The organism is Prescottella soli (genome assembly GCF_040024445.1).
GTDB lineage: Bacteria > Actinomycetota > Actinomycetes > Mycobacteriales > Mycobacteriaceae > Prescottella > Prescottella soli.
Genome location: NZ_CP157276.1, coordinates 5,379,853 through 5,437,523, shown reverse-complemented (window position 1 = coordinate 5,437,523; position 57,671 = coordinate 5,379,853). Strand labels below are relative to the sequence as shown.

The window sequence follows — 57,671 nt, the reverse complement described above, 5'->3', positions numbered from 1 at the left end:
GCCACTGACCCATCTGCGCCGGGGTGAGTGGCATCGGCTCCGAGTACCCCGCGTCGGGCCCGCTCAGTTCGGGCAGGCTCTCGCCAGCGTCCGTCGCGCCGGGCGCCCCTTCGACTCGAAATGGCAGCTCCATGAGCGTGGATTCCGGCTGTGCACGGACCGTGCGGTCCGATGCTCGGGCGTCAGCCCGACGCCGATCGCCTCATTCGGGGCTGGGCAAGCCGATTTCCCGCGGTCCGAACACCCAGGGCGTTCGACGAGGCGGGAATTGCGTCGATGTTCGTCATTGCCCCAACGATACGACGGACCTCGACGCCCGAGCGAGTGACGATTTCGTGTAGCTCACGAGGCATGCACGATCAATCGTGACCGGTCGGTGTGTCATTCACCAATGCGGACCGGCGACGGCCAGGAAGATCACACCGGCCACGACGCCGAACGCGCCGCTCAGAATTCCGAACAGCGCCTCGAGCGAATTCGGCTCGCGGTCCCCGACGACCCCCGAGCGGGACGCGGCGACACCGACACCGACCGCCCCGACACCGAGCACGATCCCCAGACCGAACGTCCAGAAGGTGATGACGGACAACGCACCGAGAGCGATCGATGTGTCACTGCCCGACCGGCGAAGCCAACGGACAAACTTCGCGAACGGCGGGGACTTCCCTTCGGCGGGGTCGGGATTCGAGGTCGGGCGGTCGGCTACGAGGGACATCGTGGAGCTTTCTGAAGCAAGGCTGGTGACGCGGGAAGTGCAGGGTCACCGAGATGGAGCGGCACGGACAAGACTGCACGCGCCGAACCGACGTCGGCGCTTTCGTAAGCAGCAGAAGGGTTTTCGCTATCAACGCCCCGATCTGGCGAGGTCGCGCGGCAGCGCGTCGATGTCGGCGAGGGATCCGAAGCGCAGCACAGCAATACATCTCCTGAACATCGCCGGCGCCCGCAGCCCCCCGACGGACAGCGGATCGACCGTGCATCTCAAATTAGCACCGGCGTCGAGGCAGCGCCAACCGATGCGTTCGATGTTCGATGTGGCCGTTCACACACCAATCCGACTGGCGCGCAGACTCACCGGGGGCACCGTCCGGTCAGGTCAGTGACCACCGCGCCGGAAGAGTTTGTTGCCCAACCACACAACCGGATCGTATCGCCGGTCCGCCACTCGCTCCTTCATCGGGATCAGCGCGTTGTCGGTGATGTGGATGTCCTCAGGGCACACGTCGGTGCAACACTTGGTGATATTGCACAGGCCGAGACCGAACTCGTCCTGCGCGGAGTCACGGCGGTCAGCAGTGTCCAATGGATGCATCTCCAGCTCCGCAATCCGCATCAGGTAGCGCGGCCCGGCGAACGCCTCCTTGTTCTCATCGTGGTCACGAACCACATGGCACGTGTTCTGGCACAGGAAGCATTCGATGCACTTGCGGAACTCCTGCGAGCGCTCCACATCCACCTGCTTCATCCGGTACTCCCCCGGGGCCAGCCCGGGCGGCGGCGTGAAGGAGGGGATCTCGCGCGCCTTCACGTAGTTGAACGACACATCGGTGACGAGGTCACGGATGACCGGGAAGGTGCGCATGGGCGTCACCGTGACCGTCTCGTCCTCGGTGAACGTCGACATGCGCGTCATGCACATCAATCGGGGGCGACCGTTGATCTCGGCCGAGCAGGAACCGCACTTGCCGGCCTTGCAGTTCCACCGCACCGCCAGGTCCGCCGACTGCGTGGCCTGGATGCGGTGAATGATGTCGAGCACGACCTCGCCCTCGTTGACCTCGACCGTGTAGTCCCGCAGGTCGCCACCGGACGCGTCGCCGCGCCACACCTTGAACTTCGCGTCGTAGCCCATCTCAGGTCGTCCTTCCCGGGTGCCCCGCGATCTCGGCATCCGTGTAGTACTTCCCCAGCTCGTCGATGTCGAACAGCGCCAACAGATCCGGACGCATCGGCAGCTGCGGCTCGCGGGTGACGATGACGTCGGGCACCGCGGCGGGGTCACCCAGCGCCGGATCCCCGGGCACCGTGCTGCACACCAACAGCGTCGAGCGCCACTGCGCGTCCATGTTCGGGTAGTCGTCCCGGGTGTGGCCGCCGCGGCTCTCGGTGCGCATGAGCGCGGCCCGCGCGACGCATTCGCTGACCAGCACCATGTTCCGCAGGTCGAGCGCTAGGTGCCATCCTGGGTTGAACTGCCGATGCCCCTCGACCGCCACGCCGGGCAGCCTCGACTTCACCTCGTCGAGCTTCGCGATCGCCCGTTCGACCTCCTCCTCCTTCCGGATGATGCCGACGAGGTCGTTCATCGTCTGCTGCAACTCGGTGTGCAGCGTGTACGGGTTCTCGCCGGCGCCCGACGCCGGGGGGTCGAACGGCGCGACGGACACCCGGGCGGCCACCGCGACGTCGGCGTCGGCGACCGCCGGCCGCGTCTCGAGCGACTGCACGTAGTCGGCCGCACCCAACCCGGCCCGGCGACCGAACACGAGCAGGTCGGACAGCGAGTTGCCGCCCAGCCGGTTCGACCCGTGCATACCGCCGGAGCATTCTCCCGCAGCGAAAAGACCTGGCACCGTGGATGATCCGGTGTCCGGATCGACCTCGATCCCGCCCATCACGTAGTGACAGGTGGGGCCGACCTCCATCTGCTCCTTCGTGATGTCGACGTCGGCGAGTTCCTTGAACTGGTGATGCATCGACGGCAGCCGCCGCACGATCTCGTCGGCCGGCATGCGGGACGCGATGTCCAGGTAGACCCCGCCGTGCGGGGTGGAGCGCCCAGCCTTGACCTCGGAGTTGATGGCCCGGGCCACCTCGTCGCGCGGCAACAGGTCCGGGGTGCGCCGGTTGTTGTCCGGGTCGTCGTACCAGCGGTCGGCCTCCTCCTCCGTCTCCGCGTACTGACCTTTGAAGACCGCAGGAATGTACGAGAACATGAACCGGTCGCCGTCGGAGTTCTTGAGGACACCGCCGTCCCCGCGGACGCCCTCGGTGACGAGGATGCCCTTCACGCTCGGTGGCCACACCATGCCGGTCGGATGGAACTGGACGAACTCCATGTTGATCAGGTTCGCGCCGGCGCGCAGCGCGAGCGCGTGCCCGTCGCCGGTGTACTCCCAGGAGTTGGAGGTCACCTTGAACGACTTGCCGATGCCACCGGTCGCCATCACGATGGCGGGCGCCTCGAACAGCACGAACCGGCCCGACTCGCGCCAGTACCCGAACGCGCCCGCGATCCGGTCGCCGTCCTTGAGGAGATCGGTGATGGTGCACTCGGCGAACACCTTCACGCGCGCCTCGTAGTCGCCGGTCTCGGCGAAGTCCTCCTGCTGCAACGACACGATCTTCTGCTGCATCGTGCGGATCAGCTCGAGCCCGGTCCGGTCGCCGACGTGCGCGAGCCGCGGGTAGGTGTGCCCGCCGAAGTTGCGCTGGCTGATCCGGCCGTCCTCGGTGCGGTCGAACAGCGCGCCGTACGTCTCGAGTTCCCAGACCCGGTCGGGCGCCTCGCGCGCGTGCAGTTCGGCCATGCGCCAGTTGTTGAGGAACTTGCCGCCACGCATCGTGTCCCGGAAGTGGACCTGCCAGTTGTCCTTCGAGTTCGCGTTGCCCATCGCGGCCGCACAGCCCCCCTCGGCCATGACGGTGTGCGCCTTGCCGAACAGCGACTTGCAGACCACGGCCACCGACAGACCCCGCTCGCGCGCCTCGATGACCGCCCGCAGCCCGGCGCCGCCGGCGCCGATGACCACCACGTCGTAGCTGTGCCGTTCGACCTCGGCCATGCACACTCCCCTGTCTGTGCGTCGGTGAAGCAGGAAGGGAACTCAGTTGATCAATCGCAGGTCCGAGATCGTGCCGCTCGCGACCAGCATGATGTAGAAGTCAGTGACGATGAGCGTCCCCAGCGTGGTCCACGCCAGCTGCATGTGCCGGGTGTTGAGCCGGCTCACCCACGTCCACATCCGGTACCGGATCGGATGCCCGGAGAAGTGTTTGAGGCGACCACCGGTGACGTGCCGGCACGAGTGGCACGACAGCGTGTACGCCCAGAGCAGGATCACGTTGCCGGTGATGATCAGGCTGCCGAGGCCCAGGCCGAAGCTTCCGTTCGGTCCCTCGTACGCCCGAACCGCGTCGTACGTGTTGACCAGCGACACCACCAGTGCGACGTAGAAGAAGTAGCGGTGCGAGTTCTGGATGATCAGCGGCAGCCGCGTCTCCCCGGTGTACCGGGCGTGCGGCTCGGCGACGGCGCACGCCGGCGGCGCCAACCAGATCGACCGGTAGTAGGCCCGGCGATAGTAGTAGCAGGTGAGCCGGAAGCCGAGCAGGAACGGCAGCACGAGGAAACCGAGCGGGATCCACATCGGTAGCTCGCCGACCCACGTCCCGAAGTGGCTGGCACCCGGCACGCACGACGCGCTGATGCACGGCGAATAGAAGGGAGTGAGGTAGTGGTAGTCGTCCACCCAGTACGCGGTGCGCACGAATGATCGGACCGTCGCGTACACGACGAACACCGTCAGCCCGACCGTAGTGAGCAGCGGCGCGAGCCACCACCGGTCGGTCCGCAGCGTGCGCGCAGCGATCGCCGCCCGAGCCGGCGGCGGGGCGCCGATCTCGGTCACGCGCGGCGTCCTCACAGGGTCTCGTGTGGGTTGCCGCCGAGCCCCTCGTCGTCCGCGTCCTGCCACAGCGAACGGTCGTACGGGGTGTCGGGCACCTGCACTCGCTCGGTGGTGGCACTCACCGTCGGACGCGGCGGCGAATCGCTCAGGTCGTGCGCGTCGATGTCGAGTCGGTCGACATCATTGGCTAGGCGGCGCACTGCCGACGCGTCGCCGTACACGTCCCGCAACGATCCGACGCACTCGCGCAAATGCCCGATCGTGCGCTGCAACTCCATCACTTCGGTGGTGGTCATCGATACCTCCGAGAAGCACTGGTCGATTCCTCGGCCCGATCGGAGCGGTCAAGGGCTGTCGGTCCGCCGCCCGATCTGCCTACACGATGTGATGGCACTCACAGTACGTCACGTGCCGCCTCGTCGCCGCTGATTACCGCGACGGCATCGGAACCCGGCGAGCGGGCGGATCGGCTACGCGGAACCGGTCCCCCACTCCGGCCAGTGGGTCCGTGGCTACGATGCCGATTGTGCGACGATGCCGGTCGTGTCTGTCATCACCGACTACTTCACGGCCCCCTCGGACGAGGTCGCCACCACCGCCCTCGACGGCCTGCTCGACCTCGACCCGGACGTTGACGCGGAAGTCTCCGGCCCACGGATCCAGGCCACCACGAGCGGCACCCCGGTCCTGCAGGCGAAGGGGATCGACCCGACCGTCGCCCTCGGCAGGCTCGAAGCGGTGCTCACCGGTCGAACCTATGACGACATCGCCGCCGGCCCACGGCGGGGGTCTCTGGTCGCGGCCGGCGAGGACGGCGACTCCCTGATCCTGACCGTCGCCGACGAATTGCGCGATGCGCTCGCGGGATCGGATGTGGCAACGGTTGCCGCCGCGGCCCGCACCTGGGTGTTCGACGAGGCGTCCGAACCATCGGAGGCCTCCGCGCCGTTCCTCACCGCGCTGGCCGAACTGGCCACCGGGGCGGTTGCCCGCGGCGACCGCCTCTACTGCCGCATCATCATCTGAGTTCGCGGCCGGTCGTCCGCACCGAGAGCCCTGAATCGCGGTGGATTCAGCCGGTCACTGTGGCGAGCCATTCGGGCTCGAACCAGCCCGTGGCGGCCTCCGCAAAATCCGCCACCTCCGGACCGGCCACCCCAGCGGGCACCCGCCCGACGAGGGCGGCACCCGTGACCGCGGGCAGGTCGTCGAGGTTGCACCGGGCCGCGAGGTCCGGATGCTCCGGCCACGAGCCGACGACGAACCCGCCGCACTTCACGCCGGCAGAGGCGAGCGACTCCGCGGTGAGCGCGCAGTGATTGAGGGTGCCCAGCCCGGCGGCCGCCACCACGACGACGGGGGCGTCGAGATCGGCAGCGACATCGCGCACCGTGAACCCGTCGGCGCCGAGGCGGACCAGCAGCCCGCCGGCGCCCTCGACGAGCGTCACGTCGTGGTGCGCGTCGAGGTCACGCGCGGCCGCCACCACCTGGGCGCGGGTCAACATCGGCATCCCCGCGCGCCGCGCGGCGGTGTCGGGGGCGAGCGGCTCGGGATAACGGGCCAGTTCGACGGTCGCCGTCACGCCGCTCAGGCGCGCGATCTCCGCCAGGTCCCCCGGCTCGTCGGGCGCGACACCGGTCTGCGCGGGCTTGCACACCGCGACCGACCGGCCCGCGGCTCGCAGCGCCGCCGCGAGCGCCGCGGTGACGACGGTCTTGCCGACGTCGGTGGACGTGCCGGACACGACGAGAATGCTCATGCCGAAACCTCCACCCGTCGATCCGAAAGCACCTCGGCCAGAACGGATTCAATGCGCGCCATCTCGTCGGCGTCGATCGTGGCGCGGGCCGTCAGCCGCAGCCGCGACGTGCCCTCCGGTACCGACGGCGGTCGGAAGCAACCCGCGTGCAAGCCGCGTTCACGGCACGCGGTGGCCGCCGCGAACGCGACGTCGGGGTCGCCGAGGATCACCGACACGACCGCGGACTCGGGCTCGCCTCCGCCGGTGATACGCGCCAGCTCGCGCGCCCGATCGAGCACGGCGGCCGCCCGCTGCGGCTCCCGGATCAGCACGGACAGCGCCGCCCGCGCCGCGCCCACCGCGGCCGGGGCGAGGCCGGTGTCGAAGATGAAGGTGCGGGCGGCGTCCACGAGGTGGGCGCGCACCCTCGCCGACGCGAGCACCGCGCCGCCCTGGCTGGCCAGCGACTTCGACAGGGTCGCGGTCACCACGACGTCGGGCTCACCGGCCAGGCCGACCTCCTGGACGAGCCCGCGACCACCGCGGCCGCGGACCCCGATGCCGTGCGCCTCGTCGACGAGGAGCACGGCGCCGTGCTCGCGGCACGCACGGTGCATCTCGACGAGCGGGGCCAGGTCGCCGTCGGCACTGAACACCGAGTCGGTGAGCACCAGCGCTCGTTCTTCGGTGCGCTCGGCGAGAGTGCGCCGCAGGAACTCGACGTCCGAATGCGGGGCGACGACGACCCGCGCCCGCGACAGCCGGCAGGCGTCCACCAGCGACGCGTGCGCACCGGCGTCGGAGACGATCAGCGAGCCCTTGCCCGAAAGCGCGGTCACGGCACCGAGGTTGGCGGCGTACCCGCTCGCGAACACCAGGCCGGATTCGGCGCCGACGAAGTCGGCGAGTTCGCGTTCGAGCAGTTCGTGGTCCGACGTCGTCCCGGTGACCAGGCGCGAGCCGGTGGATCCGCCGCCCCAGCGACGGACGGCGTCGACGGCGCCCGCGACGACCTCGGGGTGTCGCACCAGGCCCAGGTAGTCGTTGGAGGCGAGGTCGATCATCGGATCCGAGGCGTCCCGGGGCCGCAGCTCACGCCGCAGGCCGGCCGCCCGCCGTTCGGTCTCGACGTCGTCCAGCCAGCCCAGCGCATCGCATTCGGTACCCACCCGCAGCACGATACAAGCCCACTTGAACGGTGTTCAAGTGGGCTTGTATCCGGTCACCGGCTCTGGCTGCGGGCGGCCGCGACCATGCCGGACGCGATCCGCTCGACCTCCTCGGCGGTGCATACGTACGGCGGCATCGCGTAGATCAGGTTCCGGAACGGGCGCAGCCACACGCCCGCGCCGACGGCCGCGTCGGTCACGGTCTGCATGTCGACGGGTCGGTCGATTTCGATCACGCCGATGCCGCCGAGGACGCGGACGTCCGCCACACCGGGCACGTCCCGCGCCGGAGCCAGGCCACGACGGAGCCCCTCGTTCAGCGCCGCGACCTCGGCCCGCCAGTCCCGCGAGAGCAGCAACTCCACCGCCGCGACCGCCACCGCGCACGCCATCGGGTTTCCCATGAACGTCGGGCCGTGCATGATGCCGCCGCCCTCGCCCGCACTGATCGTCTCCGCGACCGGCGTCGTGCACAGGGTCGCGGCGAGCGTGAGATACCCGCCGGTGAGCGCCTTGCCGACACACATCACGTCCGGGGCGAGGCCCGCGTGGTCCGCGGCGAACAGTTCCCCGGTGCGCCCGAACCCGGTCGCGATCTCGTCGAACACCAGCAGCAGCTCGTGCTCGTCGCACATCCGCCGCAGTTCCCGCAGGTAGTCGGGGTGGTGGAAGCGCATCCCGCCGGCGCCCTGGACGACGGGTTCGACGATGATCGCCGCCAGCTCGTCGCGATGCTCGACGACGAGCCGCTCGAACTCGGCGACGTAGCCCGGGTCGAAGTCCCGCGGCGGCGCGGGCGCGAACACCTGCCGGGCCAGGACGTCGGTCCACAGCGAGTGCATGCCGCCGTCGGGGTCGCACACGCTCATCGGTGCGAACGTGTCGCCGTGGTAGCCGCCGCGCCACGTCAGCAGCCGGTGCTTCTCCGGCCGGCCCTTGCTCCGCCAGAACTGCAGGCACATCTTGACCGCGACCTCGACAGACACCGAGCCGGAGTCCGCGAGGAACACCTTGTCGAGCCCGTCCGGCGTGATCTCGACGAGCAGTTCCGCGAGCCGGGCCGCGGGTGCGTGGGTGAGGCCGCCGAACATCACGTGACTCATCCGGCCCAACTGGTCGGTGACAGCGGCGTCGAGCACCGGGTTGCGGTAGCCGTGCACCGCCGACCACCACGAGCTCATTCCGTCGACCAGCTCCGTACCGTCGGCGAGCGTCAATCGGGCACCCTGCGCGGACTCGACGACGAGCGGGGTGGTCGAGGCCGGGAACGCGCCGTACGGGTGCCACAGGTGTGCGTTGTCGATCTGGACGATCCGGTCGGAGGGCATGCTCAGGGGGTTCACGCCGCCCGACTGTAGGTGTCGCGTCGAGCGGCCGCACCGCCAGGTAACGTCGAGGCGACAGACAGGTAACGTTGAGGAGTTGCCGCCGACCCCATCCGGGGCGATCACCGCCCCGGCCGAAAGACGAAACCGGAGAGGATTGCGTGTCAGCCCGCGCCACCGACCGTTCCACTGGTCACCAGCAGGGCTCCGCAGCCCCCGTCCGCGCACCGCACCGTCACGATCTCGACGGGCTCCGCGGGCTCGCGATCGGACTGGTGGTCGTCTACCACGTGTGGTTCGGCCGGGTCTCCGGCGGCGTCGATATCTTCCTCGTGCTGTCGGGCTACTTCTTCATCGGATCACTGCTGCGCAGCGCGGAGTCGCCGGCGCCGCTGGACCCGGTCCCGGTCGTGCGCCGCGTCACCCGCCGCCTCGTTCCCGCGCTCGTCGTCGTCCTGGCCGCGGTCGCGGTGTTCACGGTCGCGTACCACCCCGCCACGTCGTGGTTCGAGACCGCAAAACAGACCACCGCGTCGCTGCTGTTCCTCCAGAACTGGCACCTCGCCGACACCGCCAGCGACTACCTGGCCGCCGACCCGTCCGTCAGTCCGCTGCAACATCTTTGGTCGATCTCGGTGCAGGGCCAGTTCTATCTGGCCGCGCTCGTCGTGGTGTTCGGCTCGGCATGGCTGCTGCGTGCCCGCGGCCGCTCGGTCCGCGGCCCGCTCACGGCCCTGCTCGCGGTCCTCGCCGTGGCGTCGCTCACCTACGCGGCCACGAGCGACCTGCCGCAGACGTGGCTGTACTACGACACCAACGCGCGCATGTGGGAGTTGCTCGCGGGTGGCGTGCTCGCCTGTGTCGCACCGTGGCTGCGGGTTCCCTGCCCGGCGCGGATCGCGCTGTCGGTCGCGGGACTGGCGATCGTGTTCGGCTGCGGGATGCTCCTCGACGGCCGCTCGGAGTTCCCCGGTCCGTGGGCCCTCGTTCCGGTCGGCGCCGCACTGGCGCTGATCGTCGCCGGCAGCGTCGAGACCGGCAGCGCGGACGGCAACCCGTTCACCCGCGCGCTCGCGTCCCGGCCGCTGCTGCGCCTCGGGACGATCGCGTATGCCCTGTACCTGTGGCATTGGCCGATCCTGATCGTCTACCTCGTGCTCAGCGACCGCACGGAAGCCGGGCTGACCGGTGGCCTCGTCGTGATCGCACTGTCGCTGGTCCTAGCCGAGTTGACCACCCGGCTGATCGAGACGCCGATCCGGCGGCCTTCCGGCACCGGACACACGCGGACGGCACTCGTCGCGGTCGCGTCGACGCTTGCGGTCCTGCTGGCCGCGGGATCGGTGACGTGGGCCGGGTTCATCGACCGCCGCACCGAACAGTGGGCGCAACAAGCCGATCTCGATCCGCTGACCCACCCCGGGGCGGCGGCGCTGTTCGCGGGCGCCGACGTCCCGCACGCCCGCGAGGAGCCGTCCCGCTACGTGGCGCACGCCGACCTGCCTGCTGCCACGCTCGACGACTGCATGTCACAGCCGGGCCAGATCGACCCACTGACCTGTACCTACGGGGATCCCGACGCCGAACGCGCCATCGCGCTGATCGGCGGATCGCACGCCGAGCACTGGCTGCCGGCGCTCGACCTGCTCGGCCAGGAACACCGTTTCCGGGTGGAAACCTTCTTGAAGGTGGGCTGCCCGGCGGTTCTCCCCCCGAGCCCCGACGCCGAGGTCGGCGAGTGCGAGGAGTGGACATTCGGCGTCGTCGACGCGCTGACCGAGTCGCGGCCCGACTTCGTGTTCAGCACCTCCACCCGGCCCGTCCCCGACGGCCCCGGGGACTACACCCCCGACACCTACACCGCGCTGTGGCACGAACTCGCCGACCGCGACCTGCCGGTCATCGGACTGCGTGACACGCCGTGGCTCGAGAGCAACGGCGTCCAGTACCGCGCCGCCGACTGCCTGGCCCGCCGCGGCGGCACCGCCGAGTCCTGCGGGATCGACCGGGCGGACGTGCTGTCCGTGGTGGACCCGGCGCAGGCCGCGACCGCCGACCTCCCCACCGTCCAGCTCCTCGACCTGTCCGACGCCGTGTGCCGGACCGACCGGTGCCGCGTCATCGAGGGCAACGTGCTGATCTACCGCGACTCGAACCACCTGACCGCAACCTACGTGCGCACCTTGACGCCGGAACTCGATCGCCTCCTCGGGCCGGCGACCGGTTGGTGGTGAGACCGGTCGGCCGCTCCGAGGTTGGCGGTCAGGGTTCTTCGGCTTCCGCCCGCGGCCGTGGAAGCCGAAGAGACTGCCGCTGAATCAGTCGACGGTATCCACCGACACCCTTTTCACGTGTCGTATTCGCCGCTGTCCCAGGGCGAGTAGAAGGCCATGTAGTCGCCCGGTTCCACGGTGACTGTCCAGTGCCAGTCGTCATCGTCTGGATGTTCGGGGTCCGGCCCGTGAAGAATCAGACCGAATTCCTGCCCGTGCGCGGTAATCGAGAACGGGGATATCTCGATGTTCCCGAAGGCAACGGGCTGGATTTCGCTCAGGAGCTGCTCAAGCGCCTCTGCCTGGGCGGTGAACCGCCACCCGTTTCCTGGGAGCGCCACCGTCTCGGGCCGGGCTCCGAGGGGGACTATCGTCGCGTCGACGAGTGCACCCTCTGCGTCGAACAGGTATCGCGCCACGAACTCGGTGCTGGTCTGACCGTATGTCGCAGAACCGAACGGGGTTGTGATGAAGAACTGCCGACCATCGGCGGCCCTTCCCACCAGCTCCGCGTGGTAGTCGTCGTGGGCGATCACGAAGCGCGCGGGCGCGGTTTCACCTTCGGAATCCCGCAGACCTGCATCGAGACTGGCTATCACGGCGATTGAGCATACGTGCCACTTGTTGAACCCTCGCAGAGATTCGTCACCCGCGGTGAGTGACGAGCCGTCGGCGGAGCTGGTCGCCTGGTGGTGGCCGCGTCAAGTCCGGCGACTGCGGGCGGCGCGAAACTGATCAATGTTGCGCAACCACGGTTTTCGCACCTATACGCCCCAGCGCTCGATTGTCGGGCCGTCTCAGCCTCCTGGACGCCAGCCGATTCGGCGCACTCTGACTCTGTCGGGATGTCGGAGATCAGCGGCATAATCCGTGCCGTGGACCTGAGAGCCGAACTACTGCCGCCGTCGGTGAGCCAGCAGCGACTGGACGAGCTTTGTCGTGAGATCTCGAGGATCGCCGACCTGGTGCTCTGCGGATCCGAGAGCGCGGGCCAGGAGATCGAGGCTTTCAACGCGCGGACAGGCCACGACTACGCGGCTCTCGACTTCGTCGAGTACGACGAAAGTAGGGACCTGGCCGAGTTCGCGTTGGAGGTTGCCCGGCCGGTTCGACCCCGGATCGCAGACATGACCACGGACGAACTCGTCGAGATCGTCGGCAGAATACTGGCCGGCGACCCGGACAGCGACTACTACCTCCGGCTTCTCGATGCCAACATGGCGCATCCCCGGGTCAGCGACTTGATCTTCCACCCTCCGGCCGAGCTGCGGGATGCCTCAGCCGAGCAGATCGTCGATGAGGCCCTCCGATATCGTCCGATTGCCCTGTGACCGACCGAGCCGGTCATCCAACGGCCGCCACCTGCGCCCCGGCGGCGCCGATGCGCGACCTGATCATCCGGTTCACCGATCACCGCGCCGATCCCGCGTCGCGGCAGCGGTGAGCGCGGGAGGGATACGCCTACAACGCCTTGGTGTTTCGGGTGAGCAGGGCCCAGCAGACGAGGAACCCGATGGAGGTGCAGAGCAGGACCGGTGCGAGTGCGGTGGTGATGGCGAGCAGGATGACGCCGAGGGGCGGCACAATCGCGAAGATCAGTAGCGCGACAGGTACCAGGGCGGCGTTGATGAGTGCCCCGGCGAAGCAGACGGCAGCGATCTTGAGCTGGTCTGTGTGTCGTTGCCTGGACACTTGCCGGAAGAGCAAATCCGGCGAAGGCCGATCCAGGCCCCACGCCAGACTCGACTCCGCCGTGCGACGCATGACGCCGACACGATAGGTGTCGTCGCCGCACCGCAGTTCGCCGAGCGCCAACCCCGCACGGGCCAGGGCATCATCCACTGCGCGCAGGATCGCCGGCACGTGTTCACCGCGCTCGAGGTCAGCCCCGGCCGCTTCCCTGGCTGCGGACTCGGCGGCAGCGACAACCGCGCGGTCCTTCCCGAAGGCTTCCACCCGACCCGCCACGAACTGCGATATCTGTCCGGGCCATTCCTCACCGGACCAGTCGACCGACAAGAGAACCCCGTCCTGGATCAACGAATCCACCACATCGTCCGCATCGTCCGCATCGAGTACGAACCCCGGCTCAGCCGGCGCAAGAAAGTACGCCATATCGCTCACGCCGCCAGCATACGAATGGGCATCCGAGCCGCCGACGCCCGCGCAACGGAACTTCACTCACCTACACGACACCCGTCCCCCACACCCGACCTGGTGCGCGCCAGGCCAGCAAACCTCGCGATCGGCTACCGCGCTACCGAGGCGACGCACTTTCGAATATTCCAAGACTTCCGTGTCGCGCAGAATCGCGAACCCGACCACGTCAGCGCCGAACCAGGGCCGATCCTTCAGCGGATCGAGCCCGGGTCCGGTTGCGACGCAGACGTTCTCAGTGCGCCACGGGGCACTTGCCCGTGTAGTCCACCTGAAGTTCCTTGATGCCGTTGATCCACCCCGACCGCAGCCGGCGCGGGTCCCCCAGCTTGGTGATGTCGGGCATGTGGTCGGCGATGGCATTGAACATCAGCTCGATCTCCATGCGGGCGAGGTTCGCGCCGATGCAGTAGTGCGCCCCGGTCCCGCCGAAGCTGAGGTGATCGTTGTCGGCGCGGGTGATGTCGAACGCCGTCGGATTGTCGAAGACGTCCTCGTCGAAGTTCGCGGACGAGTAGAACATCACGACCCGGTCCCCCTTGCGGATCCTCTGTCCGCCGAGTTCGGTGTCCGCCAACGCCGTTCGCTGGAATCCGACGACCGGTGTCGCCCAGCGGATGATCTCGTCGACCGCGGTGGCCGGACGCTCGCGCTTGTACAGCTCCCACTGGTCCGGGTTGTCCATGAACGCCATGATCCCGTGGGTGATCGCGTTGCGCGTGGTCTCGTTGCCCGCCACCGCGAGCAGCAGCACGAAGAACCCGAACTCCTCGGACGCGAGCGCGTCGCCGTCGATGTCGGCCTCGACGAGTGTGGTGACGATGTCCTTCGCGGGACACTTGCGCCGATCCTCCGCCATCGCGTACGAGTACGCGAGGATCTCGGCGGACGCCGTCGCGGACTCCTGCGCGAACTCGGGATCGTCGTAACCCATCATCTGGTTCGACCAGTCGAAGATCCGGTGACGGTCCTCCTGCGGCACACCGATCAACTCCGCAATCGCCTGCAACGGCAACTCGCACGCAACCTGCTCGACGAAGTCACCGGCGCCGGCGGCGACCGCCTCCTTGACGATCGTCTCCGCGCGTTCCTTCAGCGCCGGCCGCAGGCTCTGCACCGCGCGCGGAGTAAAGCCGCGGGCGATGATCTTGCGAAGCTTGGTGTGCTCGGGCGCGTCCTTGTTGATGAGCAGGTGCCGCATCACTTCCACGGTCTCGCGCGGGATGTCGTCGGCGAAGCGCGCGATCGCGGTGTTCTCCCACGTCGAGAACACCTCGCTGTTGCGGGAGACCTCCTTGACGTCCTCGTACCGGGTCACCGCCCAGTAGCCCTCGTCCGCGAAACCGCCCTTGGTGGGAGGCTGCTCCACCCAGTGGACCGGGGCCGACTTGCGCAGAGCCGCGAACTCGCCGATCGGCAACCGCTGCTCGTAGACGTCGGGGTCGGTGAAGTCGAAACCGTCGGGGACACCGGGAATTGCCATGCCGCACACCTTCTCTCGGGGACCGATGCAGACCGCTCAGCGATCCGCATGACCATGATCACACGCACCCGAGGGATCCCGCTTGGGCATTCCGCACAGCTCGGCGGGCGGGAGTTGTGCGATGCGCACAAACCTGACGCTCGCCGCTCACCTCGTGTTCCGCCGGATCGAACCCGACGGATTTCCCCGACCGCTCCCCCGAGTGCGAGGCTGTGACGCATGGCGTCAGATCCTCGTTCAGACATCCCCCCGGCCGGACACCCCGACTCCGAGGGTTCGGTGCTCGCGGACGACTGGGCGGCGATCGACGACTGCGGACTCGATCACCCGGTCCACTTCTCACTGGCCGGAGCGCACGCCCACCTGTCCCGCGCAGTCGGTCGGGCGGCCACCTATGCGGAGGAGGTGTCGACGTTCTGCTCGGTTCCCGCCGACCCGGGGCCCGCGGACTGGGACGACCTCGCCCGACTGCTCGGGACCGGCGGCTTCGCCGATCTCTTCAGCTGCCCGGAACTCCCACCCGCGCACTGGGATCCGGTCTTCAGCCTCGACGGATTGCAGATGATCGCGCCGCCGGCCACGGACACACGCCCAGGCGCGACGGAGGACGACCTTCCTGCCGGATCCGCACTCGTCGCACTCGGCCCGTCGGACCTGCCCGAGATGCTCGAACTGGTGGCCGAGACTCGCCCGGGCCCCTTCTGGCCCCGCACCCCGGAATTCGGCACCTACCTCGGGATCCGGCAGAACGGCGCGCTGGTCGCGATGGCGGGTGAACGGCTGCGCCCGCCGGGATGGACCGAGATCAGCGCCGTCTGCACCGCGCCGGAGGCACGCGGCCACGGCCACGCCGCCCGCCTGGTCCAGGCACTCACCGACCGGATCACCGCCCGAGGAGACAGAGCCTTCCTCCACGTCGCAGGCACCAATACGCAGGCGATCAGCGTCTACACGCGACTCGGCTTCCGGCCGCGTCGCGAGGTGACGTTTCGCGGGTTCCGAATTCCCTGAGAACCGGCCGCATCCCGGTTGTCGCGAGGCAGGCCATACTGCTCGGATGAGCATCACCCGGTGTGCCGACCTGTCAGCTGCGCGCTGGCTGGAGCGGTCGGAAGAGGACTGGCAACGGCTGGCCGCTCGCGGTCCACTTGGCTTCGAGAAATACGCGCGGCTGAGATTCATCCCCGACCCCAGCTATCCGGGACAACGCGAAGGCGAGGTCCACGTCGGCCCGGACGCGCTGTCCGACAACGAGCAACTCGCTGTCGTGCTGGCCGAACTGGCCCGCCACACCACCGCGCCCGATGATTGCTACTTCTGCATCTGGGACGGGTGGCCCAGCTTCGACACGGCCGATCCGATGCCGAAGGTCTCGATCCCGAACCGCGACTACTTCCTCTTCCACGGATCGCTCGCCGACGTCGCCGACTGGGACTCCCGGATCAAGTCACTACTGCACGACATCGGGGCCCCGACCCCGGCCTTCGTGTGGCCGGCCGATCACGTGTGGTGCGTGACGAGCGACGTCGATCCGCACTTCGCATCGATCGGGGCGGGCGCCGACGCGATAGATCAGCTCGTGACCAATACTCAGGTCGACGTCGTGGTCGACGATCCCGATACGGAGCCGCCGTACTACTGCTGAGAGAGTGTCATTCCGCCATGCTCTCGTCGAGGCAATGAGTCGACACGAGCTCGATCCGCCTTCGAAGCAGCTCCTCCCCTAGCTGTCGGTCGCAGCGAGGCTGTCGTCGCGCGGGTCGCGCCCGCCACGTACGGTCGGCGCGCATCTCAGTGCGGTACTCGCAGCGCTGGTGCGTACCGATACACGAAAGGGCCTGCGAGGCAAACGCTCGCAGGCCCGTTCCGCTGTCGGATCAGCCGAGTCGATCGAGGAGTTCGGCGCGCTGGTTCGACCCGAGGCCACCCATGCGGCGGGTCTCGGAGATGCCGAGGTCGGTGATGATCTCGAGGGCGGTGGCCTTCCCGATCTTCGGCAGCGACTCGAGGATGTAGAGGACCTTGGCGCGGCCAACGGTCTCGTCGGTGCCAGCGCGGCCGAGGACCTCGGCGAACGTCGCCCTTCCGGTCTTGAGTTCCTCTCGGAGCGCGGCCCGTGCGCGGCGCGACGCGGCGGCCTTCTCGAGCGCCTGGGCGCGCTGTTCGGGGGTGAGGGTGGGCAGTGCCATGTATCGGTCCCTTCGTGGTGTCTCGGCTGGTCAACGTCGGGTGCGACCGTAGTACGCACCTCCGACAGGACAGGGGGTGTCGCCACGATTCCCGGGCACTGGCGGGTGAGGCGTCCCCGCGCTTCGGCCCGCGCGGTCCCGGTCAGGGCTGGTCGAGGACCACACCGAAGTCGGCGAACAGCGAGTCCTCGACGAGATCGCGCGCCCACCCGGGCCGGCCCATCTCGCCGGTGTCGACAACCGTCAACCCGACGTACAAGTGCCTGCCGGGCGATGGCCGGTTCGTCTTCTGCTGGAATCGTTCGAGCAGTGCGGCGCGCTGGTTCGCGCCCAACCACGGAGGCGGCGGCTTTCCGCGATGTCGAGTTCCTCCATCACGTTCTTCGCGCGGATCTTCGCGAACCCTGGCAGCGAGGCGAGGATGTCGATCACCTTGATCCTCGCGCCCACGTCGTCGGTCTCGGCGCGCGCGATGATCGCTGGAAGGTCGGTGCGGCCCTTCTTCAGATCCCCCTTGACCAGCGCGCGGGCGCGGCGCGCCGCGGCGGCCTTGGCCAGTGCATCGGCACGAACCTCGGGCGGAGGGTGGGAAGCGACATCGGTATTCCTCGGAAGTGGTGTTGGTAGGGCGGGGCGGGTTCGCCAGCGCCTTCCCGTCGATGATGCAACCGGGGTTCTTCCCGCCTGGCAGATCGGTACGCGCACAACAAACTATGGAGGGAACATCTGCAAGCTCGTCGACCGTACAGACAACGCGGTCCGGGAACACGCGCATGAGGTCACCGGAATCGCGATGCCCGACTTCACACAAGGTCCCTAACGAATAGCTCAGCTGAACAGCGGGTCCCCTGACGCGATCGTGGTTACGCGGGCGACGACGTCGATGGTGATGACGGGCCGGCGAGCGGCGGGTTCGCGGAGGGCTGCGACGGTGCCGCCGGTGGTGATCCGGGGGTCACGAACAGAGATGACAACGTCGGAATCGGCGAGCATCAGCGCGTTCCGGTCATGAAGAAACCGCTTCTCGGGGGCGGCCGCCGACCATCACCCGACGCTGAGCGCGCGCGAGCAGCCGCGCATGCTCGGCGACCTGCTCGGGCTTCCAGCCGGCGGTCTGTTCGGGGAACGGTTGGTACGCCCACACCGCCAGCACGGCCTCGTGGGCGGCGTCGGCCCACCACAGGTCAGCCCCGGTCGGTATCTGCCCTCTTCAAGGTGTAGTAAACAAGTGAGATGGCTGCGGCCTCCGAAGTGATCCACATCGGCACTCGACGATGCCTACACCGTTCCCGTTTGCCCACCGTTTCCTGGGATTTAGTGCATGGACGTTCTCGCGGCAGCTAAGCCGCTGCGAGCTGACGCGATCTGATCCCAGGCATCGCCCGCTCGTTCGAGAGGGAACACAAGAGCGCGCACGCCGATCAGTGGGTCGTGCCGTGCCGCACAGCCTGTTCGATCAGATGGGCCGCACTCTCTTGCATGAGCGTTTCGTTGCGATCGCGGCGGCAGCTATCGAGCCAGTCAGGAACATATGCGTTTGTCTGCCGGATCGTGAGGATCTGATCTTGGACTGCACGACAATCGTTTTCAGAGATCTGATGGCCGGGTCGGAGACCACGTTCCCAGAGGCTATAGACCTTGCTCTCCGCCTTCGTCTTGGTGTCGGCACTGTCGAGGTTGCCACGAATCATCTCGATCAGTTCGCGGGCGGGCCCGAGAGCAGGCACGAGAGGTGCGCGGCGAGTACTCGTCGGGGTGGGCATCGATCGAGTCGGTCGCCGCCAAGTTGGGCATCGGTTCGGCACAGACCCTGCTGAACTGGGTTCGTCGCGATCAGGTCGAGGTAGGCCAGCGTCCCGGGGTGACCAGCGACATGGCCGAGGAACTCCGAAAGCTCCGGTACGAGAACCGAGAACTCAAGCGCGCCAACGATATTCTGAAGTCTGCATCGACTTTCTTTGCGGCGGAGCTCGCCCCCCCCCGCAAGCGGGAGGTACCCCCACGCCACACTCGGTGATCGTCGACTACATCGACACACACAAGCAGGAGTACGGCATCGAGCCGATCTGCCGCGTGCTGACCGCACACAGGTGCAAGATCGCGCCGTCCACCTACTACGACGTCTGCGTCCGCCGGCGTCAGCCCTCTAAGGGGCAGGTCCGCGACGAGGAACTCAAGGTTGAGATCGCCCGCGTTCACCGGGAGAACTACTCGGTCTACGGTGCCCGCAAGGTGTGGCTGCAATGCCACCGGGAGGGCATCGGGCTGCACGGTCGAACGACTGATGGGCGGCCTCGGCCTCGCGGGAGCCCGCCGCGGCAAGACCAAACGCACCACGATCGCTGATCCACAAGCGCGGCGACCCGACGATCTGGTGCAACGTCAGTTCTGCCCGGAAGCGCCGAATGTGTTGTGGGTAGCGGACTTCACGTACGTGTCGACGTGGTCCGGGTGGGTACATGTGGTGTTCGTGATTGATGCCTACGCCCGCCGGATCGTGGGCTGGCGGACCGCGACCACGATGACCGCGCAGCTGGTCCTCGACGCAATCGAGCACGCGATCTGGACCCGGCAGCGCGCGAGGGCATCGACGACCTGTCCGGGCTGATTCATCATTACGATCGCGGGTCGCAATACACGTCCATCGCCTTCACCGAACGACTCGTCGACGCCGGTATCGATGCCTCGATCGGCGCCACCGGCAACAGCTACGACAACGCCCTCGCCGAATCGATCAACGGCCTCTACAAGACCGAACTGATCAAGGCCCAGAGCCCCTCGCGGACCGTTGACCAGGTCAAAGTCGCCACCCTCGAATGGGTCGACTGGTTCAACCACCGCAGGTTGTACGAGCACTGCGGCGACCTGCCGCCCGCGGAGTACGAGGCCCTCTACTACCGTGATCACCGAACTCAGCCAGTCGCTGAGTTCTCAAACTCGTAAGTCTCCAGACATCCCGGGGCGATTCAATTCGTTACCGAACAAGAGGGCTTCCCTCGAGACCACGAATTTTCACGGTGTAGGGGCCGTAGTGGGCCGGCTCCAGCGCGAAGATCCGCACAGCACTTCCCACCGAGTCGTTGCACGGACGAGGTCCCCTCGCAGCTGCGCGCAACTACGTGGGAGATACAGCACAGGGACAGCGCCCACATCACCAGCGGAAACACCGGCGAGTCACCGGTCCAACGTCTGCGCGAGATATTGCGAAAGCGACCATACTGCCTGACCGGAGCGGCAGGGAAGCTACCGGCGAACGACGCCAACGTCAACAGCTCCATTGGAACGGGTGGCTAGAAAATACAGCGCCTCTGAGAGACTCTCGATGTACGCGTCGGAGTCGTCGAGCCCACACCTCAATCCTCGCATCGACGTTGAGTCAGCGAGGAGGTCGAACAGAAACGACGTATCAATATCCGCTGCAATCTCACCACGCCCGACCGCTCCCCCAATCATTTTCGAAAATGCTTGCCTCACAGGCGATCCAATGGCAACTAGCCTCGATCGAGACTCCTCGGTTTGACTATCCGAGAGAAGGCCCGGAACGCCGACACGCGCGGCGGGACGCGCAGCACGAACTAGAAACACTTGGACCCAGGCTTTCAGATCCTCCTTTAGGTCACCAGACTCGTTCGGAAGGGGGTGGCCGCCGGGACCGTGGACGGCTTCCGCGATGAGCGCCTCGCGCGTAGCCCAGCGACGATATATTGCAGGTGAATTCACCCCCGACCTTCTCGATATCGCAGCGATGGTTGTTTGCTGATACCCAACCTCTGCGAGCAGGCGTCGCGCCGCCTTCAGGACCGCCTGATCCTTCGATGCATCACGGGGGCGCCCAATCGCGGAGGATCGTCGTTCGTTCATCCTTACATGTAACCACGCAACGTATCCCGGGGGACGATCCAGCCACAATAGTGCGCAAGCATCGCATCAGACAGCAGGCAGAATGCATAGGTTGCACGCACGGGCCCCCGGGTATGCTTATGTTATGTCCGAGAACATATAGGTGGGATAGGATGGCTACCGCAACGCTTTTCAACTTTCCCACACATCGTCATTGCGGATCGCGCCCGCACTCTCCGCCCCGAGACGTCTATTCAATCCTCAAGCTTTGAACGGTCGATTCCAAGAGGACTGCCCATCAGCAACGGGGTACCAATTGCGCGCGTGCGCCACCTGCCCCAGCTGACGCGTAAACCCACCTCGGTTCAAATCCAATAGATGCGGTGGACAAAGTGAAAGACGTCTGTTCGACGACAGATTGCAGACAGACGAGTCTGTCGCAGCCCGAACCCGCCGCACAAAACCCGAGAACGCGGCCGTTCTGTTTGTACTGGTATTGCCCGACAACCAGAACGCAATCGGCAGCCCGAGCGACTCTCGAACTTCCGCCAACCAGGACAGCCGCCACGCTCGGTTGGCACCGGGGTCAGCCGATTCGGGAGCCATTGATATGCATCCGACCACATCTCATCGCGGAGCTACCGATTCTGGGTGACCAAGAGGCACTACCATCCAACCTCGGGATACAACGTGCCGGAAACCTCGCGGGCGGCGTGCGCTACGAGCGGGGCGAAGCGTTCGAGTTGAGCCGAGCCGGCGGCCCCACACAACGAGATGCCGGCGACCGGGGCGTCGTGGTCCCGGATTGCGGCGCCGACGCACGCGACTCCACGCTCCGACTCACCCCGCTCGAACGCGAGGCCCCGCCGTCCCCGGATGCGGGCAAGTTCCTGGTGCAGCGTCGTGATGTCGGCGATGGTGCGATCGGTGCAGCGACTCAAGCGCTCTTCATAGAACCTGTCGACAATGTCGGGATCCAGCCACGCGAGCATCGACTTGCCACCCGCCGTCGAATACGCCGGACCACGACCGCCCACCTGCGAGGGCAGCATCGACGCGAAACGCCCACCCACCTTGTCGAGATAGATACTGTCGCCGCCGTCAAGGACCGCGAGATGCACTACCATGCCGGTCTGCATGTGGAGCTCATTGAGGACTGGCGCAGCTGCTGCGCGGATCTCGACGCATCCCGCACCACCGAAGCGGAGAGCGCGACTGCCGAGACCGTACCCCCAAGGGCCGTGGTCGACCCAGTTGAGACGGATGAGCTGATTGAGTATGCGGTACACCGTCGCGCGTGGAAGCTGGGTCCGAAAACCCACCTCTTTGAGCGTGAGACGAGTTGTCCGGTCCTCGAACACATCCAGGATCAGTGTCAGCCGCTCGATCATTGACCGCGTACGCTCTCGGCATACCGATCCAGCATTGATTTCTGCGAGACCAACCAGGTCCATCGATACCTCCAAACAAATGTGTCTCCTGTGGTCAGCGGCTGACTGGCGCGCACTTCGTGAAAGCCCGCGCATGTTCCCACGGTCTGCGCGACTCGGACGACGCATCCGAATCTCGTGTTGCACGTGGCGAAACTGCAGTGAGATGCCCGCATTCATGCCGACATTCACTGACCGCACGTCAGTGTCGCTCTCGCTCACTCGCATAGGCAGGTTCCGATCCGAGTCGCGTGGCTAATCCAGCCGTGTGCTGCCTTCATCTCTCGGCTTGGGAATACGTGTCAGAAGTTAGGTGATTCGCTCGGACAACTCCCACAACGCGGCCGCGGTCTCCGGATCGACGGCGTGATCGGCGGCCCGATCGATCCGGCAGTCGGACAGATACGCGGCGCTCTCGGACGTGAGTTCGGGGGCACTGGCCGCCCACACCGACGTGGCCGCCGCGGCGGGAATCGACTTGAGGTTGGCCAGCAAGCCCGGCTTGCCGGCGCTCATCCGCTTCATCTCTGCGAAGTCGTCGCGCGACATGTGCCGGGACAGCCCGGTGGCGCACACGCCGGGGTGTACCGCGAATGCGTGGATCCCGTTGCTCGCGTGCCGTCTTCGAAGCTCGACGGTCATGAGGACGTTGGCCGACTTGGACTGCCCGTATGCGACGAACTTGTCGTACGGGCGCTGCAGGAAGTTCGGATCATCGAGGTCGACCGCGTGCGCGCGGTGCGCGTCGGAGGACACCGTCACCACCCGCGACGCCGACCCGGAGCGCTCTGCCGCGGACCGCAGGTTCGGCAGCAGCGTCGTGGTCAGCAGGAAGTGTCCCAGATGGTTGGTTCCGAACTGCAATTCGAACCCGTCGGCGGTCCGCCCGAACGGCGTGTACATCACGCCCGCGTTGTTGATCAGCAGGTCGATCGGCCGCGTCCCGATGCGGTCGGCCGCGGTGCGGACGCTCGACAGGTCGGCCAGATCCAGTGCGACGGAGGACAGTTCCGCACCGGGGACGGCTCGCCGGATCTCGTCCGCCACGGCAGCCGCGGCATCACCGTCGCGGGCCGCGAGGATCACCGCCGCACCGGCTGCTGCCAGCGCGCGGGCCGTCTCTCCACCGAGACCGCTCGTCACACCGGTCACCAACGCCGTGCGGCCACCCAGATCGACGCCGGAGAGGACGTCGTCGGTGGTGGAGTCGGGTCCGAAGCCGTTCATTCCCAAGGCAGTTCCTTCCAGTCGGCCGACACACTCGCGGTCCAGTCGGGCTTGCGGCGATCGAGGAAGGCTCGCACGCCCTCGGCCGCGTCGGCGGTGCCCATGACCCGGTGATGCAGTTCGGTCTCGTGGTCGGCGACCTGCTGCGGCGTGAATCCGTACCGCGCGGTGTCCCACAGCAGGCGTTTGCTCAGCGCCGCCGACATCGGAGCCACGTTGGTCGCGATGTCCCGCGCCATCGCCAGCGCGGCCGGCAGGACCTCCTCGGCAGGCAGGCTGCGACTCGCGATCCCCAGCCGCACCGCTTCCGGGCCGTCGAACGTCCTTCCCGTGAGCAGGATCTCGGCCGCCGCGGCCATACCCGCCGCGCGCGGAACCGTCCAGTGCGCCATCGCATCCGGGACGACGCCGCGGCGCACCTGCGGGATCGCGTACTTCGCGTCGGCGGCGACGATGCGGACGTCGGCCTGCATCGCGAGGGTCAGTCCGATGCCGATCGCGTGCCCGTTCACGGCCGCGATCACCGGCTTGCGCAGGTCGAACGCGGGCGGATCGACCGGGGACGCCGAGAACCCGTCCTCCGTCGGTGCGGCGAACGTCCCGCTGCCCGCCGTCAGGTCGGCACCCGCGCAGAACGCCGGCGGTGTCCCCGTGAGCACGACGACGCGGACGGCGTCGTCTGCGTCGAGCTCCCGGTAGAGGGCGCCGAGTCGGCGTCCCATCTCGCCGGTGAAGGCGTTGCGCTGCCGCGGTCGGTGGAGCGTGAGGACCGCGACGCCGTCGGCGATCTCGACGAGGACGCTCACCGCGTCGGCGCCTTCACTGCCGCGACCAGTTCGGCAATGTGCTCCTCGCGCACCGGGTATCCGGGGAAGTAGCAGCACACCCGGTCGGCGTGATCGCCGAACCGCGCGACGATCTGCGCGGCGCATTCCTCGGGCGTGCCGTGCACCGCGAGGGTCGCGAGCATCGTGTCGTCGATCATGTCGGTCATGGCCGCGAACTCGCCCTGCTTCGACAGTGCGTTGAGCCGCGGTTGCAGATCCGCCCACCCCTCGACCTCGAGGACCGGCCGGTACGCGGGTGTCGACCCGTAGAACGCGAGCAGCCCCCGCACCCCACGCGACGCCGCGTCGAGCTCCTCCGGGGTGCGGCCGACACCGACGATCACCTGCGGGTAGATCGCGAGGTCCTCGCGGCTGCGCCGACCGCGTTCGAGGCCCTCCTCCACCGCCGGCAGCGTCCGTTCGCGGAAGTGCCGGACGCTGTTGAACGGCATCACCAGCAGCCCGTCGGCCACCTCGGCGGCGGTGCGGGTCATCAGCGGCCCGAGCGCACCGAGGCAGATCGGCGGCGGGCCGTACGGGTTGGGACCGGGATCGAACGTCGGCGGCATCAACGTGTGCGTGGTGAACTCGCCCTCGAAACGCAACCGCGAATTGCCCTCCCACGCATCGAAGATCGCCTTCAACGCGAGCACCGTCTCCCGCATCCGCGCGGCGGGACGCGACCACTGCGCGCCGTAGCGCTTCTCGATGTGCGGGCGGATCTGGGACCCGAGGCCGAGCCGGAAGCGGCCACGGCTCAGCGTCTGCAGGTCGTAAGCGGTGTGCGCCAGGTGCATCGGGCTGCGCGGCAGCGCGATCGCGACGTTCGTCATCAGGTCCACGTCCACCGCGGCCGCCGCCGCGACCAGCGGCAGGAAGACGTCGTGGGGACCCTCGAACGTGAACAGCCCGTCCACGCCGAGCGCAACGAGCTCGCGTGCCCGTCGGGCCGCGTTCTCCGGTCGCCCGTCGAGCTGAACATCCACCTTCACAATCGATTCCCTTCCACCTCGGTCGAAGCCTCAGCTCCGTGGCTTGTGAGATCTCCACCCAGTCATGGCGCCAAGATCAGCGAAGCGCTGACTGGTGCACGAGAGGAGGCACTGACATGTGGCCGCTAATAATCCGCATCACCAAAGGTGATCGCTATTTCGTTATAACATAACACGTTAAGTTACGATATGGATTGTTCCCGAAAGAGAAGGCGAGGGTAGCGGTTCCGAAGGATGCCAGGAAGAACCCCTGACAACGAGGCGCAACAGACCGCGTCACCCTTCCGTTGCACCTTAACACGTTACTGTGCAGATGTGGTTGATCTCTTGCCCCGCTCCGACGTGTGTGCCCTCAATCTGACGAGAGCGCCGGCTTTCGCGGCCGTCACGTAGACCTCGTCACCCCGAGGACCGCCGAAACAGACGTTCGTGGGCATGCTCCCTGGCGGCAGTCCGTATGACTCGACGAGATCGCCCGCGGGATCGACCACATCCACGCGGTCGCCGCTGGTCGTCGCGATCCACAACCTATCCAGGTCGTCGATCGCCATGCCATCCGGATGAGCGTTCCGAAGTGTGTGCAAGATTCCCAACGGATCGACGCGGCCGTCGCACACCTCGTAGGTGGTGACGTGGGCGAACACGGTCTCGGTCAGATGCAGGCGATTGCCGTCTGCGCTGAATCCGATCCCGTTCACGAAGATCGGGCCCTCCACCACGAGTTCGGCGGCACCGCTGGCCGGGTCGATCGCCCAGACCCGACCGGGCAGCGCAGATTCGGGATTCTCGTAGTCTACGGCCTCGCGGGAGTCGGTCACCCATAGCCGGCCGTCCGGACCGAATAGCAGATCGTTCGGGGCGCCCATACCTTCCGCCAGGTACTCGACCGAGTTGTCCCGGATCACGAGCACGCCCGGTTCGGCCTCGCTTTCCGCCGCCCACAGTCCGCCATTCTGCGCGACGTAGAGTGCGCCGTCCCGCCCCACGGCCAAGCCGTTTGGGCCGCCACCCGTCACATACTCGTCGACGATATTGCCGACGCGATCGAGGATCAGGACCGATCCCCGGCTCATCGAGACCAGACCCAACCGGTCCTCTCCGAGCCATACCGGGCCCTCGACGAATCCCAATCCCTCCGCCACGATGTCGACGTCGGCCATAGGTTCTCTCCTTTCGTCCATCGCTTCTGCTCTCGGCGCAGTATGGAGTCCACTCGGACGATCCGATGAAGAGATTCCATTGAATGACGCTGATCAACAGGAACGCCGCCAGATACTCTGCCGCGCAGTCGATACGAACAGGCGAGACGAATGTCGCGGCGCCGACTCCAACATCCTGAACTCGCCGTACGTGAAGTGACGTCGTAATTTCGCTCGTTCGAGGAACCGTACGATCCCGGCTCAGACGGCCGAGACGACCTCCTTCGCCCAGCGGTAGTCGGCCTTTCCACTGGGGGACCTCCTGATCGCCGGGACCACGACGACGGACCGCGGAATCTTGTAGCCCGCCACGTGGGTGCGGCAGTGCTCGGCGATCTCGGCGGTGTCGGCGTCGTCGAAGCCGGACCGCAACTGGACCACCGCGGCGACCTTCTCGCCGAACCGGATGTCGGGCGCCCCGGCGACCAGCGCGTCGAGCACCGCCGGATGCGTCTTGAGCGCCTGCTCCACCTCCTCCGGATACACCTTCTCGCCACCGGAGTTGATGCACGTCGAACCGCGACCGAGGAGCGCGATGGTGCCGTCCGCCTCCATCCGTCCCATGTCGCCGAGCACGGCCATCCGCACCCCGTCGACCACGGGGAACGTCGCGGCGGTCTTGGCCTCGTCGTTGTAGTACGCGACCGGGACATGACCCGTGCGCGCAAGGTAGCCCACCTCGCCGGAGCCCGGCTCGATCGGCCGGAACGCCTCGTCCACGAGAATCATGTTGGGATTGTGGCGAATTCGCTTGGTGCCGTCGTCGCCGAACTCCACGATGCCGTCGTTGCCGGTCTCCGACGCCCCGAACGCGTCCTTGATGACCAGACCCGGGACCATCTCGCGCAGTTCGTCCTTGAGCTTCGGCGAGAACAGCGCACCCCCGGAGCCCATCAGCTTCAGCGAGCTCAGGTCGAAGCGGTCGCCGTGCTCGCGGATCGCCTCGGCGATGGGCCGGGCGATGGCGTCCCCGACCACGGTGATGCCGGCGATCTTCTCGGCCTCGATCAGGCGGAGCACCTCGACGGGATCGAAGGTGCGGGTGAGCACGCGCGGGGCGCCCATGAAGAACGCGGTGAGCAGCGAGTAGATGGCCGCACCGTGCATGAGCGGTGGAATCAGCAGATAGACCTGCGGTTCAGTGTTGGCGACGGCGCCGGCCACGACCTCCTCGACCGAATGCCGGGACGCGCCACCGATGTTCCCGCCGGACAGCGCGGCGTAGTAGAAGTCCTCGTGGCGCCACACGACGCCCTTGGGCATGCCCGTGGTGCCGCCGGTGTAGATCACGAAGTGGTCGTCCGCGCTGCGCGGCCCGAAGCCCCGGGCGTCGGACTGCGCCGCGAGCGCCTCCTCGTAGTCGGCGACGGTGACACCGTCGTAGCCGGCGGGCATCCCCTCGTGCTCGCCGACCACGACGACGTGCCCGATGCCGGGCGCCTGCGGCAGCGCGGCCCCGGCCGGCTCGAGGTACTCGTTCTCGACGATCAGCACCACGCTGTCGGAGTTCGTGTAGAGATAGACCAACTCGGCGTCGGTGTAGCGGAAGTTGACGTTGATGGGAACGGCGCGGATCTTCAGGCACGCCAACAGCGCCTCGACGTACTCCATGCGGTTGCGCATGTGGATCGCGACGTGCCCGCCCGGCTGTACCCCGACCGACTCGAGATGGTGCGCGAGCCGGTTGGCCCGCCGGTCCAGCTCGGCGTAGCTGCGGCGCTCGTCCCCGCACACCACCGGCACCCGATCGGGAATCGCGTCCGCGACGGCTTCGTACAAGTCGGCGATGTTCAGCGTCACGTAGGTCCATCCTCACTGTGCAGTGACCCGGATCACGGGCCGATTGCTCGCAAAGCTAACATAGATTGATCAATTGATGTGGCGAAAGTCGTTGTGCCGGTGGAGCTGTCAAGGGTTTGAGGCTTGTCGGATGCGCGAACTAGCGCACCGCGACCAGCCTCGCGGCACCTGCACCCTGTGGGGCAATGCCGATGTGAAGACTGTCGATCATCTCCTCGAGAAGCCTGCCTCGAGCACTCCACTCAATGCCCCCGCAGGGTGACCGATCGTGCACCAGTCGCTGATCCAGGTTGGACGGTCGACTCAGGCGCGGACGAACAGCGATGGTCTCAGCGCCATACTCGTCAGCGTCCTTTCCATGCGGGTGCGCGCTTCTCCGCGAAGGCGGTCGCACCCTCCTGTGCGTCTTCCGAGGCGAACACTGGAGCGATGATCTCGGACTGACGCGCGAACGCCTCGTCAGCGGACCACTGCCCCGACTGGACGAGCACCTCCTTGGTCGTCGCGACCGCGAGCGGCCCGTTGGCCGTAATGCGCTCGGCCAGCGCGAGCGCACCGGCGAGCGCCCCACCCGGCTCGGTGAGCGTGTTGACGAACCCGTACGCCGCGGCCTCTTCCGCGGTGAACGAGTCGCCGGTCAGGGCGTACTCCATCGCCTTCTGGTACGGGATCCGACGGGGCAGCCTCAGCAGGCCGCCCGCACCGGCCGCGAGGCCGCGCTTGACCTCGGGGATCCCGAACCTCGCCTCTCGCGACGCCACGACCAGGTCCGTGGCGAGGACCAGTTCGGTGCCACCGGCGAGGGCGTAGCCTTCGACCGCCGCGATGATCGGCTTGCGCGGCGGCGCCTCCGTGAAACCCAGTCCCTTGCCCGGTGCCACGATCTTCTCTCCGGCCCCGAACGCCTTGAGATCCATACCTGCACAGAAGTTTCCACCCGAACCGGTCAGGACCGCGAGCGCGAGACCGTCGTCATCGTCCAGCTCGTCGACGGCGGCGGCCAGCCCGCGGCTCACCGCACCGTTGATCGCGTTACGCGCCTCCGGACGGTTGATCGTGATCACTATGACCCGATCACGGCGCTCGAGGAGAACCTCGTCCGACATTTATTCTTCCCTTCGTCGTGGAACAGGACTTTCAGCCATGGCAAGCACCGATCCCGGTCGCCGCGCCCGTGGAGTTACGCGGCAGCATGTGACGCAGTCTCGAAGGCGTTTCGAGCTAGCACGGTCGAGATCCAGACCGGTCGTGCGGACGAATCCGCAGCCACCGCGCCTGCGAGGACAGGACGGCGGTCGCCTCTGTCCTCGCACGCACATCCAGGCTCGTGAGCGTGGAGCTAAGGCGCCATAGCCGAGCCGTCGTGAAACCCCGACGGGGCGTGCCGACCGGCGACGCCGTGTTCGAACATTCCCCAGCCTTCGGCTCCGTCACATGTCGCGCGGGCGATGTGTTCGAGCGTCCCATGCGGGATCCGCGGGGCGAGAGAAGGATCGGCGAGATCGTAGAGTGTGGAGAGACTCCATCCGCGCCCTCGCCATTGGCCGTGGTTCCATTCCGGGTCACTGCCGTAGCCGGACCCGATCTGGAGCGCCACGAATCCTCGCGGCTCGATATCGACGACGAGGGGCGCGCCAGCGGGAGTCGTGAGGTGGATGCGCACCGACTCTGGGATGCGCGTGCCACTCCGGTAGGCGATATCGAAGCGCGGCCAGCCGAGCTGTTCGATACGGCCGTCGGCGAAGAGTCGCGTGGCGTGATTGAGGGTTCGATGTCCGTCCGGTCCCTCTTGGGCGATGATCATCAGCGCGAAGTCGTCGAAGCGTAGCGGCACGTATGCCCACCACCAGCCGCCCGTGGGTTCGTCGGCCATACGGCCAAGCGGTTCGCGTTCGCCGACAGCACGGATCCCCCATGAACGGTCGCGCGAACCGGTCCAGACCGCAGGATCGACAACGATCTCGGCGCCATCTACGGACAGGGTCCCGGACCAGGTGCCGACCTGGGCGAAACGGCTGGATTCGAGCGCAGGTCGCGGGCCGGCCATGATCACTTGGGGCTCTTCGAGGACGGCCGGGAAGGCGCCCTCCCAGACCAAGTCAGCAGACACGTCAGGGTGGTCGCATATCACCCTGACCGTCTGCAGTGGCTTGATCACCTCGATCCGGTACCCGCCGACTGAGGGCTCGATCGAGCGGGCGTCGATCGCATCCGAAAACCGGATAGAGCGTTGCGCTTCGCCGCGGCGCACGCTGACGAATGCGTCGCGGACGCCGAGGTTCGGGTACACGCCCAATCCGGTGACGACGAAGATGTCGCCGGTACGGTCGTGACCGTTGAAGTAGTAGCGGTCGTAGAAGTTCCGGTCGCTGGTGGCGACCCGCGCCATCGACAGAGGTGACTGGTGGATCGGGTATTCGTCGAGCGGATCAGGATTCACTATGCCTCCCAGTGGTAATCGCCGTCGATAACACGACGGAGCATGCGGTGGTGCAGTACGTACTCGTTCGGGTCCTGCGGCGCGGGACTATCGCCGAAGTGGATGGACCGTCGCTTGATTCGAGACATGATGGTGCCGTGGCGGATCGCCGCGTACGCAAGGTAGAAGTCGAGGTCGTGCAGCTCCACTCCGGCCACTTCCTCGTATGTGGTCACTACTTCTCGTCTGCGGAGGATGCCGGGCAGCCCAGGCTGGCCGTGCTGCTCGGCCATGTCCTGGTACATGCGGTGGAAGAAGATGAACCACCCGACATCCAGTTCGCGGGGCGCGAGGGCTGCCATCTCCCAATCGAGCACGGCGGCCGGCCTGAAGTCTCGGTACATGATGTTGCCGATGCGGGAATCGCCCCAGCACAGAACCGGTTCGGAAGGATTGGCGGGCCAGTGATCCTCGAGCCAGTCGAAACCCCTCTCCAGCAGAGGGATACGGAGTCCGTCCTCGCGTCGTGTCCATTCGTAGTACGCCCGCTCCGCCTCGACATGCCGCCGCAGGGCATCACCAGAGCTCGCACGCTCGAGTCCCGGCAGCAGCACACGGGGGGCGGGAATCGCGTGGATGCGGGCCAACACCTCGACCGAAGTCTGTTGCAGGGTGCCCAGCTCGGCGGAACTTGCCTCGTGCAACCAACTACCGAAGACGTACGGCGGGTTGTCGACCGGAACCACTCCCTCGATGCGGTCCATGACGACGAACGGTCGGCCGAGGACGTTCGACGACGTTTCGACCCACCTGACCCGCGGTACAGGCACCGCACTGTGGGCGGCCACGTCGCGCATCACGGCGGCCTGGCTTTCGAGGTCGTATCCCGCGAAGACTGGGAAATCAGAGGCCTCGGGTGCCAAGCGCGCGACGAGGTCAGCCCCGTGCACCGCTCCGTCTTCAATCCACTCTGCTGTGAACAGAACCGAGATGCTCGACATCCCAGACTCTGACGGTTTGCGTAGGTTGAAAACCCGAGCTTTCGGGCTCCCGAGCCGGACTCGGATCCAGCCCTCGAGGCTCCGGTGAAGATCGGTGAGGTCGGTCGCGGTGGTCGTTTTGACGGTCGTTACTCCCCCTGGCACAGCGACGTCTCGAGCAATCGTCCTCTGGCCCATGCTGTCCCGCTCCGCGTTTGGATGCGTTGTGTGTCGATTAGTCATAGCTTGATGTCGATCACTCGGGTCTGGAGGAAGTCCTCAACACCTGCTGCCCCACCTTCTCGACCGAATCCGCTGGACTTGACACCACCGAACGGAAGGCCGACGTCAAGGGCGTTGTGTTGGTTTACCCATACGGTTCCCGCGTCGATGCGGAGAGCGACGTCGGTGGCGTTCTCGACATCGTTACCCCATACCGAGGCACCGAGACCGAACTCCTGGTTGTCCAGACTGGACAGGACGGAGTCGACATCGTCGTAGGCGACGACTGGCAGAACCGGCCCGAACTGCTCGAGAGCCACAAGCTCTGCCGAATCATCGATGTCGCGTACAAGCGTCGGTGCAAGGAAGTACCCGGGCAGATCCGTTCCGCGGTCGCCTCCGCGGACTACCGTCGCGCCGCCCGCAATCGCCTTCTCCAGCACGTGCGAGACGATTTCCAGCTGCCGCACATTGTGGAGTGGACCGACCCGCGTCGCCGGATCGAGTCCGTCTCCAACGGACAGATCGTCCATCCGGTCAGCGAAGGCTTGACAGAATCGGTCGACCAGAGCGGTCGGCACGTACACCCGTTTCGGGGCAATACACATCTGACCGGCATTGAAAAAGGCGCCCCGGGCCAGAGCAGTTGCGGCACGATCGATGTCGGCGTCAGCCAACAGGATCGCAGGATCGTTGCCGCCAAGTTCGAGCGTAACCGGAGTAACTGTGTCAGAGGCCTGTCGCATGATCTGCTTGCCGACGGTGGTCGACCCGGTGAAGGACACCTTACGGACCTTCGGGTGATTTACCAGGGCGCGACCGAGGTCAGGGCCGCCGACCGCGATACTGATTACACCGGCGGGCAGTACTCCCGCGAGGACGTCGACGACCTTGCGAACCACGAGCGAGACTGATTCAGCTGGTTTGACTACTACCGTATTGCCGGCGGCCAGCGCGGCACTAACCTTGGCCGCCATAAGGAAAATCGGGAAGTTCCATGGAACGATCGCTCCCACGACGCCGAGGGGGTGAACTTCGATGAAGGCGGTACGGACGTCTGTGTGGGCGGCCAGCGACTCCGGTTCCCATTCGATGCGTGCTGACTCAGCGAAGCTCTTGGCGGCGGTCCACACCTCGCTCGCTGCCTCCGCCAGCGGCTTACCCTGTTCCGTCGTCAGCAACGGGGCAATTTCCCCGGACATGCGCATGAGCTCGTAGGAGCAGGCGGCGAGTAGTCCCTTGCGCAGGTTGCGATCGTGCCGCCACCCGAGGAAAGCGTCGTGCGCAGACTCGATCATCGAATCGAGCTCCGCCGTGGTGGTGGCGGCGATCCTTCCGATTTCGACAAGTGTCGCGGGGTTATAGGAGATCAGTTCGGTTGTGTCCATGGTTCGTCCCTATGCTTGTCTGCCTGCGCGACCGACGGCCGGCGCAACGAAAGTGCGGAACACGAGCGATCCGTATCCGCCGTCGACCGGGAGATCCGCTCCACTGATCCACGACGATTCATCGGAGGCGAGGAAGAGGACGGCGTCGGCGATCTCCTCGGGCGTCGCGTGACGACCGGCCCAGGCCGCTGCACCGTCGATGGCGGCCTCGCCCATGGTGGCGGTGAAGTCGGACAGGAGCGGCGTTCCGACTGTGCCCGGCGAGACCGTGTTGGAGCGCAGCCCTATGTGCTTGCCGTCGACCGCGAGATTGCCCGAATTGACGATCGCCGCCTCCTTCGACATCGAGTAGCAGATCGTGTCGATGTCAGGCAGATTGCTGACCGAGTCGAGCGCGTCGTCCCAGTCGTCGACCGCCAGGAAGTTGTTGGCACGGGCAAAGTTCTGCTGCCACCGGAATCCTGCCTGGGACGCAGTGGTGACGACGACGGGCTGTTGGCCGAACTTGGGGAGAAGTAGGCGAGTGAGGTCGCGGGGAGCGAGGGCGTTGACGGCCAGAACCGTCCGCCACGGCTGGGTTGCTGCGACGCCTGCGTTGTTGATCAGCACGTCGATGGGCCGGTCTATCGCGTCGGCGATGGCCCGGACGCCCTCGAACGTGGACAGATCGCCGACAATAGTGTTGAAGGGACGCGGCGCGGACTCAGTGTCCGTCCGGTCCACGCCGATCACCAGCGCCCCCAGGTCGATCAGCTTCGCGGCGATTGCCGCACCGATGCCCGAGGCATGGCCGGTGACGACGACGGTCTTCCCGGTGAGGCTGTGCATGATTGGTCCTCCTGAGATTGTGTCGGTCAATGCACTGCGGGGCAGGTTCCGTAGTCGACGCGTAGGTCCTTGATGCCGTTGAGCCAGGCCGATCGCGTGCGGACAGGCGGCCCCAGGATCGTGATGTCGGGAAGGTGATCGGCGATCGCGTCGAACATCAACTCGATCTCGAGGCGCGCGAGGTTGGCTCCGAGGCAGTAGTGCACGCCGGTTCCGCCGAATGCCAAGTGCGGGTTGGGGGATCTGGTGATGTCGAACCGGAGGGGGTCGCTGAAGACGTTCTCGTCGTAGTTCGCCGATGCGTACAGCATCACGACGCGATCTCCCTCGCGGATCGACTGGCCGCCGAGTTCGATGTCGCAGACCGCGGTCCGCTGGAAGGAGAGGACCGGGCTCGCCCAGCGGATGATCTCGTCGACAGCGGTCGACGGTCGTTCATGCTTGTACAACTCCCACTGGTCGGGGTTGTCGTGGAATGCAATCAGGCCGTGCGTGATGGAGTTCCGGGTGGTTTCGCTGCCCGCCACCACCAATAGGATCACGAAGTGCGCGAATTCCTCAGGGGTGAGGGCACCGTCGTCCACCTGCGCCTGCACCAGCTTCGTGACGATGTCGCCGGTCGGACACTGGCGACGCTCGGTCGCCATGGTGTATGCGTACTCCATGATTTCCTGAATCGCGACGCGCGGATCGTCACCGACGTCGAGTTCGTCGCCGCTGGTCATTCGGTTGGACCAGTCGAAGAGCCTGAGGCGATCCTCCTGCGGGACACCGAGAAGATCGGCGATCGCCTGCAAGGGCAGCTCGCACGCGGCCTGCTCGACGAAGTTCCCACGACCGAATGCTGCTGCGGTTCGGGCGATATCCTGGGCGCGCGCTGCCAGCGCCGATCGCAGTCCGTTGATTGCTCGCGGAGTGAATCCGCGTGTGACGATGCGTCGAAGGACCGTGTGCTCGGGTTCGTCCTTGTTGAGCATTGTCGCTCGTTGGGCATCAATTCGTTCACGGGGCGCATCGTCCGCGTGGCGGACCATAACGGTGTTCTCCCATGAGGAGAAGACGTCGTTGCGCCGGGACACCTCCTGCACCAGATCGTGCGTCGACACAACCCAGAATCCGTCGTCGTCGTAGCCGGCGGCGCCCCGTCGTTGCGGGTTCCACCAGACCGGCGCCGTGCGGCGCAATTCGGCGAACAGATCGTGAGGGATCCCGTTCTCGAACGTTGAAGCATCAGTGAAGTCGATGTGGTCGGGTAAAGCCATTGAAGGTTCCTTCCATGCTCTCGGCGAGGGCAGTCATGCGATGAGGACAGAGCGCGGCTCGGGTCAAGGACTCCTACTGGCCGTCGATTCGTGGAATCAAACGATTAGCGGCACACACCACATTTGATTCAAGGCACGCTATGACAATATGGTGAGCACCAGGAAGAATCCCCGACAAATCAATGGCGCCCGAACCGGACGTTCCCCCGGAACCCGGAGCTCCATACAGTATGCCGGTTAGAAACTCCCTCGATTTTTGCACCGACCGTACGTCAGTAGTTTAACGCGGCAGGCCAAGAACACGCTGCGCAATCACATTAAGTTGGATTTCAATTGTGCCACCACCGAATAGGACAGCGGGAACACCAAGATAATCGCGCACGTATGGCTGTTCAGGGCTGCCGATACATCCCACCGGCCCCAGGAGAGAAACGATCGAGCGTGAACCTTCGCGCTGAGCGATGGCGTGGAAGACCTTTTGGACGCTGTTTCCGCCGCCAGTGGGGTCGTCGATCCCATTCAGTCGACGGATCACGTTGCGAAGGTTCAACGCTGCGACAGATTGTTCGCGCGCCGTGTTGCGCCCGAGCACCCGAACCGCCTCTCCACGGCTGCACGCATGCTCTCCACGCTCAATCAATCGCCTGACCATGTTGCCAGATCCGTGCCCCAGTTTGGCCGAACCCATCTTCAAACGTTCGTTTGCCAGCGTAGCGACAGCAAGGTTCCAACCTTCGCCGGGATCTGCCACCACACATTCATCCGGCACGAACACCGAGTCAAGGAACACTTCGTTGAACTCCCATACTCCGGTCGCCTGACGAAGTGGACGTACGTCGACACCTTGCGAACGCATGTCGATCAGGAAGTATGTGAGGCCCGCGTGCTTCGGGACATCCGGATTGGTGCGGGCAAGGCACACTCCCCAGTCAGCCTCGTTGGCCTGAGAGTTCCATACTTTCTGCCCGCTGAGTTCCCATCCGCCGTCGACCTTCCGCGCCCGTGTCGACAACCCTGCGAGGTCCGAACCCGCTCCGGGCTCGGAGAATAGCTGGCACCAGACGATCTCGCCGCGAAGCGTGGAGGGAATGAACCTCTGCTGCTGTTCCTCACTCCCATACGCGACAAGTGTAGGCAACACCCATTCAGCAATGCCCATGTCAGGCTGCGAGAGTCCACGCCGGCCGAATTCGTCGGCGATCACCGCCTGCTCCCGAGGCCCCGCGTCGAGACCGAATGGCTCCGGGTAGTGCGGAGCCGTTAGTCCCGCCGCTGCCAGCCGGGCGCGGCGCGCACCACCGCGCGCCGGCGCCCATCCGGTCGAGGGCTTCTCATCGTCGGGGAGGGCGAGGACCTCGTCGATCACTGCACCAACGCGACTGCGCAAGTCAGGAAGCGTAGTCGCCTCCACAAAGGTGAAATCCCGCTCAGTCATCAGTGCCGCTTCGCCGAGACGTCCGGCCCATGAATCTTCAGCGCCAGCCGCTGCCGCGATGCTGATCGCGCGCCTCCAGAACAGGTGTGCGTCATGCTCCCAGGTGAACCCGATACCGCCAAGAAGGCTGATGCAATCAAGTGCCTGGTCAACACCTGCGGGCAACGCAGTTAGTGCAGCGTGTGCAGCCGCCAAGCGCTGCTGATCTGCGTTGTGAAACTCGGCGCGGGACGCGTCCCAAGCCGCCGCGCAGGACACCTCGTCGCGCACAAGCATCATTGATGCCTTGTGTTGGACCGCCTGGAAACTGCCCACCGAACGTCCGAACTGGTGACGTGTCTTGATGTATTCGACTGCCGTCTGAAGGCACCAGCCGGAGATCCCGACCGACTCCGCGGACAGCAGCGCCGCTACCGACAAATCGGCTCGATCTTTGTCGACGCCATTCAACACTTGCTCATGCGGCACCTCGAGGGCATGCAATTCGAGTCGCCCAACCGATCTCGTCAGATCGAGTGCATCGGATGCGCGAACCGTCACCGCGGCGAATTCGCTGCGAGCATCGAGGTGAAACCAGACATACTCCCCGGCCCGTCCATCGATCTCCGCCCGCACAACGATACGATCCGCTCCTGGCAGACCCAGCGTTGGAGCCGAGACGCCGTCAACCGTCCACCCGTCCGCCTGTGGCGTCGCGATCAGGCCTTCTGCAATCACAAGAGCACCGGTCGCTCCGCCAGCGAACGCTGCGAGTAGCTCTGCCGCACCATCCTTCGCCGTCGCGGCAACAACGCCCCCAAGCACGGTCGGAAGATACGGGCCCGGAAGCAGCGAACGCCCGAACTGCTCGACTACCACCGCGAGGGCCGGCAATCCGCACTCATCGCCACCGTACGCGACTGGGAGGTGCATCCGATGAAACCCCTGCCGCAAGAGGGCACTCCACAGCTCGCCTGGACATTTGCCCGAACTGTAGTCATCAAGGCTGTTGCGCGTCTGTTCGATAGGCGCATTCCTCAGGGCAAACGCCGCTGCGGCCTCGGATAGCGCGCGCTGGTCTTCATCGAGCGCAAGAGCCATGTGATCCTCCTGTATGAAAATCTGCTATAGATCAGTGGAATCTGTTTGAGAGTAGCAACTTTCGATCAGAATCGAACGTCAGAATCCCAGAACGACGAATGCGAAGCCATCAGAGAGTGGAAGCTCTACAGTGCCGCTGCCACGTCAGTCAGTGCGCGGTGTTGCGCTGAGTCCCTTCCTGGTCGGGGCGAGGTTCCGCAGAACAGTTGTGTATGAGCTTTTCGTTTGCTGCCTGAGATGTCCGCCAATGAGGTAGCGCGGGGCGAATCCTTCCCGACTCCGGCATGCATCCCTGGTCCAGCCTGAGCAGAAGGACCAGCGCTCACAGTTTCGTAGTATGCAGACACGTTAGTGTGCCCGCAAGTGGGTAGCGCTGGTCCAGCCTCCGACGTGCAACTTCAAGGATCGGGCCAGCCATCGAAGGGACCAGGCTCAGGCATAAGCGATTACGGCATTCCTCGACACGCGCAGCCTGCATGCAGGCCGTCACGCCCAAGGGGTTGTTATATTAATGACTGACACGTAACTTGAGTGATGTGAATCACTCGGGTGCACGCAGTCAGTCGCCGGCCGTGGCCAGCAACATGCCGAGTGGCCGGCCGTCCGGCTGACCCGGCACAAGAATCTGACGGCGATCCGGCAAGGTGATCTCCACTGGTCTCAACGACCGTTGCCTGAGGGTAATTCAACGAAAGACGTTGTGTTCTTGCGCCTTTACAGCTAGCTGCGGAATACCGAACACCCAGACGTTCCCTGTCGACGATCGACGACATCTGTACAGCAGCCCCAGTGAACCGCAGCTTGCCGCCTGAGCGCAGCCGAGGAAGCGACCAAAGAGAACTGGCGAACCGCCGGACCGGCGAGGGCCAATTGTTAGCGAAAGAAGGAGCGAAGCATGACCGACGCTGTGATCGTCGATGCCGTTCGTAGCCCTATCGGCAAGCGGGGCGGTTCCCTCTCCCACATCCATCCCGCGGACCTGTCAGCCCACGTGCTGCAAGCACTCAGCAGTAGGACTGGCGTCGCCCCCGAGGAGGTCGGCGACGTCATCTGGGGATGCGTCGTCCAAGCTGGGGACCAGGCAGGGAACATCGCCCGCACCTCCGCACTTGCAGCGGGATGGCCTGAATCAGTTCCTGGTACAACGATCAACCGTGCCTGCGGATCGAGCCAACAGGCGCTGGCATTTGCAGCCGCAACTGTCATTGCCGGACATGAGGACTTCGTCATCGCGGGTGGCGTCGAATCGATGAGCCGGGTACCCGCGTCCGCCGGATCTCCAAACAGCACTGCGAACCCGCCGAGCGTCCTCGACAGATACGAGGTCGCTGGATTTCACCAAGGTCTCGCAGCCGAGATGATGGCCGAACGATGGGGACTCACTCGGCATCAGCTCGACGAGTACTCACTTCGGTCTCACGAACTCGCTGCCGTCGCGATCGACAGCGGAGCATTCGATCACCAGATAGCTTCGCTCCCAGGCGGACTCGCCATGGACGAGGGAATCCGCCGGACAAGCACGATGGAGACACTCGCAGGCATCCGGCCAGCCTTCGCCCCAGACGGTGTCATCCACGCAGGCAACTCCTCCCAGATCTCCGATGGAGCCGCCGCTCTACTTGTCACCAGTAGCGAAACAGCATGCGCCCAGGGTCTCGATCCCATCGTGCGCATACACACCGTCGCTCTGGCAGCTGACGATCCCGTCATGATGCTGACTGGACCAATCGGCGCCACCGCAAAGGCACTTGCCCGATCTGGTCTCTCCATCTCGGATATCGGTGCGTTCGAAGTCAATGAAGCCTTCGCACCAGTTCCACTCGCGTGGCTCGCGGAGACCGGGGCGAACGAGGCACACGTGAATCCACTCGGCGGAGCGATCGCGGTCGGGCACCCACTGGGCGGATCGGGCGCAATCCTGACCACCCGGCTCATTCATCACATGCGCGACAACAATATTCGCTACGGGCTCCAGACGATGTGTGAGGCCGGTGGCATGGCAAACGCCACCATTTTCGAACTGCTATGACAGACGAATTCCCCGACCGACTCCCCTCATCCGAAAGGCTAAGAACTTGGACCTCCATGGCGTTTCCGCTGCTGTCACCGGCGGCGCATCAGGGCTGGGGCTGGCAACTGCGAAGCGACTCATCGACGCTGGCGCGCACGTCACCATCATTGACCTTCCCACCTCCGCGGGTCTGGCAGTCGCGCAGGAACTCGGACCGTCAGCGCGGTTCGCGCCGGCCGATATCACCAACTCTTCAGAACTCGCTACGGCTCTCGATGAAGCGAGCGACAACGGAGGTCTGCGAGCTCTTGTCCACTGCGCCGGCATTGGGCGAAGCGTTCGGGTTCTCGGCCGCGACGGCAAACCTGGCCGAATCGAAGACTTTGAACGCGTGATTCAGGTCAACTTGGTCGGTTCCTTCAACGTGCTCCGGCTGGCAGCTGAACGAATGGCACGACTCGACGAGATCGACGGTGAACGCGGTGCGATCGTACTGACCGCATCGGTGGCTGCATTCGAGGGTCAGATCGGTCAAGTCAACTACACGGCAGCCAAGGCAGGAATCGTGGGCATGACACTCACCGCAGCACGCGATCTGGCAAACACCCGGATCCGCGTCTGCACCATCGCCCCCGGGATCATGGACACTCCCCTGTTGGCGACGATGCCCGCGGACATGCGGTCACGGATTGAAGCCACCGTACCCAACCCGTCGCGTCTGGGCCGACCCGACGAATTCGGTCAGCTGGCAACGTCGATCATCGAGAATCGCTACCTCAACGGGGAGACCATCCGCCTGGACGGCGGAATCCGTATGGCGCCCCGGTAGACCGCATCAACCCGCAAAGGCTCTCGCGAAGGAAGGTTTGATATGAAGCGATCGTCTCTCGCTCGAGTAGGGGCCGTGTTCACGGCGTTAACTGCCGCGACTGTGTTGCTGGCCGGGTGCGCGGGAGGTTCGGGTACGGCGACCGACGCCTCCGAGGTCACGACCGGTCTGGTCGGCGACCAGACCGACGGTGGTGATCCGACGTCGGGCGGCACGCTGTCCTATGCGACGTACAACGGTGTCAGCAGCCTGGATCCGGCGGACCGTCAGGACGGCGGCGCGACCGGCGGCAGCGAGATGGCGGCGATCTACGACCTGTTGATGCGCTACGACCCGCAGTCGAAGCAGTACCAGCCGCAGCTCGCTCAGGCACTGAAGGCCAACGGCGACAACACCGTCTGGACGCTGAAGCTGCGCGAGGGAGCGAAGTTCAGCGACGGCACTCCGGTCGACGCCGCGGCGGTGCAGTGGAGCATCAACCACTATCTGGAGAAGAAGGGCACCCACACCCAGGTATGGAAGGCCACCGTCGCCGACGTCGCGTCGCCCGATCCGGCCACGGTGGTGTTCACGCTGAAGCAGGCGTGGAACGAGTTCCCGATCCTGTTCACCACCGGTCCGGGCATGATCGTGGCGCCGTCGTCGATGGCGAGCGGGAAGTTCACCGCGGTCGGCGCCGGCCCCTTCACGGTGGAGAAGTTCGCCTCCCAGGACGAACTGGTGCTCGCCGCGAACCCCGGCTACTGGAACGGGAAGCCGCACCTGGAGAAGCTGCGTTTCCCGGCGATCGTCGGCGAGCAGGCCAAGCTGGACGCGCTGCACACCGGTGGGATCCAGGCCGCTTACCTGCGCGGGGCTGAGGAGGTGCACAACGCCCTCGAGGCCGGCGACGTCGGCTACGTCTACACCGTCAACATGGGCAGCCTGCAGCTCCTGAACCAGCGCGAGGGCCGGGCCGCATCCGATCCGCGCGTGCGGAAGGCGATCGTCGCGGCGTTCAACCCGGAGACATTCAACGAACGCGGCGAGGGCGGCTTCGGGATGCCAAGCAGCGACATGTTCCAGTCCTGGTCGCAGTGGCACGGCGACGTTGCGGGCACCGGCTACGACCCGGAGACCGCGAAGAAGCTGCTCGCCGAGGCCAAGGCCGACGGCTACGAGGGCAAGCTGACTTACGCTGGCCTGAACGAGCCGGGAGCACAGCGCAGGGCACTCGCCGTCCAGTCGATGCTGCAGGCGGTCGGGTTCACCGTCGACATCGTCTACAACTCGAACATCAACGACCTGGTCAAGATGACATACGTGCAGCACGACTTTGATCTCGGCGAGTCGGGATTCAACGTGCTCGACGAGTCGCCGTTCATGCGCATGTACGGCAGCCTCGCAAGCACGTCGACGTCGAACGTGCTCGGCTACGAGAACCCGGAGATGGACGCACTGCTCGGCAAGCTACAGACCGCAGCGACGGATGACGACCGCCGTAAAGTCCTCGAGGACATCCAGACCGTCGTGAACGCGACGAACCCAATGGCGGTCGCGGGGGCGGGCAAGTACTTCATCCCGTGGAGCACGAATACGCACGGGATCACCCCCAGTGCGGACGGGATCATGCTGTTCGGAAATGCCTGGCTCTCTTCCAAATCCGCGTCCTAGAGGCGGATACATGGCATCACGCGGATTCGGGGCGCCCCATGAACACAGGAAGGAGGCGGTGACGCGATGGCGCGAACAGTGATCAATAAGATCGTCGAGTTGATCGTCGTGCTCTTCATCGTCAGTCTCGGAACGTTCGCGCTCGTGTCACTCATCCCGGGTGACCCCTCCGTTGCGATGTTGGGCGAGGGGCGCACACCCGGGGAGTACGCGCAGGCGCGGCAGGACATGGGGCTGAACGACCCCTTCCTGACTCGATACTGGGACTGGCTGTCCGGCGCACTGCAGGGCGACCTCGGCAATTCGATGGTGCCACCGCAGGGACCGGTGACCGAAAGCATCGGTGCCGCTTTGCCGGTCAGCATCCAGCTGGCCGTGATGGGACTGCTCATCGCGATCGTCGTGGCGGTGCCGCTGGCGATGTACTCGGCCCGCCATCAGGGCGGGTGGATCGACCGTGCGATCAGCGCATGCACGTTCGGTGTGCTGTCGATCCCGAGCTTCCTGTCGGGTCTGCTGCTGATCATGGTGATGGTCAACTACCTCGGCTGGTTCCCACGTTCGCAGTGGGTGCGGGTGTCCGAGGGGCTCGGCGAGAACCTCCACCACGCGGTCCTGCCGGCGATCACGATCAGTCTCCTCGAGATGGCGATGTTCATCCGCATCCTGCGCAGCGACCTGGTGATGACGTTGAAGGAGAACTTCATCCTCGTCGCGAAGGCGAAGGGCATGTCGAATGCGCGGCTGCTGCTGAGCGACGCTCTGCGGCCGTCGTCGTTCTCGCTCATCACGATGCTCGGCATCGTGCTCGGGTCGATGATCGGCAGCACCGTAATCGTCGAGACGCTGTTCTCGTTGCCGGGCATGGGCTCGCTGATCGTGCGTGCGGCCCAACAGGGTGACATGCCGATGGTGCAGGGTGCGGTTCTGGTGATCGCCGTGATCTACGTGGTGGCCAACGGCGTCATCGACATCGCCTACGGATACCTCGACCCAAGGAGCCGACGAGCCCATGTCTGAGATCAAGAACGACGACATCGAAATGCCGGTCATCACCGGCCGGGTGCTCGACGACGCGGACGCGGAGGAACTGGCGAACGCGTCGGATCTCGCCGAACGCCGCAACCTGTACCGGATCGGCGCGATCTTCACCGTGGTCGGGCTCATCGCCGCGGGTGTCGGACTCGGCGCCGGCGGACTGGTGATGGGCGCGAGGGTCGCGATCTTCGTGGTCGGGCTCGTTGCGCTCTACATGGGTGTGCGCCGAATCGGGCTCGCGCGGTTCGGATCCGACTTCGACCTCACCTTCATCCTGTCGTGTGCCTGGTTGGCAGTGCTCATCGCCGCCGTGGTCCTGGCGCCCCTGCTGCCGCTGGCCGAGCACGAGGACACCACCAAGACCCTCAGTGCGAAGAGCTACGCCGAGCCAAGCCTGTTCTCATCCCATCCTCTGGGCACCAACAACTTCGGACTCGACATGCTCGCTCGGTCGATCTACGGAGCCCGATCCTCGCTGATCGTGGCGGTGGCCGCGGTCGCGATCGGCATCCTCATCGGCGGGGCGATCGGTATCCTCGCCGGCTACTTCGGTGGCAAGGTCGACCGGATCATCGGTGTCCTGACGAACTCGCTGCTCGCGGTTCCGGCGCTGATTCTGCTGATTGCGCTCGCGTCGGTGCTGCAGCCGAACCTGCGCAACGTCTCGCTCGCCCTCGCGGTGCTGGCGATACCGAGCATGGTTCGCATTGCCAGAGCAAACACCCTGGTGTTCTCACAACGCGAATTCGTCCTGGCGGCACGGGCGATGGGCGCGACGAGGTGGCGTGTCATGGTCCGCGAGATCGCACCGAACGTCGCGTTGCCTCTGCTGTCGCTCGGCATGGTCATGATCTCGGTCATGATCGTCGCGGAAGCGTCGCTGAGCTTCCTCGGGCTCGGCATCCAGCCCCCGTCACCCACGTGGGGCAACATGATCTCCGAGGGTCAGGGCAACGTCTTCGAACAGCATCCGTACATCGTGCTGGTGCCCGGCGTGTTCCTGTTCCTGACGGTGTTCGCGTTCAACATGGTCGGTGAGAAGGCCCAGAAGAAGACCGGCGGCACCCGGGAGGTGAAACTGTGAGCAGCAACGAACCGCTTTTGACGGTGGACGGTGTGTCCACCAGGTTCCGCACCAAGCGGGGGCAGCTCCGCGCGGTCGAGCACGTCTCGCTCCAACTCGACGCCGGCGAGACACTCGGTCTGGTCGGCGAATCCGGCTCCGGTAAATCCGTTCTGGGACAGACCATCATGGGCCTGGTCTCGGACGGTGGCGGCACCTCGGTCACCGGCAAGGTGCAGTTCATGGGCCGGGACATGCAGATGCTGACCCGCAAGGAACAGCAGCAGCTGTGGGGCAAGGACATCGCGATGGTGTTCCAGGACCCGATGTCGGCGCTCAACCCGTTCAAGCGGATCGGTACGCACATCACCGAGTCCCTGCGTGCGCATCTCGGTCTGGACAAGACCCAGGCTCGGGAACGGGCGATCGAACTGCTGCGCAAGGTTCGGATCCCGGAGCCGACGCGTCGGATCGATCAGTACCCGCACGAGTTGTCCGGCGGCATGCGCCAGCGCGTGGTCATCGCGATGGCGCTGGCGTGCGATCCGAAGCTGACCATCGCCGACGAGCCGACCACGGCCCTCGACGTCACGGTCCAGAAGCAGATCCTCGAACTGCTCGACTCCCTGCGGACCGAGATGGGCATGGCAGGCATCCTCGTCAGCCACGACCTCGGAGTCGTTGCCGGACAGACTGATCGCGTCGCGGTCATGTACGCGGGCCGGATCGTCGAGACCGCGCCGACCCGCCAGCTGTTCGCGGGCCCGCGCCATCCGTACACCGAGGCACTGCTGGCCGCGGTTCCCCGACTCGAGCAGGAACCCCACACCCGGCTCGAATCGATCGACGGCGGCCTGCCGGACATGACGAAGCCGCCCAAGGGCTGCTCGTTCGCATCCCGGTGCAAGTACACGCAGCCCAAGTGCCGGGAGGTCGTGCCGACGCTCACGCCCGCCCCGGACACCGTCGGCGCACGCCATCCTCACGAAGTGGCCTGCCACTTCCCGCTGGACGGCGTCGCCGACCTCGGAGTGCCCCGTGTCGTGGGCGCGGAAGATCGTGAGCTGGAAGTGGAGAGCATCTGATGGCCGGTAGTGGAGTTGCGCACCTGCGCAAGGACGACAAGCCCGTGCTCGCGGTGGAGAACCTCGTCGTCGAGTTCCCCGCCGGGCGCGGTCAGACGGTGCACGCCGTGTCGAACATCAGCTTCGATCTGCTGCCGGGCGAAACCCTCGGCATCGTCGGCGAATCCGGCTGTGGCAAGTCCACGGCCGGCCGCGCCGTCCTGCAACTGCCGGCGCCCAAGTCCGGCAGCGTGGAGATCGACGGCATCGAGCTCACGACGCTCAGTCCGTCCGCGCTGCGCAAGATCCGGGCTCAGATGCAGATGATCATGCAGGACCCGATCTCGTCGCTGAACCCGCGTCGCAAGGTCAAGCATCTCGTCACCGAGGGCCCCCGCATGTGGGGTCAGCGGAACAAGGAACGCCTCGACAATGTGGGGCGTGAACTGCTCCAGGCCGTCGGGTTGGACCCGGACATGGTCTGGGAACGGCTCCCGGGTGAGCTGTCGGGCGGCCAGTGCCAGCGTGTGTGCATCGCCCGCGCGATGATGCTCAAGCCGAAGGTCCTCATCTGCGACGAGCCCGTCTCCAGTCTCGACGTCTCCGTCCAGGCGCAGATCCTCAACCTGCTCGAGAAGACGAAGACCGAGTTCGAGCTCACGATGATCTTCATCGCCCACAACATGGCGGTGGTCAAGAACATCAGCGACCGCGTGATGGTGATGTACCTGGGCAAGGTGTGCGAGATCGCCCCCAGCCGCGACATGGAACGGCAGGCACTGCACCCGTACGCGAAGCTGTTGCTGGCATCGATCCCGGACCCGGACGTGCACCGCGGCGATGCCGACTCCACGCCGCAGATCGAAGGCGACCTACCCTCGCCCCTCGATCCGCCGTCCGGCTGCCGATTCCGCACCCGCTGCCCCCTGGCCACCGACCGCTGTGCGGCAGAGGAACCACTGTTACGAGAGGTGAACGACGGCCACTACGTGGCCTGCCACAACGTCTGACTTCGGTCCGACGTACCTCGTCCCTTGGTGGACTGCATCGCCTACTACGAGCGCACCTGTCGCCCTAGCAAGGTCGGTTGCCCTGAGCGTGGCATCAGTCTCGAGGATTGAGACTTGGTATGGCGCGACCGCAGCCACCATCTGATCTTCACAATCGTGAAGGTTCCCGCCGGCGACTTCGTCCGCGCGATCAGGTTGGCATCGAACGTGTGGACGACCGTCGCCGACTGGCCGGTCACTCCAGCGGACGCCATCGGGACCGCACGCAATATCTGACAGTTGATCTCGCCGATCCAGGCCGGAAGGGACTGCCCTGAGTTCAGCTGACTCGCTGTGTGTAGTGGTACATGCCGCCCCCTTTCGGGGGTGGTCTCGATCACGCTGTGACGCAGATCATGATCTGCATGACGACGAACACAGACCTGTACCGTTCGGCCCGGGATCAGCTGATCGCGCTCGCCGATGACTACGACAAGGCCGTTGACGAGTTTCGGTGGCCGGATCTGACGGGCCAGTTCAACTGGGCGACGGACTGGTTCGATGCGTTCGCCCGCGGCAACGAGCGGATCGCGCTGTGGATCGTCGAGCCTGATGGCACCGAATTGAAGGTGACGTTCGACGAAATGGCTGACCGGTCGGATCGCACGGCGACGTGGCTGCAGCAGTTGGGGATCAGGAAGGGGGACCGCGTCATCCTGATGCTCGGCAACCAGGTCGAGCTGTGGGAGGCGATGCTGGCGGTCATGAAGCTCGGCGCGATCGTGATGCCGACGACTGCGGCGCTGGGCCCCGAGGATCTGCGTGACCGCATCGCTCGCGGCGCAGTCCGCTGCGTGATCGCCAACGCCGCGGACACGTCGAAGTTCGACGACATCGGAGGTGACTATCTCCGCATCGCGGTGGGTGGTAACCCAGATGGGTGGCAGTCTTATGCGGACTCGGCCTCGGTGGAGTCGGACGGTCCGTTCAACTCGGTGACGACCGTCGACGAGCCGATGCTCATCTATTTCACCTCGGGGACCACCAGCAAGCCGAAGCTCGTCGAGCACTCCCAGATTAGTTACGCGGTAGGGCATTTCACCACGATGGCCTGGATCGGGCTGACACCTGGCGATGTGCACCTGGCGATCAGTTCACCGGGCTGGGCGAAGCATGCGTGGAGTTGCTTCTTCGCCCCGTGGATTGCCGAGGCGACGATCTTCGTCTACAACTACCCACGATTCGATGCGAGCGCCTTGATGGAGCAGTTGCGTCGAGCAGAGGTGAACACCTTTTGCGCGCCACCAACGGTATGGCGCATGCTCATCCAGGCCGACCTTGGTGAGAAGCCCGCGTTCCTACGCGAACTCCTTGGAGCGGGTGAACCACTCAACCCCGACGTTATCCGCCAGGTCGAGGAGGCGTGGGGACTCACCATCCGCGACGGATTCGGGCAAACCGAGACCACACTGCAGGTCGGAAATACGCCCGGACAACCGGTGAAGCCAGGATCGATGGGACGGCCGATGCCAGGGGTGCCGGTAGTGCTGGTCGATCCAGTCTCGGGCAAAGAGTCCGACGAGGGCGAGATCTGCCTCGATCTCAGCCAGCGTCCGATGAACCTGATGACCGGATACCTAGGTGATCCTGAACGCAACGAACAGGTGATGGCCGGCGGCTACTACCACACCGGCGATGTTGCTCAACGCGACGCCGACGGCTACATCACCTACATCGGACGTACCGACGACGTGTTCAAGTCGTCGGATTACAAGGTGTCCCCATTCGAACTGGAGAGCGTTCTGATCGAGCATCCGGCCGTGGTGGAAGCGGCAGTTGTTCCGCAGCCAGACGACACCCGACTCGCCATCCCCAAGGCTTATGTGGCACTCGCTGCGGGTTGGGAACCGACTGCGGAGACCGCCCGATCGATCCTCGAATACTCGCGCGACCATCTAGCGCCGTATCAGAAGGTCCGGCGGGTTGAGTTCTTCGAACTGCCGAAAACCATCTCAGGAAAGATCCGCCGCGTCGAACTCAAGGACCGAGAAGACATCGCACACCGCGACAGCGCACCGATCAGTACCGAGTACCGCTACGAGGACCTCATCGACTAGTTGGCGGTTGCTCATGTGACACCCGGTCCCATCCGGCTCACCGGATGGGACCGGGCCAAGGTCCCCTGCCGCTGCGGGCGCAGTCGTTGAACGGCAACCCGATTCGCCGCTCGACTCGACCGGACCGGCTCTGGCCGCATTGTCGACCCCGGCGAGACGGAACCGAAAGAAACGAGACCGAACCACTCACCCACCGAAGACGTCGAAGCACTTCAACGCCAGCTCGAGCTTCAGCCGTCGCGTGAGGATCTCGCCACCGAGGCTCTCCTCCACCCGCTGCATGCGATACCGGACGGTGTTCTTGTGGATTCCCAGGCGACGGGCGGCGGCCTCGTGGTTGCCGTGGCATCCCAACACGGCGCGCAGCGTGTCCCGGAGACGTTCGGAGGCGGCGTCCGAGCCTAGGAGACCGACCAACTCCCGCTCGACCAGTGTGCGCATTCCGTCGGGATCCGCCGACAGCAGCGACACGACCTCGACGTCCGCATAACGGGTCACGACGGCCCGACGTTTGCCGACCTCGGCGATCCGCTGCGCCGCCAGCGCCTCACGATGGCTGCTGCGGAATCCGGCGATCCCTGGGGCGGGTGCGCCGACGGCGAGTCGTACGCCGTCCGGGATCAGACTCGGATCGATCACCCACGCGTCGTCGCCGTCGTTCGCGATCCACGACCACACGCCGTGCGCGCCGGACGGCACCGACAGGGCGCGCCGCCCGCGGGCGATCCGCGTCACCACCCTGTCGAGAGAGCCCGCGAAGGATGTCGAGTCGTCGACCCACGCAACCACTGCGGTGTGCTCGAGCCGCAACGGATAGCCGAGCAGACCGGACGACTGCGCGACACCCCCGCCGCCGTCGAGGATCTCGCGCACAGTCGTCACACGGGAGGCGAAAGCGCCCTGCAGCAACCGTTCCCGCTCGTCCGAGTAGGTGACCGCGAGTTCGTCGAGCATCGCGTTGAGCAGCTCACTGGTCTGCGACCACATCGTGGTCAGAACCTCGAGCTTGAACTGGGGATCGAGGTCCTCCTGTTGGAGGAACTCGGTGGCGAACGAGAGCATCGCCCGATGTCCGGCGTGGTAAAGCTGCGACAGGACCCGCAGCTCGAGCCCCCGCTGCGCCACGGTCCGGGCGAGCGCGTGGGCTTCCACCGAGATCGGTGCCTCGGCCGGGCCGCCCGCAGACGACGGTCCGCTCGCGGCCAGGAAGGCACTCAGCTGACTGCGGACCGCGGACCGCAGGTCACGCTGCAGTTCGGCGTCCGCGACCAGCTCGGGAACATCCGCGCTGAACGACTCCTCGAGACCCGCCAGGAACACGTCCAGGGCGTCCTGCGTCAGCGTCGTCGTGAGGTAGTTCCGCAACCATTGGTCGGCCGGTCCGCGCGCCTTCACCCGCACTCATACCTTTCCGGATCGTGTTCGCCACCGACGATCCGCGCCTCCACCGTAGACGCGGCGCCGGGATGCTGCGGCAAGGAAGGTCGTAGGCGGGCCGCCGCTACCGCAGATCAGCCCCGGTCATACGCAGCGCGACGTAGTCGCTGTCGACGAGGGACGACTCGAACACGACGTCGCCGCGAGCCAGTGCCGTGCGTGCCGCCGGGGCCAGCGTCTCCCACCAGGCGTCGAGGTCCTGCCGGCGGCCGTACAGAAAGTCCGACACCGCCCCCTGGAGGATCGCGAAGTGCGGCAACGCGTCGTCGCCCGGGGAGACGTAGCAGACACTGTCGTCCCCGCAGACGCTGATGACCTGGCCGATGAACTCCGGCGGCACGAAGCCCTGCGGCTTGCGCAGCAGCGCCAGACGAGCCCGCTCCGACAGGCAGCCGTAGAGGTACTCGGGATCCGGCATCTCGTCCGCCATGCCCTGAAACCTAGCGCCGCGCGGCGGCAGTGTCCCGGGAGTGAGCGAATCGTGCGATGCTCGACGACACGAGCGGACCTCCCCCGAAGGAGCGCGGTATGAAGGCAATCCAGTACACCCGGATCGGCGCGGAGCCCGAACTGGTCGAGATCCCGACACCCGAACCCGGCCCCGGCGAGGTGCTGCTCGAGATCACCGCCGCCGGCGTGTGCCACTCCGACGAGTTCATCATGAGTCTGCCGGCGGAGGCGTTCGGCTACGACCTGCCGATGACGCTCGGCCACGAGGGCGCCGGCCGCGTGGCCGCCATCGGCGCCGGCGTCACCGACCTCGACATCGGTACGAACGTCGTCGTGTACGGGCCTTGGGGCTGCGGTCGCTGCTGGCACTGCGCCCAGGGCTTCGAGAACTACTGTTCCCGCGCAAAGGATCTCGGAATCGCACCACCCGGACTGGGCGCTCCGGGCGCGATCGCCGAGTACATGATCGTCGACTCGCCCCGGCACCTCGTCCCGATCGGCGACCTCGATCCGGTCACCACCGTGCCCCTCACCGACGCCGGTCTTACCCCGTACCACGCGATCAAACGGTCACTCGGGAAGCTGCGCGCCGGATCCAGTGCCGTGGTGATCGGCACCGGAGGACTCGGCCACGTCGGGATCCAGCTGCTGCGCCACCTGTCCCCCGCCCGCGTGATCGCCCTGGATGTCAATGACGAGAAGCTCGCGTTCGCACGCGAGGTCGGTGCGCACGAGACGGTGCTGTCGGACGCCGATGCCGCCGCGAACGTCCGGAAGATCACCGGCCAGGCAGGTGCGGCGCTGGTGCTCGACTTCGTCGGTCTGCAGCCGACCCTCGACATCGCCACGGCGGTTGCCGGTGTCGGCTCCGACGTGACGATCGTCGGGCTCGGCGACGGTAAGGCGGCCGCCCGGGTCAGCTTCTTCACGGGGGCGTTCGAGACGAATGTCTCTTCCCCCTACTGGGGTTCACGCAGCGAACTGATCGAGCTGATCGACCTCGCGCACCAGGGCGTGCTCGACATCGCCGTCGAGCGGTTCGCCCTCGACGACGGCGTCGAGGCGTACCGCCGGCTCGCCGCCGGGACACTGCGCGGGAGGGCGGTCATCGTGCCGTGAGCGGCGGCGCGTCCACCGGCGCTTCGTATGTCCATCTCGTGTGCGGTGCTCGGGGCACTCGTCGTCGCGGTGCGCAGCTGCTGGTTGGGGCTGTTCATCGGCGCGACAATGGTGGCGTCGTTCGGCGTCGTCCCGGTGCTGTGTATCGCGGTGCTCCCAGTCTGGCTGCTCACGGTTCACCGCGGCCAACTGGTGGTGGGCCCCAACACGGTCCCCTTGGAGAAGCACATCAGCTGATCGTCGGACCCGCGGCCCCGCGACCGCGACGGCCCTCCCTACGCTGGCAGATTCCGTATCGTGTTCCCTTGCGCGGGATCGTCCCGCACGGTCGACTCCATTGCCGAAGGTTGCGAGCGTTGACAGAATCCGACTCACCCGCCGTTGTCGCCTGTCCCGGTGACGTTTTCGTCTTCCCGCTCGAACGCATCGGCCGATACGGCGCATGCCAGGTGGTCGCCGTCGACGATGCGCGAGGGTTGGCGACAGTGGCGGTGCTCGCGTGGACCGGCACGGCGGTGCCCGAGGTCGCCACCCTTGCCGACGTGCCGCGGATGGTGCGGGACTTCATGTTCTGGACGCCCACGGAGATCCTGAAGAACGTACCCGTCGAAGTGCCGGCCGAGTACGTGAGGATCGGCACTCTTCCCGTGTCCGGTGAGACCACCACACGTTCCTACGACGCCTGGAACTTCGCCCCTGACGTCATTCGACAGTACCGATGGGACACGCTCCCGAGCGAAACGACCGCGGCGTTCCGGACAGCGCTCGCGAGCGAGAAAACCGTCACCGTACCGGGCCTCGCCCACTCCCCCAGCGGTGCTCAGTACGAAACGCGCCTGATCGCCGCTCGCTCATTCAGCGACGACGCCGGCTACTCGGTCGGCGAGGACTTCCGGATGGAGTCGCTGCGCGCTTGGCCCGCGCTCTACCAGTTGACACTCCGGTCGTGGCGAGATGACCTCCTGCCGTTCCTCGAGTCCTCACCGCTCGTCAAAGAACTGACCCTCACGGGGCACGGGCAACGCGCGATCGACCTGTCCCGCACCGGTCTCGACCGGCTCACGATCGACATCACCGGGCTCGAACTCCTGGTGCTCCCACCGAGCCTCGACCTCTTGAATCTGCACGGCACAGGAGCCGACGTCGGCTCCGACCTGCGCGTCGTCGCCGATGGCGCCGGCCGCTGGATCACCGTGCACCTCACCGGAACCGTGCCTGCAGTCCACGGACTCGACCGCGTGCACGGGCTGAGAATCGGCGCCATCGAGAACTTGGATGTCTCCGACGTCGCCGAACGCTTCCCGGGTATCTCCTGGCTGCACCTGTTCGGCGCTCCGGGCCTGCTCCACAACCTCGACGGGTTGCAGGCCCTGCCGAGGCTGGCGACCCTGTGGATCTGCGACCTGTTCGGTTACGCGCCCGACCACTTCCCCGGCCCGGACGAACTCCCGACACTCACGAGTCTCGACCTCGACAGCGTCCCCGCCGACGTCGCTGCCCGCGTGCGCGCCCGATACAAGAAGGCGCCACGCGTCGAGCTGACCGTGCGCAGGCCCCGCAAGCCCGAATGGCTGGCCGAGAACCTCGAGAACCCGCTCCGCCACTGGGACGGCCACGACGGCATCCCCCGCACGGTCGCGAAGAAGGCCCGCGCGGCGTTCATCGCCGCCCTCCGCCAGGTTCGCGACGAGTCACCCACGGATGAAAACACTGTGATCGCCGCAGCAACCGGGTTCCTCGACACGATCGCGGCCCTCAACCGCAAGCACCAGTTCCTCTACACCCTGGAACGCGACGAGGTCATCGACGCCGTCAACACCCTCACCGCCGGTCTCTCGCCCGAAGCCCACCGCGCCCTCGAACCGCTCATCGAGGAAGCACTCGACGACTGACCGCCCGCGGCCGGAATCCTGGACGCAGCGCCAGCCCTAGGTCGAGAACCTGCACCTCGTCGGTCTCGAGACGCTTCTACACCTCGGAAGCCGAACGCCGATCGTCACATTGTCGAACGATCAGCAAGGACAACGCCGTACGCCCACGAACAAACGCAGCCAGGCATTGACGGCCCGCAGCGTTGCTGCCGGAGAGTGTCTCGCCGGCAGCAACGCTGCACGTTACTCGTTCAGGTGTCCAACTACTTGGCGCAGCCACTTGCCTCGAACGCGGACTTGGACGTGTACTGCCCGTCCGGCAGGTACTGCCCCATCACAGCCTTCTCGTCGCCGGGCGTCTTGGTGTCCTGTGCGGCATGACTGAAGCCCTTGGACGGCAGCATGTTCCGCATGATCAGGAGGGAATCGTCGGAGTGCCCTGCGCCATCGCCTGTGGGCGAGAGCGGCAGCCACGACACCCCGCACTCCTTGGTAGCGTTTGCGGGTCGGTCCTCAGGCAGCGACGCGACGATTGTGTAACGACCGGCCGCATCAGTGGCCATCTGCTCGTCGTACAGGCATGCGATCACCTTCGTCGTTGCCAGTGATTCGTTGCTGCACATCGACCAGAATCGCATGTCGACCGCGCCGTTCGTATGCCGCGCGCCTGTCGTCGTCTTCGGAGTCCGCGGCAGCTCGCCACGAAGCACCAAAACGTCGCCGAACCCGCGGTTGACTTCGGCTGTGACGTAGCTGTTGTCGATGTTGGAGTACTGTCCGCCCACCCGCTGTGGTGTGCCATCACACTTGCCGAGGTAGGTGCAACCGAGCGTGAACTCGGCGCTGTAGTAGGCCCGCCATACAGGTGTCTGCTCGGAGGGGAATGTCGCCGGCTTGCCCGGCTGGTCGCGCAAAGCCTTGTACGTGTCCAGCGGCAGTGAAGCGGGCTTCAAGATCGAATTGTCCGCGTTGACCGCCGAACACAGTGCGTCGCCGCGTAGCACCTGACCGTCGGAAAGGTGCAACTCTGGATCCGGTAGTCCTACGCCGCCGGTGAGATCTCGTCCACTGTCGGGAAGGTAGATGCGGTAGAGGAGGCTGATCCGATCCTGGCCTGGCACACCGGCATACAGAGTGTTTTGTTGCGGCTGGGCCAGCGGGGCCTCGTTGAGCACAGAGGCCGTGTACGACCTGGCGCCTTCACTTTGTCGGTCGGCGCCCGGGAGATAGGTATTCCGCGAACCGGCGTCCGGAGCGGTCGAAACGTCGTTGAGGACGGCGGTCGGCATGGCGGTGCCGGCGTTGTACGAGTTCAACGACTGGTAGCGCGCGTGCGCGTACTGCCCCCGGATGACCAGTTCGGAACCCTGCGGGATAGTGAACTGCGCGGCCCAATAGACCGCCGCGGTATCGGGGAAGGCGTAGTTGAGCTGCGGGTCCGCGAGCTCGGGATTGATTGGCACGGACCAGAAGCAGGTCGACACCGGATACTCGGGATTGGGGCCGCTCGAACCGAGATCGACAGACCCGAATCCGGATCCGCTCGACGAACCGACAGACCCGGATCCGGATCCGCTCGACGAACCGAGATCGACGGATCCAATCGCCGGCGCGGCAACTGCGGGCCCAGCCCCAGGCAACGCTGTGATCGCGGTCAGCGCCGCCGCAGCTACGAACGTTCTCAATGAAGGCATCGCGCTCCTTGTGACGTGGGTAACAGATAGTGGCTGAACGATAGGAGCAGACGGAACATCTGTCAATGTTGTTCCAATAGGAATAATTAGCCGCACCGTTTCACGCACCCTGTCCTTCGAATGGTCCGGGGGCGGTGTCGCCGAACCTGGCGGCATCGATGGACCGCCGATAGGGATCGGGCCGGTAGGCTTACGCACCTGAATCGCGCATCCCTGAACGATGCTGATCCAACTGTCGCGAGTCGCGTTATCCCAGTTCAAAGGTCATTCTTAGTTGCCGACAGGGATGTCCGCTCAATCAGCGCGAAAACCCGAGGTTAAACTCGGCGTCGTGAGATCTCAGGAGCAAGAGGCCGCACCACCCTCGGTTCGCCGGCCCATGCCCAGCGACGCACTGGCGACGGCCCTGTGGCTCTTCCAACACGGTGAACGGGTCGATATGAACACCGTCGCCAGCCATCTCGGAATCGGGCGAACCACGCTGTATCGCTGGGTCGGCGACCGCGAGAAACTGCTGGGCCGTGTGCTCCTCGCTTCCATCGGCAACCTCTGGCAGCGGTCCCTCGCCGACGCCGAGGGTGAGGGCCTGGAACACCCGCTCGACGCCGCTCGCCGATTCATCGAAGGCTGCATCGAGAACGAACCTCTGACCTCGTTCGCGCAGCGCGAGTCGAGCCTCGCACTGCGCGTACTCCTCGATCCGAATGGCGTCATTACCCATGTGCTGCAGCGCGATCTGTCCGCGGCAACCTCCTCCGCGGCGCCGGAAATCGAGGCTCCTGAGGAGATTTTCGGCGTACTCGCATTGACCGCCACTGCTCTCGTCTGGGCTAACGTGGCCGGCGGCCGACATCCCGACATCGATGCGACGATCGGAATCATGCGGACTGTCCTCACTGCTCACGCCAGGCCTCGGTAGAGCGCTTCGAAATTGGCCGCAGGCTCCCACGGCGCGGTGCAGATGAGCCTCAGATCGCGGCTCATCTCGTCCGAACACTTCCGCGACGCATAGCGGAATGTGTTGCGGATCAAGTGAATCACGCAATTCTGCACCACCACAAACTGGACGGTTCTACGAAGACTGAGTGAACCGCTCGCGCAGCATCGCGAGTTGCTCGGTGGTGAGGCCGAGCCCGTCACGGGCGTAGTCCTCAACGGTGCCAAAGTACGTGCGCATCTCGTCGAGGGCGGCATCGATGTAGCTCTCACGGACTCCGAGGAGGGGCCGGATCAGCTCCGGGTCGACGCCCTTGCTCGCGGCGAAGGCGAGGATCGGATCGGTCATCGGCGCGAGATCGGTGTTCGTTTCGAGGTAGTCGGCACGCACGTCGGCCACGTCGGCGCCGAGGAGGAGCAGGAAGGACGTCGCGGCCCACCCGGTGCGATCCTTGCCCGTGGTGCAGTGGAACAGGGCGGCCCCGGTGCGCTTCTCGTCGATGAGGTCGAGATAGAACGCGCGGTATGCGATGAGCGCTGAGGGCAGGCTGACGAAGTTGCGGTTCGCCTCCTCCATCTGCGCGATCCCGCGTCCGTCGCTGATGGTCTCGGCGTAAGCGACCGGGTCTGTCATGAGCAGTCCGGTGGCCGCAGCGTTCTGGGCATTGTCGGCCAGCACGTCGAGCCAGACCGTGCGCGTCGCGTCGGGGAGATGATCGAGGGCGCCGTCGCGCTCGGCAGCGGTGCGGAGGTCGTACACGGTCGTGACGCCGAGACCCGTGAACGCGGTGAGGTCGTCGCCGTCGAGCTTCGCGAGCGTCGCCGACCGGTAGAGTGCGCCTGCGCGGACTGTACCGCCCGGAACGGGAATTCCGCCGAGGTCTCGGAAGTTCGGGGCGCTCTTCAGGAGCACGCGACGGTCGAGCGGGTGAGCGGTCATGGCTGACTCCTACGGGGTTGGTTGCAGGGGCGATTCGGGGGTGCGGCTGGTGCCAGCGAACGCGGTGATGGCGACACCGAGGCCGCTGTAGATGTGGTCGGGATCGATCCGCTCCATCAATTCGTACCGTTCGAGAGCAGCACTCGGGGCGGGCTCGGGACGGGCGAGGACGACATGGATCGGGCGAGCGTGGACGTAGGACACCAGGCCGGCGAGAGCTTTTGCCCCGCAACCTCGCTCATGCCCGTCCACCCTCCATCGCGGCGATCACCGTGACCGCGTCCTCCGCAGTGGCCGACTCCGTGTCTGCGAGGCCGATTGCGGGACGGCGCACGAACTCGATCAGGAGCAGCGCGACCACGGCTCCCAGAAGCGAGCAGAAGACCAGACCCGGAGTCAACGGCCTGATGAGGAGCACCGCGGCTCCCACAGCCACAGCGACGACTGCCCGGAGTCCGCTCTGCCAACGTTCGCACCAGAACCCGAACGGGCCGTTGCCCAGCTCGTTGCGGACAGCGATGTCGCGCAGCGTCTTCGCTCCTGATGTCACACACCCGCGC

53 protein-coding genes and 2 pseudogenes (2 of these 55 only partly in view) are annotated in these 57,671 nt (G+C 65.9%); 18 read left to right on the top strand and 37 right to left on the bottom strand.

Translation table 11 applies throughout. The features are described from left to right. The 6 genes from ABI214_RS25290 to ABI214_RS25265 form a co-directional block, all read right to left on the bottom strand. Positions 1–133, bottom strand: partial view of an amino acid adenylation domain-containing protein gene (locus tag ABI214_RS25290; RefSeq protein ID WP_348605150.1) — the 5' portion only. 16,301 nt of this gene lie to the left of the window's left edge; 133 of the gene's 16,434 nt are visible here — the first part of the coding sequence; the start codon lies at positions 131–133; the stop codon falls past the left edge of the window. 252 nt (positions 134–385) lie between these two features. Then, positions 386–589, bottom strand: a complete 204-nt coding sequence (locus ABI214_RS25285; RefSeq protein ID WP_348605149.1) for a hypothetical protein — start codon at positions 587–589, stop codon at positions 386–388. Between the two features lie 507 nt (positions 590–1,096). Beyond that, positions 1,097–1,852 (bottom strand): succinate dehydrogenase/fumarate reductase iron-sulfur subunit, encoded by a 756-nt coding sequence (locus ABI214_RS25280; RefSeq protein WP_348605148.1) that lies wholly within the window; start codon positions 1,850–1,852, stop codon positions 1,097–1,099. Between the two features lies 1 nt (position 1,853). Further along, positions 1,854–3,785, bottom strand: coding sequence for a fumarate reductase/succinate dehydrogenase flavoprotein subunit (locus ABI214_RS25275; protein ID WP_348605147.1), 1,932 nt, complete (start codon positions 3,783–3,785; stop codon positions 1,854–1,856). 42 nt (positions 3,786–3,827) lie between these two features. Next, a complete protein-coding gene (locus ABI214_RS25270) occupies positions 3,828–4,631 on the bottom strand; it encodes a hypothetical protein (protein ID WP_348605146.1) in 804 nt (267 codons plus the stop codon). Positions 4,632–4,642: 11 nt separating this feature from the next. Next, positions 4,643–4,927 carry a hypothetical protein gene (locus ABI214_RS25265; RefSeq protein ID WP_348605145.1) on the bottom strand — a complete coding sequence of 95 codons (285 nt, stop codon included), beginning with the start codon at positions 4,925–4,927 and terminating at the stop codon, positions 4,643–4,645. 247 nt (positions 4,928–5,174) lie between these two features. Here ABI214_RS25265 and ABI214_RS25260 point away from each other — a divergent pair, with 247 nt between their 5' ends. Continuing rightward, positions 5,175–5,657 carry a hypothetical protein gene (locus tag ABI214_RS25260; protein WP_348605144.1) on the top strand — a complete coding sequence of 161 codons (483 nt, stop codon included), beginning with the start codon at positions 5,175–5,177 and terminating at the stop codon, positions 5,655–5,657. Between the two features lie 46 nt (positions 5,658–5,703). Here the strand turns inward: ABI214_RS25260 and bioD are convergent, their stop codons facing one another. The 3 genes from bioD to ABI214_RS25245 are packed head-to-tail and all read right to left on the bottom strand — an operon-like array spanning position 5,704 to position 8,872. Then, positions 5,704–6,393 carry a dethiobiotin synthase gene (gene bioD, locus ABI214_RS25255; RefSeq protein ID WP_348605143.1) on the bottom strand — a complete coding sequence of 230 codons (690 nt, stop codon included), beginning with the start codon at positions 6,391–6,393 and terminating at the stop codon, positions 5,704–5,706. Continuing rightward, complete coding sequence (locus tag ABI214_RS25250) at positions 6,390–7,556, bottom strand: 8-amino-7-oxononanoate synthase (protein ID WP_408586542.1); 1,167 nt, start codon at positions 7,554–7,556, stop codon at positions 6,390–6,392. Before ABI214_RS25250 ends, bioD begins: the two co-directional genes overlap by 4 nt. A gap of 41 nt (positions 7,557–7,597) precedes the next feature. After that, positions 7,598–8,872 carry an adenosylmethionine--8-amino-7-oxononanoate transaminase gene (locus ABI214_RS25245; RefSeq protein WP_348612036.1) on the bottom strand — a complete coding sequence of 425 codons (1,275 nt, stop codon included), beginning with the start codon at positions 8,870–8,872 and terminating at the stop codon, positions 7,598–7,600. Positions 8,873–9,030: 158 nt separating this feature from the next. On the opposite strand from ABI214_RS25245, the gene ABI214_RS25240 reads away from it, so the two are divergent. After that, positions 9,031–11,103, top strand: a complete 2,073-nt coding sequence (locus ABI214_RS25240; RefSeq protein ID WP_348605141.1) for an acyltransferase family protein — start codon at positions 9,031–9,033, stop codon at positions 11,101–11,103. 113 nt (positions 11,104–11,216) lie between these two features. Here the strand turns inward: ABI214_RS25240 and ABI214_RS25235 are convergent, their stop codons facing one another. Further along, positions 11,217–11,741 (bottom strand): hypothetical protein, encoded by a 525-nt coding sequence (locus ABI214_RS25235; protein WP_348605140.1) that lies wholly within the window; start codon positions 11,739–11,741, stop codon positions 11,217–11,219. A 246-nt stretch (positions 11,742–11,987) separates the two neighbouring features. Here ABI214_RS25235 and ABI214_RS25230 point away from each other — a divergent pair, with 246 nt between their 5' ends. Beyond that, positions 11,988–12,473: a hypothetical protein gene (locus tag ABI214_RS25230; RefSeq protein ID WP_348605139.1), complete on the top strand. Its 486-nt coding sequence runs from the start codon at positions 11,988–11,990 to the stop codon at positions 12,471–12,473. Between the two features lie 130 nt (positions 12,474–12,603). On the opposite strand, the gene ABI214_RS25225 is transcribed toward ABI214_RS25230, so the two are convergent. Together ABI214_RS25225 and ABI214_RS25220 are read right to left on the bottom strand one after the other, a co-directional pair. Next, positions 12,604–13,257, bottom strand: coding sequence for a DUF6630 family protein (locus tag ABI214_RS25225; protein ID WP_431357166.1), 654 nt, complete (start codon positions 13,255–13,257; stop codon positions 12,604–12,606). 277 nt (positions 13,258–13,534) lie between these two features. Beyond that, a complete protein-coding gene (locus ABI214_RS25220) occupies positions 13,535–14,782 on the bottom strand; it encodes a cytochrome P450 (RefSeq protein ID WP_348605137.1) in 1,248 nt (415 codons plus the stop codon). Between the two features lie 219 nt (positions 14,783–15,001). On the opposite strand from ABI214_RS25220, the gene ABI214_RS25215 reads away from it, so the two are divergent. Next, positions 15,002–15,793, top strand: a complete 792-nt coding sequence (locus ABI214_RS25215) for a GNAT family N-acetyltransferase (protein WP_348605136.1) — start codon at positions 15,002–15,004, stop codon at positions 15,791–15,793. Between the two features lie 46 nt (positions 15,794–15,839). Continuing rightward, the gene (locus ABI214_RS25210; protein WP_348605135.1) at positions 15,840–16,427 is read left to right on the top strand and encodes a hypothetical protein; all 588 of its coding nucleotides are present in this window, start codon (positions 15,840–15,842) and stop codon (positions 16,425–16,427) included. Between the two features lie 232 nt (positions 16,428–16,659). Here the strand turns inward: ABI214_RS25210 and mihF (ABI214_RS25205) are convergent, their stop codons facing one another. From mihF (ABI214_RS25205) to ABI214_RS25190, 4 genes are all read right to left on the bottom strand, one after another. Next, complete coding sequence (gene mihF / locus ABI214_RS25205) at positions 16,660–16,971, bottom strand: integration host factor, actinobacterial type (protein WP_348605134.1); 312 nt, start codon at positions 16,969–16,971, stop codon at positions 16,660–16,662. A 243-nt stretch (positions 16,972–17,214) separates the two neighbouring features. Then, a complete protein-coding gene (gene mihF, locus ABI214_RS25575; protein WP_408586486.1) occupies positions 17,215–17,676 on the bottom strand; it encodes an integration host factor, actinobacterial type in 462 nt (153 codons plus the stop codon). A 123-nt stretch (positions 17,677–17,799) separates the two neighbouring features. Then, on the bottom strand, positions 17,800–17,964 hold the full coding sequence (locus ABI214_RS25195) for a hypothetical protein (RefSeq protein ID WP_348605133.1): 165 nt from the start codon (positions 17,962–17,964) through the stop codon (positions 17,800–17,802). A 428-nt stretch (positions 17,965–18,392) separates the two neighbouring features. Then, positions 18,393–18,662: an S-4TM family putative pore-forming effector gene (locus ABI214_RS25190; RefSeq protein WP_348612034.1), complete on the bottom strand. Its 270-nt coding sequence runs from the start codon at positions 18,660–18,662 to the stop codon at positions 18,393–18,395. Between ABI214_RS25190 and ABI214_RS25185 the strand changes: the two are divergent. Further along, positions 18,662–19,914, top strand: a pseudogene (locus ABI214_RS25185) (IS3 family transposase); the annotation flags it as partial. The gene ABI214_RS25190 and the pseudogene ABI214_RS25185 sit on opposite strands and share 1 nt — an antisense overlap. 300 nt (positions 19,915–20,214) lie before the next feature. Here the strand turns inward: ABI214_RS25185 and ABI214_RS25180 are convergent. The 14 genes from ABI214_RS25180 to ABI214_RS25115 all read right to left on the bottom strand — a co-directional run bounded on the left by ABI214_RS25180 (position 20,215) and on the right by ABI214_RS25115 (position 37,900). Then, positions 20,215–20,832 carry a TetR/AcrR family transcriptional regulator gene (locus tag ABI214_RS25180; protein WP_348605132.1) on the bottom strand — a complete coding sequence of 206 codons (618 nt, stop codon included), beginning with the start codon at positions 20,830–20,832 and terminating at the stop codon, positions 20,215–20,217. Positions 20,833–21,476: 644 nt separating this feature from the next. Further along, a complete protein-coding gene (locus tag ABI214_RS25175) occupies positions 21,477–22,202 on the bottom strand; it encodes an IclR family transcriptional regulator (RefSeq protein ID WP_408586483.1) in 726 nt (241 codons plus the stop codon). Positions 22,203–22,550: 348 nt separating this feature from the next. Next, on the bottom strand, positions 22,551–23,468 hold the full coding sequence (locus tag ABI214_RS25170) for an SDR family NAD(P)-dependent oxidoreductase (protein ID WP_348605131.1): 918 nt from the start codon (positions 23,466–23,468) through the stop codon (positions 22,551–22,553). Continuing rightward, on the bottom strand, positions 23,465–24,274 hold the full coding sequence (locus ABI214_RS25165) for an enoyl-CoA hydratase/isomerase family protein (protein ID WP_348605130.1): 810 nt from the start codon (positions 24,272–24,274) through the stop codon (positions 23,465–23,467). Before ABI214_RS25165 ends, ABI214_RS25170 begins: the two co-directional genes overlap by 4 nt. Further along, positions 24,271–25,287 (bottom strand): TIGR03617 family F420-dependent LLM class oxidoreductase, encoded by a 1,017-nt coding sequence (locus ABI214_RS25160; protein WP_348605129.1) that lies wholly within the window; start codon positions 25,285–25,287, stop codon positions 24,271–24,273. Before ABI214_RS25160 ends, ABI214_RS25165 begins: the two co-directional genes overlap by 4 nt. A 302-nt stretch (positions 25,288–25,589) precedes the next feature. Continuing rightward, the gene (locus ABI214_RS25155; protein ID WP_348605128.1) at positions 25,590–26,468 is read right to left on the bottom strand and encodes an SMP-30/gluconolactonase/LRE family protein; all 879 of its coding nucleotides are present in this window, start codon (positions 26,466–26,468) and stop codon (positions 25,590–25,592) included. Between the two features lie 219 nt (positions 26,469–26,687). Then, positions 26,688–28,286 carry an acyl-CoA synthetase gene (locus ABI214_RS25150; protein WP_348605127.1) on the bottom strand — a complete coding sequence of 533 codons (1,599 nt, stop codon included), beginning with the start codon at positions 28,284–28,286 and terminating at the stop codon, positions 26,688–26,690. Positions 28,287–28,630: 344 nt separating this feature from the next. Next, positions 28,631–29,392 (bottom strand): crotonase/enoyl-CoA hydratase family protein, encoded by a 762-nt coding sequence (locus ABI214_RS25145; RefSeq protein WP_348605126.1) that lies wholly within the window; start codon positions 29,390–29,392, stop codon positions 28,631–28,633. A gap of 233 nt (positions 29,393–29,625) precedes the next feature. Beyond that, positions 29,626–30,675 (bottom strand): hypothetical protein, encoded by a 1,050-nt coding sequence (locus tag ABI214_RS25140; RefSeq protein WP_348612031.1) that lies wholly within the window; start codon positions 30,673–30,675, stop codon positions 29,626–29,628. Between the two features lie 50 nt (positions 30,676–30,725). Continuing rightward, entirely contained in the window at positions 30,726–31,706 is a 981-nt protein-coding gene (locus ABI214_RS25135) for a phosphotransferase family protein (protein ID WP_348605125.1), read from the bottom strand. Between the two features lie 218 nt (positions 31,707–31,924). Next, on the bottom strand, positions 31,925–33,295 hold the full coding sequence (locus tag ABI214_RS25130; RefSeq protein WP_348605124.1) for an aldehyde dehydrogenase family protein: 1,371 nt from the start codon (positions 33,293–33,295) through the stop codon (positions 31,925–31,927). 9 nt (positions 33,296–33,304) lie between these two features. After that, complete coding sequence (locus ABI214_RS25125; protein ID WP_348605123.1) at positions 33,305–34,123, bottom strand: SDR family oxidoreductase; 819 nt, start codon at positions 34,121–34,123, stop codon at positions 33,305–33,307. Positions 34,124–34,149: 26 nt separating this feature from the next. Then, the gene (locus ABI214_RS25120; protein ID WP_348605122.1) at positions 34,150–35,385 is read right to left on the bottom strand and encodes a cytochrome P450; all 1,236 of its coding nucleotides are present in this window, start codon (positions 35,383–35,385) and stop codon (positions 34,150–34,152) included. A gap of 280 nt (positions 35,386–35,665) precedes the next feature. Next, on the bottom strand, positions 35,666–37,900 hold the full coding sequence (locus tag ABI214_RS25115; RefSeq protein WP_348605121.1) for an acyl-CoA dehydrogenase: 2,235 nt from the start codon (positions 37,898–37,900) through the stop codon (positions 35,666–35,668). A gap of 895 nt (positions 37,901–38,795) precedes the next feature. On the opposite strand from ABI214_RS25115, the gene ABI214_RS25110 reads away from it, so the two are divergent. The 8 genes from ABI214_RS25110 to ABI214_RS25075 all read left to right on the top strand — a co-directional run bounded on the left by ABI214_RS25110 (position 38,796) and on the right by ABI214_RS25075 (position 48,664). Next, complete coding sequence (locus ABI214_RS25110) at positions 38,796–39,929, top strand: thiolase family protein (RefSeq protein ID WP_348605120.1); 1,134 nt, start codon at positions 38,796–38,798, stop codon at positions 39,927–39,929. Between the two features lie 46 nt (positions 39,930–39,975). Continuing rightward, the gene (locus ABI214_RS25105) at positions 39,976–40,740 is read left to right on the top strand and encodes an SDR family NAD(P)-dependent oxidoreductase (RefSeq protein ID WP_348605119.1); all 765 of its coding nucleotides are present in this window, start codon (positions 39,976–39,978) and stop codon (positions 40,738–40,740) included. Positions 40,741–40,782: 42 nt separating this feature from the next. After that, positions 40,783–42,393 carry an ABC transporter substrate-binding protein gene (locus ABI214_RS25100; RefSeq protein WP_348605118.1) on the top strand — a complete coding sequence of 537 codons (1,611 nt, stop codon included), beginning with the start codon at positions 40,783–40,785 and terminating at the stop codon, positions 42,391–42,393. 66 nt (positions 42,394–42,459) lie between these two features. Further along, positions 42,460–43,413, top strand: a complete 954-nt coding sequence (locus tag ABI214_RS25095; protein ID WP_348605117.1) for an ABC transporter permease — start codon at positions 42,460–42,462, stop codon at positions 43,411–43,413. Further along, positions 43,406–44,515 carry an ABC transporter permease gene (locus tag ABI214_RS25090; protein ID WP_348605116.1) on the top strand — a complete coding sequence of 370 codons (1,110 nt, stop codon included), beginning with the start codon at positions 43,406–43,408 and terminating at the stop codon, positions 44,513–44,515. Before ABI214_RS25095 ends, ABI214_RS25090 begins: the two co-directional genes overlap by 8 nt. Then, positions 44,512–45,579, top strand: a complete 1,068-nt coding sequence (locus tag ABI214_RS25085; RefSeq protein WP_348605115.1) for an ABC transporter ATP-binding protein — start codon at positions 44,512–44,514, stop codon at positions 45,577–45,579. Before ABI214_RS25090 ends, ABI214_RS25085 begins: the two co-directional genes overlap by 4 nt. Then, complete coding sequence (locus ABI214_RS25080; protein WP_348605114.1) at positions 45,579–46,568, top strand: ABC transporter ATP-binding protein; 990 nt, start codon at positions 45,579–45,581, stop codon at positions 46,566–46,568. The genes ABI214_RS25085 and ABI214_RS25080 overlap by 1 nt, the downstream gene beginning before the upstream one ends. A 404-nt stretch (positions 46,569–46,972) precedes the next feature. Next, positions 46,973–48,664 carry an AMP-binding protein gene (locus ABI214_RS25075; RefSeq protein ID WP_348605113.1) on the top strand — a complete coding sequence of 564 codons (1,692 nt, stop codon included), beginning with the start codon at positions 46,973–46,975 and terminating at the stop codon, positions 48,662–48,664. Between the two features lie 186 nt (positions 48,665–48,850). On the opposite strand, the gene ABI214_RS25070 is transcribed toward ABI214_RS25075, so the two are convergent. Then, complete coding sequence (locus ABI214_RS25070; protein WP_348605112.1) at positions 48,851–50,059, bottom strand: PucR family transcriptional regulator; 1,209 nt, start codon at positions 50,057–50,059, stop codon at positions 48,851–48,853. A 106-nt stretch (positions 50,060–50,165) separates the two neighbouring features. Further along, positions 50,166–50,531, bottom strand: a complete 366-nt coding sequence (locus ABI214_RS25065; RefSeq protein ID WP_348605111.1) for a hypothetical protein — start codon at positions 50,529–50,531, stop codon at positions 50,166–50,168. A 98-nt stretch (positions 50,532–50,629) separates the two neighbouring features. Between ABI214_RS25065 and ABI214_RS25060 the strand changes: the two genes are divergently transcribed. The 3 genes from ABI214_RS25060 (at position 50,630) to ABI214_RS25050 (ending at position 53,562) form a co-directional block, all read left to right on the top strand. After that, the gene (locus ABI214_RS25060) at positions 50,630–51,670 is read left to right on the top strand and encodes an NAD(P)-dependent alcohol dehydrogenase (protein ID WP_348605110.1); all 1,041 of its coding nucleotides are present in this window, start codon (positions 50,630–50,632) and stop codon (positions 51,668–51,670) included. A 27-nt stretch (positions 51,671–51,697) separates the two neighbouring features. Next, the gene (locus tag ABI214_RS25055) at positions 51,698–51,907 is read left to right on the top strand and encodes a hypothetical protein (RefSeq protein ID WP_348605109.1); all 210 of its coding nucleotides are present in this window, start codon (positions 51,698–51,700) and stop codon (positions 51,905–51,907) included. A 119-nt stretch (positions 51,908–52,026) separates the two neighbouring features. Beyond that, positions 52,027–53,562 (top strand): hypothetical protein, encoded by a 1,536-nt coding sequence (locus tag ABI214_RS25050; protein WP_348605108.1) that lies wholly within the window; start codon positions 52,027–52,029, stop codon positions 53,560–53,562. Between the two features lie 242 nt (positions 53,563–53,804). On the opposite strand, the gene ABI214_RS25045 is transcribed toward ABI214_RS25050, so the two are convergent. Continuing rightward, on the bottom strand, positions 53,805–55,235 hold the full coding sequence (locus ABI214_RS25045; protein WP_348605107.1) for a hypothetical protein: 1,431 nt from the start codon (positions 55,233–55,235) through the stop codon (positions 53,805–53,807). Positions 55,236–55,566: 331 nt separating this feature from the next. On the opposite strand from ABI214_RS25045, the gene ABI214_RS25040 reads away from it, so the two are divergent. Further along, a complete protein-coding gene (locus tag ABI214_RS25040) occupies positions 55,567–56,154 on the top strand; it encodes a QsdR family transcriptional regulator (RefSeq protein ID WP_348605106.1) in 588 nt (195 codons plus the stop codon). A gap of 14 nt (positions 56,155–56,168) precedes the next feature. Here the strand turns inward: ABI214_RS25040 and ABI214_RS25035 are convergent. The 4 genes and pseudogenes from ABI214_RS25035 to ABI214_RS25020 form a co-directional block, all read right to left on the bottom strand. After that, positions 56,169–56,288: pseudogene (locus ABI214_RS25035) on the bottom strand (transposase); the annotation flags it as partial. 19 nt (positions 56,289–56,307) lie between these two features. Beyond that, the gene (locus ABI214_RS25030) at positions 56,308–57,111 is read right to left on the bottom strand and encodes a tyrosine-protein phosphatase (RefSeq protein WP_348605105.1); all 804 of its coding nucleotides are present in this window, start codon (positions 57,109–57,111) and stop codon (positions 56,308–56,310) included. Positions 57,112–57,120: 9 nt separating this feature from the next. Then, on the bottom strand, positions 57,121–57,315 hold the full coding sequence (locus tag ABI214_RS25025) for a hypothetical protein (RefSeq protein WP_348605104.1): 195 nt from the start codon (positions 57,313–57,315) through the stop codon (positions 57,121–57,123). Between the two features lie 34 nt (positions 57,316–57,349). Next, a protein-coding gene (locus ABI214_RS25020) for a hypothetical protein (RefSeq protein WP_348605103.1) crosses the window boundary here: on the bottom strand, positions 57,350–57,671 show its 3' end. 1,094 nt of this gene lie beyond the right edge of the window; 322 of the gene's 1,416 nt are visible here — the last part of the coding sequence; its start codon lies off the right edge, out of view; it ends in the stop codon at positions 57,350–57,352.

What these genes read in the sequence shown, in the direction of transcription:
- ABI214_RS25280 (WP_348605148.1), bottom strand. Translation starts at nt 1,852, where the DNA reads ATGGGCTACGACGCGAAGTTCAAGGTGTGGCGCGGCGACGCGTCCGGT.
- ABI214_RS25275 (WP_348605147.1), bottom strand. Translation starts at nt 3,785, where the DNA reads ATGGCCGAGGTCGAACGGCACAGCTACGACGTGGTGGTCATCGGCGCC.
- ABI214_RS25265 (WP_348605145.1), bottom strand. Translation starts at nt 4,927, where the DNA reads ATGACCACCACCGAAGTGATGGAGTTGCAGCGCACGATCGGGCATTTG.
- bioD (WP_348605143.1), bottom strand. Translation starts at nt 6,393, where the DNA reads ATGAGCATTCTCGTCGTGTCCGGCACGTCCACCGACGTCGGCAAGACC.
- ABI214_RS25245 (WP_348612036.1), bottom strand. Translation starts at nt 8,872, where the DNA reads ATGCCCTCCGACCGGATCGTCCAGATCGACAACGCACACCTGTGGCAC.
- ABI214_RS25230 (WP_348605139.1), top strand. Translation starts at nt 11,988, where the DNA reads ATGTCGGAGATCAGCGGCATAATCCGTGCCGTGGACCTGAGAGCCGAA.
- ABI214_RS25225 (WP_431357166.1), bottom strand. Translation starts at nt 13,257, where the DNA reads ATGGCGTACTTTCTTGCGCCGGCTGAGCCGGGGTTCGTACTCGATGCG.
- ABI214_RS25220 (WP_348605137.1), bottom strand. Translation starts at nt 14,782, where the DNA reads ATGGCAATTCCCGGTGTCCCCGACGGTTTCGACTTCACCGACCCCGAC.
- ABI214_RS25215 (WP_348605136.1), top strand. Translation starts at nt 15,002, where the DNA reads ATGGCGTCAGATCCTCGTTCAGACATCCCCCCGGCCGGACACCCCGAC.
- ABI214_RS25210 (WP_348605135.1), top strand. Translation starts at nt 15,840, where the DNA reads ATGAGCATCACCCGGTGTGCCGACCTGTCAGCTGCGCGCTGGCTGGAG.
- mihF (WP_348605134.1), bottom strand. Translation starts at nt 16,971, where the DNA reads ATGGCACTGCCCACCCTCACCCCCGAACAGCGCGCCCAGGCGCTCGAG.
- ABI214_RS25195 (WP_348605133.1), bottom strand. Translation starts at nt 17,964, where the DNA reads ATGCTCGCCGATTCCGACGTTGTCATCTCTGTTCGTGACCCCCGGATC.
- ABI214_RS25190 (WP_348612034.1), bottom strand. Translation starts at nt 18,662, where the DNA reads ATGATTCGTGGCAACCTCGACAGTGCCGACACCAAGACGAAGGCGGAG.
- ABI214_RS25180 (WP_348605132.1), bottom strand. Translation starts at nt 20,832, where the DNA reads ATGAACGAACGACGATCCTCCGCGATTGGGCGCCCCCGTGATGCATCG.
- ABI214_RS25175 (WP_408586483.1), bottom strand. Translation starts at nt 22,202, where the DNA reads ATGATCGAGCGGCTGACACTGATCCTGGATGTGTTCGAGGACCGGACA.
- ABI214_RS25170 (WP_348605131.1), bottom strand. Translation starts at nt 23,468, where the DNA reads ATGAACGGCTTCGGACCCGACTCCACCACCGACGACGTCCTCTCCGGC.
- ABI214_RS25155 (WP_348605128.1), bottom strand. Translation starts at nt 26,468, where the DNA reads ATGGACGAAAGGAGAGAACCTATGGCCGACGTCGACATCGTGGCGGAG.
- ABI214_RS25145 (WP_348605126.1), bottom strand. Translation starts at nt 29,392, where the DNA reads ATGTCGGACGAGGTTCTCCTCGAGCGCCGTGATCGGGTCATAGTGATC.
- ABI214_RS25140 (WP_348612031.1), bottom strand. Translation starts at nt 30,675, where the DNA reads ATGGCGCGGGTCGCCACCAGCGACCGGAACTTCTACGACCGCTACTAC.
- ABI214_RS25135 (WP_348605125.1), bottom strand. Translation starts at nt 31,706, where the DNA reads ATGTCGAGCATCTCGGTTCTGTTCACAGCAGAGTGGATTGAAGACGGA.
- ABI214_RS25130 (WP_348605124.1), bottom strand. Translation starts at nt 33,295, where the DNA reads ATGGACACAACCGAACTGATCTCCTATAACCCCGCGACACTTGTCGAA.
- ABI214_RS25125 (WP_348605123.1), bottom strand. Translation starts at nt 34,123, where the DNA reads ATGCACAGCCTCACCGGGAAGACCGTCGTCGTCACCGGCCATGCCTCG.
- ABI214_RS25120 (WP_348605122.1), bottom strand. Translation starts at nt 35,385, where the DNA reads ATGGCTTTACCCGACCACATCGACTTCACTGATGCTTCAACGTTCGAG.
- ABI214_RS25115 (WP_348605121.1), bottom strand. Translation starts at nt 37,900, where the DNA reads ATGGCTCTTGCGCTCGATGAAGACCAGCGCGCGCTATCCGAGGCCGCA.
- ABI214_RS25110 (WP_348605120.1), top strand. Translation starts at nt 38,796, where the DNA reads ATGACCGACGCTGTGATCGTCGATGCCGTTCGTAGCCCTATCGGCAAG.
- ABI214_RS25100 (WP_348605118.1), top strand. Translation starts at nt 40,783, where the DNA reads ATGAAGCGATCGTCTCTCGCTCGAGTAGGGGCCGTGTTCACGGCGTTA.
- ABI214_RS25095 (WP_348605117.1), top strand. Translation starts at nt 42,460, where the DNA reads ATGGCGCGAACAGTGATCAATAAGATCGTCGAGTTGATCGTCGTGCTC.
- ABI214_RS25090 (WP_348605116.1), top strand. Translation starts at nt 43,406, where the DNA reads ATGTCTGAGATCAAGAACGACGACATCGAAATGCCGGTCATCACCGGC.
- ABI214_RS25080 (WP_348605114.1), top strand. Translation starts at nt 45,579, where the DNA reads ATGGCCGGTAGTGGAGTTGCGCACCTGCGCAAGGACGACAAGCCCGTG.
- ABI214_RS25075 (WP_348605113.1), top strand. Translation starts at nt 46,973, where the DNA reads ATGACGACGAACACAGACCTGTACCGTTCGGCCCGGGATCAGCTGATC.
- ABI214_RS25065 (WP_348605111.1), bottom strand. Translation starts at nt 50,531, where the DNA reads ATGGCGGACGAGATGCCGGATCCCGAGTACCTCTACGGCTGCCTGTCG.
- ABI214_RS25060 (WP_348605110.1), top strand. Translation starts at nt 50,630, where the DNA reads ATGAAGGCAATCCAGTACACCCGGATCGGCGCGGAGCCCGAACTGGTC.
- ABI214_RS25055 (WP_348605109.1), top strand. Translation starts at nt 51,698, where the DNA reads ATGTCCATCTCGTGTGCGGTGCTCGGGGCACTCGTCGTCGCGGTGCGC.
- ABI214_RS25045 (WP_348605107.1), bottom strand. Translation starts at nt 55,235, where the DNA reads ATGCCTTCATTGAGAACGTTCGTAGCTGCGGCGGCGCTGACCGCGATC.
- ABI214_RS25030 (WP_348605105.1), bottom strand. Translation starts at nt 57,111, where the DNA reads ATGACCGCTCACCCGCTCGACCGTCGCGTGCTCCTGAAGAGCGCCCCG.